The organism is Advenella sp. EE-W14 (assembly GCF_012923605.1).
In the GTDB taxonomy this organism is placed as follows: domain Bacteria; phylum Pseudomonadota; class Gammaproteobacteria; order Burkholderiales; family Burkholderiaceae_B; genus Advenella; species Advenella alkanexedens.
The window spans coordinates 57,371-113,962 of the sequence record NZ_JAAVNG010000011.1 but is presented as its reverse complement, the minus strand read 5'-3'; the positions used below and the strand labels follow the sequence as shown (position 1 = coordinate 113,962).

Sequence of the window (56,592 nt, the reverse complement as noted above, 5' to 3'; positions counted from 1 at the left end):
TGTTCCCGATTCCGCTTATTCGGATTGCTTTGTTGCTGCATGCCGTGTCAGCCCTGGTGCTGATTGCCGGAATTATTGTGCATGTCTATGCGGCCATCTGGATTAAAGGCACCATTCGTGCCATGGTGGAAGGTGTGGTCACCCAAGCGTGGGCCAAGGCGCATCACCCCCGCTGGTATCGTGAAATTATGGCAAAAAAGAAAGCCAAGGATGAGGCTGCCGGGCGTTTATAGTATGACCGCAACACCACTTAAAACTTCAACCGTCTGGCGCCTGAAGCAAGGCCGGATTGACGAGACGGATGATTGCCTGAGCAATGAAGTACCGGTCGCCCTTGTTTACAACGGCATTTCACATGTGGTTTTGATGGCAACTCCACAAGACTTGCCGGAGCTCGCGCTGGGATTTAGCCTGACTGAGGGGATTTTATCCTCGGCATCCCAACTTTATGATGTGGAAGTGTTGCAAACCCCAGCAGGCATGCTGGTTAATATGGACATTGCCTCGGCAGCGTTTTTGCAACTGAAGGGACGGCGGCGTAATTTAAGCGGTCGTACCGGGTGTGGCTTATGTGGCATAGAAAGCCTGGATGTGGTCAAACCGGTTATCACTCCTGTTAAGGTAAGGCCCCATATATCTGCAACGCATATTTCAGATGCGCTTGATGCATTTGCCTCGTTGCAGCCATTGCGTGCGCAAACCGGGTCTGTGCACGGGGTTGCCTGGGTAAATGGCAGCGGTCATATACAAGCCCTGTTTGAAGATGTTGGGCGACATAATGCCCTGGATAAATTGCTGGGGTTTGGTGCCAGGGCTGGCTGGAACTGGTCAGAGGGTTTTGTGCTGGTATCCAGTCGTGCCAGCTACGAAATGGTGGTCAAGTCTGCCGTTTTGGGGGTTGGGTGTCTGGTTGCCGTTTCGGCGCCCACTTCATTGGCTGTGCAATTGGCGCAAGAGGCCAATATGACGTTGATAGGCTTTGCCAGGCCAGGTCAGCAGGTGATTTACACCGGTCATGAATACATTACTTTGGCAGATTAAAGGGTTTAAATGGATCACATTAAATTAAAACCAAAAGAAGAAATTGAAAAATCTTTTTTTCATATTCCATTTTGGATCGCGCCAGATAAACATCTGTTTTTGTCCCGCAGTGAGCGTTTCACAAAATTGGCCAAACTGGAGAAATCCGACTGGAAATTGTATTTGCAGCTGTTGGCTGGCTTGTCTCGGGTTCAGCATGGTTTGCTGGCTGACGCAGATGCCGTTGTCCCGGAGCTCAAGCGTAATGAGACGGCTTCCATGTTAAATGTTCACAATACCCCGATTCCGTCCTGCTTTACGCCCATGTTGCATGCCTTGTACGAGCGTATCAAGGGTGAATTGTCTGATCATATGGAACAAACCTGGCAACGCCTGCTGGCCATGCCGGTGCCTGATCAGGAAGCGCTGGCCCGGCGCCTGCTGCAACACGAAGCCGACGTAACTGACCAGGAATACAGTATTTGGGTGCATGCCGTTTTGCAAGTGATCTGGACTTACTGGGCGATGCAATTGCAGGAAACTGATGTGCCTTCACGTGATGAGCGTGTACAGTGTCCCTGCTGTGGCAGTGATGCGGTTGCCAGTATTGTTTTGAAAAGCGGTGAGCAGGAAAACCTGCGTTACCTGCATTGCAATTTATGCAACAGTCGCTGGAATGCCTTAAGGGCAAAGTGTACTTTCTGTGGTAATACGAAAGACATGACCTTGCAGTCGGTGGAGGGTGTCACCGAAGGCGCTTTGCATGGAGCCAGCGGTGAAACCTGTGATGTTTGCCAGGGTTACCGTAAAATGTTCAGCCTCAGCAAAGAGCAGCATGCCGATCCGGTTGCCGATGACCTGGGGTCGTTGGCTCTGGATATGATGCTGGGTGAAAAAGGCTATTCCCGGGGTGGTGCCAATCCTTTCCTGATGATGGAAAAAGAAGTGCCACATTAATCATGCCCAAAGCTGGTGCGGCTGCTTGCCGAACCAGACGGCTGTGATAACGCACCGTGGTTCATGTTGTTTGCTTGCCCGGTAACGGTTGTGTTATCGGGCTTTTTTGTGGAAATGAGGTGGGCTTAAAACGAGTGTGACAACGGATAAACATCAATCCATTGGCCGTGTTCGACATTGGTGTGCGCAGGAACCTCGATTAAGACATCCGCATTGACACAGCCGGAAAGCATATGCGAGCCCTGGCCTTTGACGGGCGCTGCCCAGACACCGGTTTCTGTCATGGTAAGCGCACCACGCCAGAAATCACGGCGACCTTGTTTGTTGTTGGGAATTGAAAAATCCGCCTGGGCTTTCCATTTTTGGGGACGGGCTTTTTCAATTGAAAGTCCGGCAAGATATTTAATGGCCGGTAGGGTCATGAGCAGGGTGGTGGCATAACTGGCCACCGGGTTGCCGGGTAGCAGAAATACTTTGCAGCGATTGTTGATGTTTCCCCAGGCAAAGGGTTTGCCGGGCTTGATGGCCAGTTTCCAGTGTTCAAGGGTACCCAATTCGTCCAGAACCTGTTTGACATAGTCTTTGTCCCCCACCGATGCCCCGCCAGAGCAGATGATGATGTCCGCGTTGGCGGCGGCCTGATGCAAAGCCTGCTTGATGGTGTCATAGTCATCAGGTAAAACACCGCCATTGACCACCTTCAGGTAGGCATAATGCTTAAGCCAGCCAAGCAGCATGGGGCGGTTTGAATCATAAATTTTACCGGGTGCCAGTGGTTCGGTAAGGGAAAGCAGTTCATCACCGGTAGAGAACAGGGTAAGGGTGAGTGGCTTGAAGCAGCTGACACTGGCATAGCCCTGACTGGCCAACAGCCCGATGGCGGCGGGTGAAATAACGGTATGAGATGAAACCAGTACATCTCCTTTTTTCAATTCTTCACCTTGGCGGCGGATATTGGCGCTGGGTTTCAGTGCTTGCTCAACCGACACATGGCTGTCGGTGACAGTGGTGTTTTCTTGTGGAACCACGCTGTCGGTATTGGCCGGTATACCTGCGCCGGTAAAAATTCGAACGGCCTGTCCGGGCTCAAGGCGGGTTGCGGTAACGTCATCACCCGCGGCAACCACGCCAATAATTTCCCATTCGGTCCGGTTCAGGTCGCAAACTGCGTAGCCGTCCATGGCACTGTTGTCAAACATGGGGGCGTCATAATTCACCGTTAATGCTTCGGCCAGGATATAGCCTTCAGCCTCTTCCAGGGGGCGGTCTTCTGTTTGGTGGGTTGTTTGGGTTTTGGAAAGCAGTTCTTCAAGAGCTTCGTAGTAATCACGCATTATGCATTACCTTGTAATGAATCCCAGAGCTTGAGTGATTCTGGATTGTTAAAATTGATGAAAAAATCTTCCTGCTCAAAATTGACCAAGGTATGGGCGTTGTCCAGCACAAAGGAGCGCAGGCGTAATTTGTCCACCTTATGGTCAAGCCGCCGTTTAAGGTCGGGCAGCAGTGAACGCCGGAACTGGATAACACTGGGGTGCTGGTTGCCACCACTGATTGCCATGGCAATATCGGTATTGGTTTGCAGCAGGGCGTTATGCAGACGCTCGGTCAGGGTGTCGGGCAGGAAAGGGGTGTCGCATGGTACTACCTGAATGAATGCAATGTTTTCAGGCAACTGCATGCTGGCACTGTAAATGCCGCCCAACGGACCCAATGCTGTGTACTGGGGCAGGTCCGGGATAACCGGATGCCCATAAGAGGCATATTTATCCAGGTTGCGGTTTGCGCTAATCACAATGCAATCCACGTTTTTCCGCAAAAGCGCCAGCGGATATTCAACCAGTGGTTTTTGTTTGAACAAAACCATGCCCTTGTCCTGGTGGTTCATTCTGCTGCCCAGTCCACCGGCAAGAATGAGTCCGGCTGTATTGGATATCATGCCTGGTTCCATCGCTGTGTGTGATCCAGATCGGACTTTTTCATATCCACCCAATGAGCGTCTCCGTTGGCAAAGCATTCTTTTTTCCAGAAAGGCGCTTCTGTTTTCAGGTAATCCATAATAAATTCGTTGGCCTGGTAGGCGTCTTTGCGATGTTCGCTGGCGGTCAGGACCAGCACAATTTTTTCACCGGTTTTGATTTCGCCAATACGATGGATGACTTTGACGTACTGTAAAGGCCATTTCTGTTGTGCCGTCAGAATGATTTTTTCAATTTCCTGTTCGGTGACCCCGGGAAAGTGCTCCAGGTACAAATGACTGAGCAATTGCTCGTGGTCTTTGCCGCGAACCTTTCCAACGAAGCTTACAAGCGCACCACAGTTGCTTGAGGACTGTTCGGCCAATTGTTCTTCGGTTTCAAGGTTGAAGTCTGTGGATTGGATACTGATGGCATACATGGTTTCAGCCTCCGGTAACCGGGGGAAGCAGGGCGACTTCAGCGTTTTCCGGTATGTGGGCATTTTGATGAACAATGCTATTGTTGATGGCTATTTTGTATACGTTTTCGGGGGCCAGGGTTTCGTGCCACAGTTGATTGCGGCTGCGTAATAACTGGATCAGTTCATCGCGGGTACCGCCATGCCACTCAATGGTTTCTTCGGCAATGGACAATTGTTCTTTTAGTTTTGCCATATAGATGATTTTTAACATAGGATGTAATGCCATGGTTATGATGGTAGACAGGGCATTATAACCAAAGTTGGTGGAGTTGCCTTATTGTGAGCTTTGCGGGCATGTGGGTGAATTTTGTATGGGGAAACATTGTTTTTTTATGTTTGTTGTAAATTGGTCATGTTTTTTTGTGTAATTTGAATATATTTTCAATAAAAGCTTGTCAGCCTATGAAAGGCTCTATATAATTTAATTCTTCAGTTAAGCAATGGGTGCTTAGCTCAGTTGGTAGAGCGGCGCCCTTACAAGGCGTAGGTCACAGGTTCGACCCCTGTAGCACCCACCATTGCAAAATTGGCAAATCAGGCACTTACATTGGTAAGTGCTTTTTTTATGCCTGTTTATTTTTTGCCTGTTTAAATAACACCTTGTCAGGTGCGCGGTTAAATGGGTCTCAAAAGTGGTGGGTTTCAAAAGCGGTGCTTGATAATCCTGGCGTTGTTTTCCGGTTAAACAATTTAACCGGAAAACAGAGGCCGGGTTATGAATGGTCGAACCAGCTTTTGAATAACTGGATTATTTCGGGGTTGCCCGATTGGGTTTGGCTGGGATCGAGTTCCAGAATGGCATCCTGATCAACCGGGAAGTATTCGTTGGCAATCCGGGTGGCCATCTCGTAAATGGGTTCCAGTTCAAAGCCTGGCTTGGCAATAGCATCCAGAAAAGTTTCAAGTGCGTATCTGCCCTTTTCATTTAACTTATACATATTCGTCTCCTGTAAAGCAGAATAGATGGGATGTCACGTGGATGTCGCAAAGGCATATCATAATTCTATTGTTTTCTACAGGGGGGAGCAATGAGAATATTTGTCAAGCGTGTTTATGGCTGCTTAGTCTTTTGTGTCAATGTGATTGGTGTGTGGGCGGTTGATGTGGTCAACGCCGATATGTCGGCACAAGATGAGTAAGGGATTGGGGAAAATATTCCTGGTGCTGACAGGATGTTAAAATGCTCTTGCGGTCATTGTTGACCGTCAATGCAAATAGAAAAAAATTACGACGCTTACATGAAATTCATTCATACCTCTGACTGGCACTTGGGCCGTCAGTTTGCCAGCCGTATTCTGATTGAAGACCAGGAGTATGTGCTGGACCAGATCATTGCTTACCTTGAGCAGCATCAGGTGCAGGCTTTGCTGATTAGCGGCGACATCTATGATCGTTCGGTGCCACCGGTGTCAGCGGTGGCTTTGCTGGATAAAACCTTAAACCGGATAGGGCAACTGAATATTCCGGTCATCATGATTCCTGGCAATCACGACAGTGCGCAGCGTTTGGGGTTTGCCGCTCAACAGTTAAGGGCGTCCGGTGTGCATATCATTGCCGATTTTGATCAGATGATCAAGCCGGTTGTGATTGATGACAAGGGTGAGCGGGTTGATTTTTATGGCATACCTTTTAATGATCCCGAGCTGGTACGCAATTATTTTCAGGCGCCGGTCAGCACTTATGAAGCGGCGCATCGCCTGCTGGCAGAAAAAATCAGACAGGTGATGGACGCGGAGCGGGTCAATGTATTGCTGGCTCACTGTTTTCTGGAAGGGGCGGTTAACTCCGAGTCTGAGCGGCCTTTGTCAATTGGCGGGTCTGATGTAGTGCCTCATACGGTTTTTGATGGTTTTGATTATGTGGCGCTGGGCCATTTGCATGCGCCCCAGTATAAAGGGGCAGAGCATATCCGTTATTCGGGTTCTATTCTTAAATACAGTTTTTCCGAGCAGTTTCACAACAAGGGCGTTACCCTGGTGGAGCTGGATACAAATGGCAAGGCAAGCATGCAAAACTTGCCCCTGAAACCCTTGCGCGATGTGCGGACCCTGGAAGGGACATTGGCAGATATTGTTGAAATGGGCCGGCAAGACCCCAATGCGCACGATTACGTGTTGGTAAAGCTTGCGGATACCCATGCCGTGCTGGATCCGATAGGGAAAATCCGCGAGGTATATCCTAATGTATTGCAACTGGAAAAACCTGGTCTGTATCGTGCCGAAGCAGAGGTGCTGGCACCGGGGCAGGCCCTGAAGCGTGATGAGTACGATCTGTTTTGTGACTTTTTTGAGCAGGTGGCCGGACAGCCTCTGAGTGAACCCCAGAAGCAGGCAGTCAAGGAAGTGATTCTTGAAGTGCGCAAAGAGGAGCAGGCATGAAACCCGTTTATTTAAGCATGCAGGCTTTTGGGCCTTTCGCGGGAAAAGAAGAGGTTGATTTCACCCGCTTGGGTGAAAACCCCCTGTTCCTGATTAATGGGCCAACCGGTGCCGGTAAAAGTACTATGCTGGATGCCATCTGTTTTGCCCTGTATGGTCAGGCGGCCGATGATGATCGGGATCCGGCTGCCCTGCGCTCGGATATGGCGGCTTCTCATTCCTTAACCGAAGTTGAGTTCTTGTTTGCTTTGGGTGAAAAGCAATACCGGATTTTCAGGATGCCGGCCCAGGACAGGCCCAAGCAGCGGGGTGAAGGTTTTACCATGCAAGCGACCGAGGCCAAATTGTGGGAAATACAGGCGGATGGCAATGAGATTTTGCTGATTCCCAAAAAGGCCACCGAGGTAACGGAAAGGGTGGTTGAGCTGACCGGTCTTACCGCTGAGCAGTTCAGGCAGGTCATGGTCTTGCCTCAGGGTAAGTTCAGGGAGTTGTTATTGGCCAACTCCCAACAAAGAGAAAGTATTTTCAGTCAGCTGTTCCAAACCTCCATTTACCGTAAAATAGAAGAAAAACTCAAGCAGCGGGCTGCGGATATCGAAGAAAGCAAAAAAAAACATGACCAGAAAATTGCCGGTTTGCTGGAGTCGGCCGATTGCAGCTCGGAAGCGGCCCTGAAAGAAAAAACCAGTCAACTTGCGCCACTGGTTGAGGAACTTGAAACGAAAAAAAACCTCGCCTTTGAACAATTCATGTTGTTTGAAAAAGAGCGTTCCGCTGCAATGGCTTTGCAGGAATTGTTCAGGCAGAAAGAAAGTTGCCTGCATTCGCTGGCCACACTTGAGCAATCACGCGGGCAATTGCGGCAAACCGAACATAAGCTTGCGCGCTCCAGCCAGGCCACTTTGTTGATGCCATTGATCCAGGCACGTGAAGAAGCGGAAAAATACAGCGAAAGTCTGCAGCAGGCATTGCAGGCGCTGGCGCTGCAAATGGTTGGTGCCGGGAAAAAGCTTGAGCAAACCCGCCAGCAATTTGAGCTGGCCACAAGCCAGTACCGGCAAAAAGATGATTTGAATGTTCAAATCCATGAACTTGAGCGTTATCGTGAAAAAATGCGCCTGCTTCAGGAAAAGCAAGTGGAAAATGAGCGCCTGCAGGCAGTATGGCGTCAAATTAACCAGACGCATGATGAGCAGTTGCTTGCCCGGCAACATAAACAGCAACAACTGGAGCAGGCCAGGGAAAAAATTGTCGAGTTGCGGGTTTTTGTTGAGGCGCTGCCTGAAGCTGTGCAGCAACTGGATCAGGCGGAACATGTTCTGCAATTAAAAAAACAGTACGATGCGCTGCTGGATAAAAGTCAGGCCTTGCAAGCGCGGGCGATGGCGGGCATCGCCTCGGTGGAGGAAACGCGGCAAAGCTGGCAGGCCCTGCACGAAGAAGATACCCGGCTGCAAATTCAGTGGCACCAGGAGCAGGCGGCACAATTGGCCAGTCGTTTGCAGTTGAATGAACCTTGCCCGGTTTGTGGCAGCACCATGCATCCGCAACCGGCACAGGCACAACAGGCCTTGCTGGAGAAGGCAGATCTAGAACAGTCTGCACAAAGACTTGAAAAAGCACGTCAGCAGCTGCAAAACATGGAAAACACCCTGGTTCAGGTTCGTACCTTGCAAGAGGCATTGGCGGGGCAAATTAATGAGCAGCTGGCAGCGCTGGGTGACAGTGCCAGCGTACCCGCTCCCACTTTGCTGGACGTGTGTGAGCAGGCCCGCAAACGGGTTAAGCAATGCACCCAGGCCAGACAGTCGCAGTCTTTGTTGCAAGAGCAGCTGGCTGTATTTGAAAAGGCGCTGTCGCAGCTGGACGAAACCTTGCAGCAGACCCGGGAAAAGCAGCAGACCATCAGGCTTTCCCTGGCTTCCCTGGAGAATGAGCTCAAGCTTCGGCTGGCCGAATTGCCCGAGTCGTTTCGTGATGCCAACGTGCTGGCGCAAACGTTGCTCGATGTCAGGCAACGTCTGGCTTTGCTGCAAAAAGAATATGAAATGTCCCGGCAGGCATTTGAGTTGGCCAGCCAGGAACATGTTCAGTTGCAGGAACGCAAGGCTGGCCTGGAAAGCCGGCAGGAGCAGGCAATCGTTGCCCTGCAACAGGCGCGGCAGACCTGCCAGGATCAGCTTGGGCAGCATGCTTTTGATAGTGAACAGGCATGCAGGCTGGCGGTGCTGAGTGCGCATGAAAGGCAAGCGCTTGAGCAGTATGTGGCGCAATTTAACCGTCAACAGTATGAGCTTGAAGGGCAGTGTAAGAATATTTGTGCTCAGCTTGAGGGTAAAACCCCGCCTGATTTGACGCAAATGGAAACCAGGCATGAACAGATGAAGCAATTGCGTGACCAGGCCCAATCTGCCTGGCAGCAGCATAACGAGACATTGAATCAATTGAAATCGGTGGCGGCAAAAATTGACCGCATGCATGAGCAAAATGCCGGGCTTGAACGGGAGTATGCCATTTATGGCACGCTCAGCCATGTTGCCAATGGGCGCGCAGACAGCCGGATCAGTCTGCAGCGGTTTGTGTTAAGTGTTTTGCTGGATGATGTGCTGGCCGATGCTACGGTGCGCCTGCGTTTGATGAGCAAGGGGCGTTATCAATTGATCCGGAAAGAGGACCGTGCCAAGGGCAATAGCCGCTCGGGGCTGGACCTGGAAGTCATGGATGAATACACGGGCATTGCCCGGCCGGTAGCCACCTTGTCGGGGGGCGAATCGTTCATGGCGGCGCTGTCGCTGGCGCTGGGCTTGTCGGATGTGGTTCAGGCCTATGCCGGTGGCATCAGGTTGGATACCCTGTTTATTGATGAAGGGTTTGGCAGCCTGGATATGGATTCTTTGGAATTGGCCATTCGTACCTTGCTGGATTTGCAGGCCAGCGGCCGTACTATCGGGATTATTTCCCATGTGACCGAGTTGAAAGAGCAAATGGCGCTGCGTATTGATGTGCTGCCCTCGGCACGGGGCAGCCGTATTCAGGTTCATGGCGTTTGAAGAAAACCGTTTGCCTGGGCAGGCGCTTTATACGATGCGCTTGCCGTTCTCATCAATAACCGCTTCGCCATTTTCTTTGTTGAATGCCTTCAGTTGGGGCAAGGGCAGGATGTCAAGCACTTCCTCACAGGGGCGGCACAGCCTGGCGGTTTCATTGTTAACCACCACAATGGGTCGGTTGATTAAAATGGGGTGTTTGACCATGAAATCCAATAGTTCATCGTCGGTCCATTTGGGGTTGGCCAGATCCAGTTCCTGATAAATGGCTTCTTTGGCGCGAATGATGTCCCTGACGGTATGGGTGGATTTTGCGACAATGTCGGCCAGTGCCTGTTTGCTGGGCGTGTTCTTGAGGTATTCAATCACCTCAGGTTCAATACCGGTATTGCGGATAAGTGCCAGCGTGTTGCGTGAAGTGCCACAACGTGGATTATGGTAAATCGTTATCTTGCTCATGTTGGCTCCTGTTAACTCATGGGTGGATGGCTGGGCATCATACCAGAGAAAGGGGCTTCATGGCGCAACAGCCATATTTTGCGCTCCAGGCCACCGCCATAGCCGGTCATGCTGCCGTCTTTGCCAATCACCCGGTGGCAGGGAATAACAATTGAAATGGGGTTGGCACCGTTGGCCAGGCCAATGGCCCGCGATGCATTCGGGTTGCCAACCTTGGCCGCCAGCTCTGCGTAACTCATGGTTTGGCTATGGGGGATTTCCTGCAGGGCCTGCCATACCGCCCGCTGGAATGGGGTGCCACCGGTTGCGACCGGAATGGTGTTTAGGGCATCGAGGTCGCCATTGAAATAATCGTGCAAGTTCTTTTCATAGGGGCAGGGCGTGCTGGCTGGAATGATTTCCGTGTGTTTGTATTGCCGATGCAGCAAGTCAAGCATCCGTTGTTCATGATCGGCAAAATCAAGCACCCTGAGCCTGTTTTCGTCATCGGTCATCAGGATGATTGTTCCCAGCGGGGAGTCCATGCTGGACATATAGAGTTTCATCATATTCCGCCTGAAGATTAAATTTTGCTTAAATTGAGATACCATTCATTATTCTAAAGCGATTAATTCAACAAGATAGCTCAAAATGAGAATATTGGTAATTGAAGATGACAGTATCCTGGGTTCTGCCTTGCAGGAATTCCTGCGGGCGCAGGGGTATGCGGTGGACTGGGTCAGTACCGGCAGTCAGGCATTGGGGGCGGTATCGGCACAAACTTATGATTTGCTGGTGCTGGACCTGAATTTGCCGGACATGAGCGGGCTGGATGTCCTGAGACAGTCAAGAAAGCAGGGGCAGCAAGCACCTACCCTGATTTTAACTGCTCGCGATGGGGTGGAGGATCGTGTGGCGGGTCTGGATGCCGGGGCGGATGATTATGTGACCAAACCCTTTGAGTTGGCCGAACTTGCCGCCCGCGTTCGTGTGTTTGCCCGCAGGCAGTCGGGTCAGCCCAGTCCGATCCTTGAGGTGGGCCCTCTGGCCTTTGATATGGTGGGCAGAGAGGTCAGGGCCGGGAGCGAGCGCCTGAATTTATCGGTTCGCGAGTTATCGGTGCTGGAGATGCTTATGGTCAGGGCGGGCAGGGTGGTAACCAAGCGTCAGATCGTGAATTCCCTGTCCGCCTGGGATGCCGATTTCAGCGAAAATGCCGTTGAAGTGTATGTGTATCGTTTACGCAAGCGGCTTGAAGGGCTGGGGGTCAGTATCCAGACGGTACGTGGTTTTGGTTATCTACTTGAAATTGATGCCGAGGCCTGACCCGGTGCGGCTGGCGAGCCAAGGTGCCGGCTTGTGGTGCTTTGTTTTGCGAAAGGTTATCCATGCATAATCTCAATTCCCTGAAAATATTGAAAAAGAATACCCGGATTTTGTCAAAAGGTTCCCTTTCGCGATATCTGATTATCCGCTTGATGCCTGCTCTGCTGGTTTTGTTCCTGCTGGATTTTAGCGTGACCTGGTTTATTACCCATGAGTTTTCGGTGGCCTACTGGGATTTGCAGGATATCCTGCTGTTAATCCTGGCAGGTCAGGTCATTCTGGTTGTTTTGTTTGCCTGGCTGGTGGTGTACGGGATTCGTTCCGGCCTGCATTCGGTGAATCTTATTTCCACCCAGATCGCACAGCGCAATGAAGAAGATCTGCAGGCCATTGATATGACTAATGTGCCTACCGAACTTGCTCCGTTGGTGTCGCGGATTAATGAACTGTTCAGAAGGCTTGATGAGTCGATGGCGGCGCAAAGGCGCTTTATTGGTCATGCAGCCCATCAGCTCAGGACACCCCTGTCGGGTTTGCGGCTTGAGTCCGAACTCATGCTGGCGCAGCCTTTGCCCGACGATGTCAGAAAAAGAGCCGAAAGGATTAAATCCATCAGTAACCGGATGATTCACTTGGGACAGCAGTTGTTGGTGCTGGCCCGGGCCGACCCCGGGATACGGCCGCAAAACAGCTTTATCCGGATAGATTTGTGTGAGTGGGTGCAAACCAGCGGCTCAGAATGGGTCCCCAAAACCCGCCAGCAACATATTGATCTCTTGCTGGAGGCGCCTTCTTCCGCCGTCTGGATTGATGGTGACCCTTTATTGCTGGAGGAGTTGCTGGGCAACCTGATTGATAACGCCCTGAAATATGCCAAAGGTGCGAAACACATTGTGCTGACAGTGGGTCAGAATCCGCCTTCCCTGTCGGTTGAAGATGATGGTTGCGGTATAGAGCCGGAAGATCGACAACATGTTTTTGAGGCGTTTTATCGTGCCTCTGGGGTGGGAAGCAGTGGCTCGGGTCTTGGGCTTCAGGTAGTGCAGGAAATTGCCAGGGCGCATGGAGCCGGCTGGAGTCTGGTCAGCAAGCCGGCCATCAAAGGTACGCGCATTACGATTGTTTTTCCTGGTCCCAGGATTGGGACACAGCTGTCACGCCAGGAAAAGAGTGTTTCAATGCCGACCTGACGGGGAAGCGCTGCGCTTGCAATGCCTGGGCAGCGCCATCCCCGATGGGGCATCAGCCTTCTTTGTTGTGACCAATGAAGGGGGTGACTTCGCCTTCTTTATTGGTGCTGAGCAGACCAATATTGCTGTAAATATGAAGCTTGTCACGGGTGTCACGGATATCCATGTTGCGCATGGTTAACTGACCGATCCGGTCCAGTGGCGTGAATGAATCCTCGCCTTCTTTTTCCATGGTGAGACGCTCTGGATGGTAAGTCAGGTTGGGGCTGGTCATGTCTAACAGGGAATAGTCGTTGCCACGGCGCAGTTCAAGGGCGACTTCACCGGTAATGGCACTGGCTACCCAGCGTTGGGTGGTGTCACGCAACATCATGGATTGTGTGTCGAACCAGCGGCCTTCATAAAGCAGGCGGCCCAGACGACGGCCATTGGTACGGTATTGCTCAATGGTGCCTTCGTTGTGAATGCCGCTTAGCAGTCGTTCATAGGCAATATGCAGCAGGGCCATTCCGGGGGCTTCATAGATGCCGCGGCTTTTTGCTTCGATGATGCGGTTTTCAATCTGGTCGGACATGCCCAGACCGTGACGCCCACCGACTTCATTGGCGTAATAGAAGAGGTCAACGATATTGTCGAATTCTTTGCCATTGATGGCTACGGGACGACCTGCCTCGAAGCGAATGGTGACTTCTTCTGCATCAACCTTGACATCATCTTTCCAGAATGCAACACCCATGATTGGCTCGACAATGCGAATGCCTTTGTTCAGGAACTCAAGGTCTTTGGCTTCGTGTGTGGCACCAAGGATATTGGAGTCGGTGGAGTAAGCTTTTTCGACGTTCATTTTGTAGCTGAAGCCGTTGGCATTCAGGTACTCTGACATTTCCTTGCGTCCGCCCAGTTCATCGATGAAGTTCTGATCCAGCCAGGGTTTGTAAATTTGCAGGTTTGGATTGGCAAGCAGGCCGTAGCGGTAGAAACGCTCGATATCGTTGCCTTTATAGGTACTGCCGTCGCCCCAGATATTGACGTTGTCTTCACGCATGGCGGTCACCAGCATGGTGCCGGTAACGGCACGACCCAGAGGGGTGGTGTTGAAGTAAGTGGCACCAGCGGTCGTGATGTGGAAAGCACCGCATTGGATAGCGGCAATGCCTTCCTCAACCAACTGTTTGCGGCAGTCAATCAGACGGGCTTTTTCGGCGCCATATTCCATTGCCTTGCGGGGAATATCGTCGTAGTTGTCTTCGTCAGGTTGACCCAGATTGGCGGTGTAAGCGCAGGGGAATGCACCTTTTGCTTTCATCCAGTGAACGGCAACGCTGGTATCCAGACCACCGGAAAACGCAATACCCACACGCTGCCCGACAGGCAGGTGTTGCAAAATTGTACTCATATTATTTAGTGCTCCAATAAAGATGCAAAATTTTAACCCATTTGCGAGTTGTTTACTTATTGTTTGGGGTCTTTACCCAGTAACAGGAACTCCATCAAGGCTTTTTGTGCGTGCAGACGGTTTTCAGCTTCATCCCAAACCACGCTTTGCGGGCCATCAATCACTTCAGCGGTAACTTCCTCGCCCCGGTGGGCGGGCAGGCAGTGCATGAAAATGGCATCTTCAGAAGCGACTTTCATCATATCTTCGTCTACGCACCAATCGGCAAAGGCAATACGACGCTTTTCGTTTTCATCTTCAAAGCCCATGCTGGTCCAGACATCAGTAGTAATAAGATGGGCGCCTTTGCAGGCCTCGATGGGGTCATCAAATTCTTTCAGGGTATTTTCACTGATGTTGCCAATCCGTTTGTGATCCAGTTGATAGCCTTTGGGGGCGGATACATGTAGGGTGAAGTTAAGCATTTGGGCGGCCTGGATCCAGGTATAGGCCATATTGTTGGCATCGCCTATCCAGGCAACGGTCTTGCCTTCGATGGGGCCACGGTGCTCAAAAAAAGTAAGTAAATCGGCCAGGATTTGGCAGGGATGGAATTCATTGGTAAGGCCATTGATGACCGGAACCCGTGAGTGGGCGGCAAAGCGTTCAAGCCGTGTTTGCTCAAAGGTGCGGATCATGACGATATCAACCATACGGGAGATGACGCGGGCGGTGTCTTCAATCGGTTCGGAGCGGCCCAGCTGGGAATCGCCCGAGGTGAGGTTGATGACAGAGCCGCCCAGCTGATACATACCCGCTTCAAAAGAAACCCGGGTACGGGTGCTGGCTTTTTCAAATACCATGGCAAGCGTTCGGTCATGCAGGGGCATATGAGGTTCGTAGCGCTTGAATTTTTCTTTAATAAGCAGGGCGCGTTTGAGAACGTACAGGATTTCTTCAGATGTAAAATCCTGGAATTGCAAAAAGTGCCGCATGGGGCCGGTAATATGAGAGCTTGTCATGGGTACAAAGTGAGAAAGAAAATTGAATATGGTTTAAAATAGAACGATAGCTGTATTTGTATATTTCTTTATCATATACAATTCTGGGTTTAGTATGTCCATCTTCCTGTATTTGTTTTTAAAAAAGTACAGGGTTCTCGTAAAGTCTGATTAAGTGCAACAACTAATTATTCACGGTGTAACACAGCAAGGTCATCGTTTTCGTCCCAGTGACTGGGCCGAACGTTTAGCTGGTGTAATGTCACAATTTCGTCCTGCCGGGTTTGCGGGCAGCCATCTAACTTATTCGCCTTATGTCGTGCCAAATGTTCTTAATGGGGTTAAATGTGTGATTGTAGATACGCGCTTGCGCGAATTGGAGCCGAAGGCTTGGAAATTTGTCGTTGATTTTGCAAACGATAATAACCTGACCACGTCAATGAAGAAGATTGAGGAAATAGAGGCCGAAAAAAATAAAAGGACGCAATAGCGTCCTTTTATTTTTGCTGAAAAACTCGACAGCTTGTAAAAGCTGTCAGAGTGAAGCAAACTTAAGCGATTGCTTTGATGGCAGCTGCCAAACGGCTTTTTTGACGTGCTGCTTTGTTTTTGTGGATGATGTTTTTATCAGCCACGCGATCGATTACGCTGGTTGCCTTGACAAAAATTTCATTTGCCTTGGCTTGGTCACCGGCTTCAATGGCTTTGCGAACGTGCTTGATGTTTGTGCGCAGCAAAGAACGCAGGCTGGAGTTGTGTTTATTGCGTGCTACAGATTGACGTGCACGTTTACGAGCTTGGGCAGTATTGGCCATGATCAGATTCTTCTATTAAGTTAATTCAGCAAAGTTCGTTATTTTATCATAAACTTCACTTTTTGCAAGATTTCTTTTTAATTACACGAATTTACGTGAAGTCTGCCATTATTGCGTTTGCCTGGAACAACATTTGATTTTATTTGCGGCGGGTGAAATCATGCTTTCTGAAGCCACAGGCCAGCAGTACACCAAAATAAATAATACCGCATCCAATCAGAACCAGTGCAAGAGTAATAAGTCTTGAAACGGGAAATACAAAAGCAGACTCGCCAATAATACCAGAAATAAAGCCGCCAATAACGTGGATAAGCGTATTTGGACTGGCTTCTGTCCAATTGATATATTGCTGGATGAATAAGAGCCAGCCTGTCATGCATAACAGGGCCGGTGTCAGGCGAATGAAAAAGGTAAGCCAGTTGCCCTGGGGGGTATAGATTTTTTTTCTGCGCAGGCCAATATAAAGGCAAAGCGCATTAAGGGTTGCGCCCAATCCAATGGACAGGGCAAGCCCGGCATGACTCAGAAACGGTACAAAAATAAGATTTAGTATTTGGGTGCTGATTAAAACAAATATGGCAATTTTTACTGGTGTACGTATATCCTGTTTGGCATAAAAGCCGGGGGCCAGAATCTTGACGCTGAGTATGCCAATTAGTCCAACAGCATAGGCCATGACTGCGCTACGGGTGGAAAACACATCATCGCTGCCGAAGGCGCCATAATTGAACAGGGTGGCGACCAGGCCATCAGCCAGGAAAGCCATGCCCAGTGCGGCAGGCATGCCAAGCATGAAAACCAGTTTTAAACCCCAATCCATGAGCTGGCTGTAGGCCCGGGTGTCTTCTTTGGCATGGGCGGCAGACAGGCTGGGCAATAATACGGTCCCCAGGGCAACACCCAGCAGGGCAGTAGGGAACTCCATTAAGCGGTCGGCAAATGAAAGCCATGTGACACTGCCCGCTGCCAGCCAGGTGGCAATGTTGGTGTTGATGAGGATGGAGATTTGCGCCACGGACACCCCCAGGGTTGCCGGACCCATTTGTTTGACGATACGCCGAACGACCGGATCTTGCCAGGCTTGACCAACCTTGAGTGACAGGCGTGGCACCAACCCCAGCTTTGCCAGGGCCAGCCATTGTATGGTAAGTTGGGCAATGCCGCCTAGCATGACGCCTGCTGCCAGGGCATAGATGGGGGTTGAAAAATAACCGGTTAAAAAAAGGCTGCCCAGTATCATCGAGATATTCAGCAATACAGGGGTAAAGGCCGGGATGGCAAACTTGCGCCAGGTATTGAGTACGCCCGAAGCAAAGGCCACCAGTGACATACACAAAATATAGGGAAACATGACACGGGTCATCCAGGTGGCGGCTTCAAAGGCCGTCTGGTTTTCGGGGCGTGTCATGCCAGAGGCCATTATCGTGACAATCCAGGGTGTGGCAATAATGCCCAGCAGGGTTACCAGCATCAGGGTAACGGTTAGCAATGAGGCAACATGATCCAGCAGGGTTTTTACTTTTTCTTCCGAATGATTGTTGCGTGCTTCACCAAGGATGGGAACAAAAGCCTGGGCAAAAGCGCCTTCGGCAAACAGGCGACGCAGGAGGTTGGGAATACGGAAGGCCACCCAGAATGCGTCAGTCAGGGGACTTGCTCCAAATGTTCTTGCAATCAGGATATCTCTGGCCAGCCCGGTAATTCGGGATAAAAGGGTAAGGCCGCTGATGGTTGCCGCAGAACGGAGTAAGCTCATGATGAAATTAAATGAAAAGTTAAAAAAATTAGCGCCCGTAAAACCCATGATGGGACATGGTGATGGGCGCTAATTGTACTGGATTGAAAATGATTATTTGGGCTGCAGGCGAATGGCCCCGTCAAGGCGAATGGTTTCACCGTTAATCATTTCATTGGTAATGATACTGTACACCAGTTTGGCGTAGTCTTCGGGAGTACCCAGGCGTGAAGGGAATGGAATGTTCGCAGCCAGGGAATCCTGGACTTCCTGTGGCATGCCAAACATCATGGGCGTGCCGAAAATGCCAGGAGCAATGGTGTTGCAACGAATGCCAGAGCGGGCCAGATCACGGGCGATGGGCAGTGTCATGCCCACCACACCCCCTTTGGATGCGGAGTACGCGGCCTGACCAATTTGGCCTTCGTAGGCAGCCACCGATGCCGTGTTGATGATTACACCCCGTTCACCAGTAGCTTCAGGCGTGTTTTTTTCCATGGCAGCGGCAGCCAGACGCAGCATATTGAATGAACCAATCAAGTTGATGGAGACGACTTTCTGGAACAATTCAAGAGGATGTGGGCCTTGTTTGCCAACGGTACGGGCAGCCGGTGCAATGCCAGCACAGTTGACCAGACCAAACAAGGGACCCAGTTCGGTAGCTGCATCGATAGCTGCTTGTGCATCGGCTTCGTTGGTGACATCGCAGTGAACATATTTTTGGTTCAGTTCAGTTGCAATTTGATGACCTGCTTCGTCTTGCAGGTCGGCAATGACAACCTTGGCGCCATTTTTAACCAGCATTCTGGCAGTGCCGGCACCCAGGCCAGAGGCCCCACCGGTAACAACGAAAATTTTTCCTTGAATATCCATGTCTTCTCCTGATTGGTTATTTGGACAATGCTTCTTGTATGCGTTTTGTGATTTCTTCTACTTTACCCAGGCCGGATACTTTGACGTATTTAGGCGCTTTAGGGTCATTCTGGGCTGCCCAGCTTGAGTAGTAGTCCACCAGGGGGCGCGTTTGATTTCGATAGACCTCAAGGCGTTTTCTGACGGTTTCCTCTTGGTCGTCATCACGCTGAACCAGGGGTTCACCGGTGATGTCGTCTTTACCTTCAACTTTGGGTGGGTTGAATTTGGTATGGTATGAACGACCACTGGCCGGGTGGATGCGACGACCGCTCATGCGCTCGATGATGTCTTCTTCGGGGACATCGATTTCAATCACGTAGTCCAGGCTGATATTGGCGGATTTCAGGGCATCGGCCTGAGGAATGGTGCGGGGAAACCCGTCAAACAGATAACCTTTTTCACAGTCTGGAGACTGAAGGCGATCTTTGACCAGCCGGATGATGATGTCATCGGAAACCAGGCCGCCATTATCCATGATTTGTTTGGCTTCCAGGCCAACGGGTGTTTGGGCCTTGACCGCGGCACGCAGCATGTCACCGGTGGAAATTTGGGGAATGGAATATTCCTGAGTGATAAAGCTGGCTTGAGTGCCTTTGCCGGCACCAGGTGGCCCTAACAGTATTAAACGCATGAATCCCTCCTGGGTAAAAATATATCAGTTTATAAATAAATGAGAGTATTTTATATGATGCATTGCAAAAAGTTACCGGTTTTCCAGAAAATTTCTAACTCTTTCCAGATCTTCCGGGGTGTCAACACCGGCCAAAGGGGCCTGCCGTGTTTGCAGCACGTAAATTTTGTGTCCATGCTCAAGCGCCCTGAGCTGTTCCAGGGCTTCGGTTGTTTCAAGCATGCCTTGGGGAAGTAATGGAAATTGCTTCAGGAAAAATGAACGGTAGGCATACATGCCAATATGGTGCAATGCGGAAAAAGATGCGGGTAACTGTGAGCGGTCGCGGTTGAAAGCGTCCCGGGCCCAGGGAATGGGAGCCCTTGAAAAGTAGATGGCAAAACCCTGGGTATCGCACACCACCTTGACCACATTTGGATTGAAAAACTGTTCGCTGCTGCTGATGGGGTAAGCGCAGGTGGCAATGGATGCATCGGGGTGAGCGGCCAGGGCATGGGCCGTCTGATTGATCAGTTCGGGATCAATCAGGGGTTCGTCACCCTGTACATTGACAATAATTTGTGTATCGTCAAAGCCCAGGGTACTGGCCACTTCTGCCAGCCGGTCGGTGCCCGAAGGGTGGTCTTCCCGGGTAAGCAGGGTTTCAAAGCCATGTTGACGGGCGCAGTTTTCAATTTGCCGGTCATCGGTTGCAATAATGACCCTGCTGGCCTCGGAGGCCCGGGCCCGTTCTGCTGTATGGATGACAAGGGGTTTGCCGGCAATATCGGCCAGCATTTTGCCGGGCAGGCGGGTAGAGGCTGCCCGGGCGGGTATGACAGTGATAAAGTGGCTCATGCTGAAGCGGGTTGGTCGGGTTCTGAGAGGGAGCGGGCTTCGCCGGGTAACATAATGGGGATGCCATCACGAATCGGGTACGCCTGTTTATCGTTTTCGCAGATGAGTTCCTGCGCTTTGGGGTCGTACTTGAGAGGCCCCTTGCAAACGGGACAAACCAGTTTATCTAATGGAGATGTTTTCATTTTATTGCTTGAATTATTGGTTAATTCGAAGAGTATAACGGCAACTGACGGATTTTTTCTTCAATTAGATCAAAAAAATGTGTATTCGAAAAATTCGGTTCCACATTCACAGACCATAATCGCTCTTCTGAAAAGGTATTGCATTTGCTGGCATCCTTGCTGGTCATCAGGATGATATCCGTGTTGATGGTCTTGAAATCATCGGCTGTGTAGGTGTAATGGTCGGGAAAAGGGATGGTTTGTGAAACCGGTAATTGAAGTTGTGCCAGTGTGGCAAAAAAACGATCGGGCTGGCCGATGCCGGCAATGGCGGTCATGCGTTGGTTTTTGTGTTCGTCGAAAAACTGCTGAGGGGAAATAACTTTGCCGGTTGCAAGGTGTATAAAGGACACCGGTTCCAGTATCATGGCAATTTCATGGTCGAACTCAGCCTGGAAATGGCTTAACGGTGTGGATTTTAGATTGGTGACAATAAAATCAACCTCCTTCAGCCGGGATGCGGGTTCACGCAGCGGGCCTGCGGGTAACAGTTTGCCATTGCCGGTCCGGCGGTTGTCTTGCACGACAATTTCAATATCCCGTTGCAGTTTCAAGTGCTGGAGTCCATCATCAGAAATAATGATATTGGTTGATGGCCAGGTGGCTAGCAGTTTCTCAACGGCCTGTTGCCTGTTTGGGTGAACGCTGATGGGGGCGTGCCTTGCTATCAGACTGGGTTCATCGCCAATTTGGCTGGCGTTGGCATTGACTCCAAAGGCCGTGCGTGCCTCAGGTCCGATATTCACCCCGTAACCACGGCTGATGACACCGGGTGTAAAGCCTTTTTTTCTTAATGCCTGTACCAAAGCAATAACAAGTGGCGTTTTTCCGGTACCCCCCACATAAATATTGCCTACAATGATAACCGGGCAGGGAGCACGATAAGCGGTTTTCAGCTTATTGCGGTATAAACAGGACTTTATGGCAACCAGCAAATATACCAGCCAGGAAAAAGGGGTGAGCAAGGTGGATACAAGTCCCCCCTGAGACCATTGTTGCTGCAAGTATTGGCTAAATGTTCGGGTGCTGGATTTTTTCATGTCTGGGTTGCCTGACTGAGGTTGGTTTATATAAAGGTGTTGTGCAGGTTATCGAAAAAAAACCGATGGCAAACCAACCTGGTTTTCAGGAAAATCTGACAGTTTATAATCCCTTTTTTAGGAAGGCAATTGTAACTACTCACAAAATCTGTGGATAATTCTGTTGATAACATAAGGAATGTCGTGTTTATACGTGTTGTGCGTGGCTTTGCTTAATCATTGTGCAATTTAATTGAAATATTTAAAACCATTTAATATCAATAAGTTATGACATTTTCGTGATATTTTGCTTTACATGTCGGTGCTAAAAGGCAGAATAATGGGCTAAGTTATTGATTTTCAAATTTTGTGGAAAGATTCCATCTGAACCATGCGAGAAATATGAGTTTTTCAGAAAATTTAAACAAATCCGTCTCCGAAATACTGAGTATTTCCCAGTTGAATCGCATGGTTGGCATGCTTTTTGAGCGGGAATTGTCTTTGATGTGGATTCGGGGGGAGATCTCCAATTTTGTGCAGGCAGCATCCGGGCATTGGTACTTTACGTTAAAAGATGAGCGGGCGGCTGTCAAAGGCGTCATGTTCCGGGGTAAGGCCGCCTCAACCGGTTTTATGCCTCGCAGTGGAGACAAGGTGGAGGTTCGGGCAAGGGTTTCTTTATACGAGCCACGCGGAGATTTTCAGCTTCAGGTGGAAATGATGCGCAGGGCGGGCCAGGGTGATTTGCATGAGGCTTTTTTGCGCATCAAGCAAAAGCTGGAGTCAGAGGGCTTATTTGATTCCGCCCGCAAAAAAACCATTCCCCAGTTTCCCAGGGCAATTGGGGTGGTGACCTCATTGTCTGCCGCTGCGTTGCGGGATGTGCTAACGGCATTGGCCCGTCGGGCCCCTTATGTGCCAGTCATTATTTATCCCAGTCTTGTACAGGGGCAGGAGGCGGTGGCCTCTTTGATGAGCGCGCTTGAACAGGCTGAGCAGCGTCAGGAGGTGGACGTACTTTTACTGGTGCGTGGTGGAGGCAGCATAGAAGACCTATGGAGCTTTAACGATGAACAGCTGGCCCGGCTTGTTGCCAGGTGCAGCATTCCCGTCATCAGTGGTGTCGGTCACGAAACCGACTTTACAGTTGCCGATTTTGTTGCTGACTTGCGGGCGCCAACACCCACCGCAGCAGCAGAGTTGGCTTGTGTTTCAGGGCAGGAGCTGTCCAGACGCATTCATCATGCTGTTAATGTGCTGAACCGGATACAGCAGCGTCAGCTTGAAATGGCCGGTATGAGGATGGACAAGGCGGCTGCCCGGTTGGTTTCTCCGGCACAGTTGTTGCTTCGATACGGGCAAAAAAACAGTCATTTGCTACAGTCGCTTGAAAAGTCTTTTCGCAGGAAAAAAGATGCCTTGCAAACCCGTGTCACATTACTGAACAACAGCCTGCAATACAATAAGCCCGATATTGCCAAAGAAAGGCTCAGGGTCAATCAATATACAAAACGACTCGAGCAGCTCTGGTCGTTTCAGATAAGTAAACGCGTTGCCAGCCTGGAAAAGCTGGACAGCAATTTACGCAATATGAACCCGCGTGCAATTTTGGGTCGCGGTTTCTCGATTACCTATGATGAATTTGGTAATATAGTGAGAGATCCTGCCAAGCTTGGTGCCAACCAGAGGTTGCGCCTGGAATTGGAAAAAGGTATCCAGAATGTTGTGGTCATTAAAGACAATCCTCAGGAATTGTTTTAAGATCATATGTTTTTTACAAAAAGGAAGGAAAAGAAATGGCACATACGTTACCCGCTTTGCCGTACGCACTAGATGCACTGGCTCCACACATCTCCCAGGAAACACTCGAGTTTCATTACGGCAAACACCATCAGACATACGTTACCAACCTGAATAATTTAATTGCTGGTACCGAGTTTGAAAACGCAAGCCTGGAAGAAATCATCAAGAAATCTTCAGGTGGTGTATTTAACAACGCGGCACAAGTCTGGAATCACACCTTCTACTGGAACAGCTTGTCTCCCAACGGTGGTGGTGAGCCAACAGGTGCATTGCTGGAAGCCATCAATGCAAAATGGGGCAGTGTTGCCGCATTTAAAGATGCCTTTAACAAATCAGCCGCTGGCAACTTTGGTTCAGGCTGGACATGGCTGGTTAAAAAAGAAGACGGTACACTGGATATCGTTAATACCAGTAACGCAGCAACCCCATTGACCGGTAACGACAAACCTTTGTTGACCTGTGACGTATGGGAGCATGCCTACTACATCGATTACCGCAATGCACGTCCTAAATATCTGGAAACATTCTGGAATATTGTGAATTGGGAATTCGCGGCAGCCAACCTGGCCTAAATCCCGCACAGCGATGAAAAACCGGCCATAAAGGCCGGTCAGGAGCCCCCGGCCATTGAAGTAACATAATGGCTGGGGGTTTTTATATATATTCAAAGACAGTCTTTGACCATTTGCGTGATTTGTGGGTCGGCGCCGGGTATGGCAAGGAGCCTGACCTTTGCCGTTAGCAGAACGCCGGTGTCTATAATTGCCTGGGCGATATCGGCATCGGGGCCAGGAATCGTGACGAGATAAAAATCAGTGGTTTGTCTTTGGATTTTTGTGGCCGGGTACTGGGCTTTCCATGCGTTGTTAATGCAATGTGCTGCCTGGGCCGGTAATTTTCCGGAACTGTTGTTGATTTCAGTCGGTTTAAGGGGGTAAGGGTTGCTGGAGGAGGAGCAGGCACTGATAAAAATGCCAGTCAATATAGCTGCATAAACCTTTTTCATGGGCGTCCTTAATGCTAGGCAAAAAACGGGGTATTAATGGGGCAAGAACCGTATGATATCCTGTTCCTTGACATTGTTGTCCCTGAACCAGTGCTGGTTCATTTCCAGCGCGTACTTTGCCGGGGCTGATGAGCAGTAAGTGTCATCGCGCAGTGGCAGCATCTCATGAAAGTTCAGGATTCTTCCCTGCTCATCCATAAAAGCAATGGCCAGCGGAATATAGGTGTTGCGCATCCAGAAGCACAGAGGCTGGCTTTCTTCGAAGACAAACAGCATGCCGTGATTGGTTGGCATTTGCCGGCGAAACATCAAGCCTTTCATGCGTGTTTCGTGTGTATCGGCGATTTCAGCGGTAATGTTGATGTTATTGATGGAAAGGCTGCGTGTTTTCAGGGGTGCTGTGTTTTCAGCACGACTGGATGACATGCACAGCAGAAAAACGCATAGAGCGAGAATGATGAAAAAAAAAGGCCCAATGGGACATTGCTGCCCCATTAACTTGATGCGTTGCATTATGCTTGTCCAGTCAGGCTTCAGTAATACTTAATGCCTGTTTGCCTTTTGGACCCTGGGCAATTTCAAAGGAAACTTTTTGGCCTTCTTTAAGGGTTTTAAATCCATTCATTTGAATGGATGAAAAATGGGCAAAGAGATCTTCTCCACCGCCGTCTGGGGTAATGAACCCGAAACCTTTGGCATCATTGAACCACTTGACGGTTCCTGTTTGTTTTTGTCCGTCGACGTGAACGTTTGATTCGGTTGTTTCTGACATATGCACTGCCTTTGAATAAAAATGAAACATAATCGGATAAAGGTGTGTCCTAATAATAAAGGAATAACCTTATCCTTTGTACACTTAAACCCAGGTTGGCGAACCATTTGCGCTAAAGTGTATCTAAATGATGCGTTTAAAGCACCGGCTCGTCAATAGTGGAAATTACCGATTAAGTCCGTTATTTGTATATAAGTGAAATAACAGGCAGAATCATGCTTACAATGTAAATTTATTTATACATGTTTTTTCAAGAGTGGATAATGGGGCAACAATCTGGACTTGTGACCGAGAAGCAAAAGGCAAAACTCGCGCCACCACCTTTTTATCAGGTGTTATTGCTTAATGATGATTACACGCCAATGGATTTTGTCGTTGTGGTTTTACAAAAATTTTTTGCAAAATCTGAAGAAGATGCTACTTTGATCATGTTGAAAGTGCATCATGAAGGAAAAGCGGTTTGCGGTGTTTATCCCAAAGATGTTGCGGCAACCAAAGTGGCCATGGTGGCCCAGTATGCCCGTTCCAATCAGCACCCTTTGCAGTGCATAATGGAACCTCTCGAGACATAATGGGTCTACAGCTGGTAATGTTTGGCAGTTTAAGGAAGTATCGGAGGATGATGTGATTTCTCAAGAACTGGAAGTAAGCTTACATATGGCATTTGTTGATGCCAGATCATCACGTCACGAGTTCATTACGGTTGAGCATTTATTGCTTGCCCTGCTGGACAATGCCGCAGCACTGGATGTGCTTAAGGCTTGTGATGCCGATATTGAATCCTTGCGGGGAAAACTGCGTAAATTCGTTAACGAAAATACGCCAGTCGTACCCGGAGAAGAAGAGGTGGACACCCAGCCGACCTTGGGTTTCCAGCGGGTGATCCAGCGCGCTATCATGCATGTGTCATCCAACGGAAACAATAAAAATCCGGCTACGGGTGCCAATGTGCTGGTGGCTATCTTCAGTGAAAAAGATTCCCATGCGGTTTTTTTCCTGCAGGAGGAAAATATCAGCCGCCTCGATGTGGTCAATTATATTTCGCATGGCATTTCCAAACTGCCGCCACCCAAGGAAGAACGTCCTGAAGAGTCGATGGCAAGTTCGCGTGAACCCAGCGACTTTGATAAATCTCCATTGGCTCTGTATGCCCAGGATTTGAATGCCAATGCGCAAGAAGGCAAAATCGATCCGCTTGTCGGACGTGACCAGGAAGTTGAACGGGTCATCCAGATTTTATGCCGTCGCCGCAAGAACAATCCCTTGCTGGTGGGTGAAGCCGGTGTTGGTAAAACAGCCATTGCCGAAGGCCTGGCATTAAGAATTGAAAACAGTGAAGTGCCGGATATTCTTTCATCTGCCCGTGTTTATGCGCTGGATATGGGCGCATTGCTGGCGGGTACCAAATACCGCGGCGACTTTGAACAGCGCCTGAAAGCGGTACTCAAGCAACTTGAAGAGCACGAAAATGCCGTGCTCTTCATTGACGAAATCCATACGCTTATTGGTGCCGGTTCGGCTTCGGGCGGCACCATGGATGCCTCCAACCTGCTTAAACCGGCCTTGTCTTCCGGGAAATTGCGTTGTATGGGTGCGACAACCTATAAAGAATATCGGGGTATTTTTGAAAAAGACCATGCCCTGTCACGCCGTTTCCAGAAAGTGGATGTCGTGGAGCCTACCGTAGAGCAAACCATCCAGATTTTACGTGGTCTGAAGTCCAAGTTTGAAGAGCATCACGGGGTACGTTATTCTTCTGCCGCACTGGTTGCCGCGGCAGAGCTGTCTGCCCGTCATATTAATGACCGGCACTTGCCCGACAAGGCCATTGATGTGATTGACGAAGCCGGTGCGGCACAACGATTGCTACCCAAATCACGCCAGAAAAAAGTGATTGGCAAAGCAGAGGTGGAAGCCATTGTTGCAAAAATGGCACGAATTCCGCCACAAAGTGTTTCTACCGATGACCGGAACAAGCTGGCTACCCTTGAACGGGATTTGAAAACCGTGGTGTTTGGGCAAAACGAAGCCATTACGGCTTTGGCTGCCGCCATTAAAATGTCGCGCTCCGGTTTGGGCAAGCCCGATAAACCCATTGGTTCATTCCTGTTTTCCGGCCCTACCGGGGTTGGCAAAACCGAAGTCGCCAAACAGCTGGCCTTTACTCTGGGTATTGACCTGGTTCGTTTTGATATGTCCGAATACATGGAGCGTCATGCGGTTTCCCGCCTTATTGGTGCGCCACCCGGTTATGTTGGTTTTGATCAAGGGGGGCTTTTAACCGAAGCCATTACTAAACAGCCCCATTGCGTATTGCTGCTTGATGAAATAGAAAAAGCCCATCCGGATATCTTCAATATCCTGTTGCAGGTCATGGACCACGGCACACTGACCGATAACAATGGTCGCAAGGCCGATTTCAGGAATGTCATTCTTATCATGACCACCAATGCAGGCGCAGAAATGCTGAACAAACCCACAATCGGGTTTGCCGTTTCGCGTGAGGCAGGTGATGAAATGGCTGAAATCAAGCGGGTCTTTACCCCTGAGTTCCGTAATCGTCTCGATGCGATTATTCCTTTTGCACCACTGAATAAAGAAATTATTCTGCGTGTCGTGGATAAATTCCTGATCGAGCTTGAGGAACAGCTGCATGCGAAACGGGTAGAGGTCACCTTTACCGATGCGCTGCGTGCTTATCTGGCCGATAAAGGTTTTGATCCGCTCATGGGCGCAAGACCAATGCAACGGCTTATCCAGGATGTCATTCGTCGTGCCCTGGCCGATGAGTTGCTATTTGGCAAACTTGCCAATGGGGGGGCGGTACGTGTTGACATCAAGGATGAACAGGTCTCCCTGTTTTTTGAAGAGCCCGGCTCAAAAACCGATGACCAAGCGAACAAGGAAGAGGTGCTTGTTTCTTGATGCAGGATGTGGCAATCAGGCTGGCATGCCATAACTGCGGGCAGCTTCATGTCAAACCGCAGCTCCATGAGCGCCAACGCGCTTCATGTGTACGCTGCGGTACTGTCTTGCTTCAAAAGGGAAAACTCAATGTTAGTGCCTGGCTGGCTTTGTCAATTGCGGCCTTATGGGTTTTTCTGATTGCCAATCTTATGCCGGTTGCCACGCTTTCCTCAGCCGGCATGTCTCGCAGTGCCACCTTTCTTCAAGCAATCACGGTGACCTGGGGGCAGGGTTTTCCATTGGTCGCCAGCATGTGTTTGATGGTGGGTTTTGTGATCCCGCTGCTTCAGTTAAGCCAGCTGACGTGGATTCTGTTTTTTTTAAACAGGAAGAAATACCCGCCTGGTTTGCGCAGCTTATCCCGTTTGCTAGCGCTGTGCAAACCATGGTCCATGATTCCGGTTTTCATGTTGGGTGTCCTGGTAGCGGTTGTCAAACTGGCCAATATGGCGTCACTTGACCCTGAGACCGGTTTATGGGCATTTGCCGTCCTGACCTTTTTGCTGACTTTCCTCAATAAACTCAATTCCCGAAAAATCTGGCAACTGGCACAAGAGCAAGGTGTGGCCAATGATTTGCCGGTTAATCCGCAAGCAGGAAATTATGTGCTTGCCTGTGAGGTTTGTTCGCAGGTGGCACTGAGCGACCACACAAGCGGAGATTGCAAGCGTTGTCATGCCAGCGTGCATTATCGTAAACCCAAATATAAGTCCCGAACCCTTGCCCTGCTGGCAGCAGCCATTGTGTTTTATGTACCTGCCAACCTGTTTCCAGTCATGTTTATTGACACCTTTCTGGGTGCCAGCGGGCATACTATTTTGGGTGGGGTGCTTCAGCTTTGGCAATTGGGCTCATGGGATCTGGCATTAATTGTTTTTGTGGCCAGTATCGTGGTTCCCATTAGTAAAATTGTTATTATGCTGGTTTTATACTTCAATGATAAATCAGGCAGTTATGCCGTTCAGCGACAGCACACTCGTCTTTACCAGATTGTTGAGTTTATTGGGCAATGGTCCATGCTGGACGTCTTTGTGGTGATATTGCTGGCAGCGCTGGCCAATTTTGGCAGTCTCATGAGTGTCATGCCAGGGCATGGTGCTTCTGCCTTCGGCCTGGTTGTGGTTTTCACGATGCTGTCTGCGCATAGTTTTGACATTCGGGAAGGGTGGAGCTATGTGGATGACGGAATTGAAAAAGAAGATTTTGAGCCGGTAGAGACAGCACCCACTTTCCAATGAAGCAGTGTGTATGCAAAGACTGGCCTATTCATGGCGTTAATTATGCGGAAAACCAAAAATGTCCGAGTCTGAAGACAAACAATCGCCCTCATCACAGACAAATGAGTCTCTGGTGAATAATAGATCCTCGGCGGAAAACGGAATCAGACCGCCTGTCGTCAAAGAGCCGGTAGTCAGTCAAAAAAAAGGGAAAAACATTTCATGGATCTGGCTGGTTCCCTTTATTGCAGCCATCGTTGGCTTGTCCCTGTTGGTCAGGGACTATATGGATCAGGGGCCGGAAGCCAGCATCATCTTCAAAACGGCTGAAGGGCTGGAGGTTGGAAAAACACAGGTTCGCTACAGGGATGTGGTGATCGGGCATGTCAATAAAATCAGCCTGACACCGGATAGGAACGAAGTAGAGGTTAATGTCAGTCTTTCCAAGGAAAGTGAGTTCCTGATGCGGGAAGGAACCATGTTCTGGGTGGTCAGGCCCCGCCTTACCATTAGCGGAGTATCCGGTTTGGGGACACTGGTGTCGGGCTCGTATATTGGGGTTGATGTGCCCGATAATGATGGGAAGATATCTGTTTACACCGATGAATTTGTTGGTCTGGAACATCCTCCCGAGATTTCAAGCAATCGTCCAGGTAAAAAATTTGTGTTGAATGCGAGCAATCTGGGATCGCTGGATCTGGGCTCTCCCGTATATTATCGACGCATTCCCGTGGGACAGGTCATCAATTACCAGCTTGCCAAAGATGGCAAAGCTGTGGATATCATTGTTTTTATTGATTCTCCTTATGACCAGTTCGTGACGGAAAACAGCCGCTTCTGGAATGCCAGTGGCCTGGATCTGTCACTGGGAGCCAATGGTTTGAATTTCAGGACGCAATCCCTGGTTTCATTATTGACAGGGGGTGTGGCTTTTGCCGATCCCCCCCCCAGGCAGGGGCAGAATATCAGGCTGGCTGAGGCGAATTCTGTTTTTATCCTGGAAACGACCGAGGAGCGGGCCATGGCTGAGCCGCATGGCCAGGTTTATCCGGTTCGCATGAAGTTCAGCAATTCGGTACGTGGTTTGCAGGCCGGTGCTCCCCTTGATTTTAAAGGGATTAATTTGGGTGAGGTGCGTGCCATTAGCCTTGAGTATGATGCGAAAAACCATGAAAGCTTTGCGGTGGTGGATGCCATTGTTTATGAAAACCGCTTAAGTGTTGTGCTAAACAGTAATAAAAAGCCTGACAGTAAAGCAAAAGAAATTGGCATTAATGAAATAAAAGCCTTTTTTGCCAGTGGATTAAGGGGGCAATTGCGTTTTGCCAATCTTTTTACCGGGCAACTGTATGTCGGGCTTGATTACTTTCCTGATGAACCGCCTTTGCCTGCACCGGATTTGTCGCAAGACCCATTCATCATTCCCACAGTGGGGGGCAGTTTTGACGAAATTCAGGACAACCTGAATCAGATTATCCGTAAACTTAAGGATCTACCTCTGGATTCAATCGGCCAATCACTGGACAGCGCCTTGCAAGGGGTGGCAAAACTGGTATCCAACCTGGATAGCAAAACCATGCCTGAAATGAATAAAGCCTTGCGTCAGGCAACCCGTTCACTGAACGGGACTGATAAACTGGTCAACAGCCTGGATGACACTATACGGCCGGATGGTGCTTTAATGTCCGAGGTACGTACCATGCTCAGAGAGCTGACCCGTACCATGCGTTCATTCCGTGCCATCAGTGACTTTTTACAGGCAGAGCCTTCTTCGGTCATCAGGGGCAGGCAGAAAGATAAAGTACCGTTTATGGAATAGCGCATCATGAAACTGATACACCAACAATCTGGCATTTTGAAAAGAGTGGCTTATGCCTTGTGCCTTGCCAACATGATTGGCTTAGCAGTGGGATGCGCCTCAGCCCCGCCTGTCAGGTATTATTCACTGCAACCCCAGCTGCAGTCTTCCACTGTTACGGGCGATGCGCCCATAGGGCTGCAAATTGCTTTGCCGCAGATTCCCGAGTCCGTTGACAGGCCACAGCTGATGGTGCGTGATCCGGCCGAGCCACAGCTTATGTATGCGCTGAATGCGGATCGTTGGGCCGGATCTGTCGCAGATGAAATTGGCCAGACCCTGTCATTTTACCTGGCTGGTCAGCTGGGGGCCATTAATGTGCAGAACCTGCCGGTTGTGCCAGGGTCGTTGCCGGTCTGGACGGTTCAGAGCAATGTGCAGCAATTTGAGCTGATGCCCGGCCATAGTGCACTTCTTGATGTAGTATGGACGCTTAAGCCACCATCTGGCACCCGTGCCTCATGGATTTGCCAAACACGGATCAGTGTTCCGGTTACGCAAAAAGATGCAGCTTCCGTCGTGGATGGGCAACAGCAGGCCATTCGTTTGCTGGCCAATGAAATTGCCCGGAAAATCAATCCCGGTGTCGTGGCGGCTGATAATGCGATGCAGGCTTCGGTACAAACTCGTGCCTGTCGTGAATCGTAAAGCAGGGGTGTGAAAGCCCCGCACTCAAGCAATTTGTAAAACTTAGGATAATATTTGCAATGAAAAAGAAAATTCTGTTCTCTGGAATCATGGCTGCATTTGCCTTTACATCGGTCAGTCAGGCTGATGTCGTGGTGGGTGTGAACGTATCGGCTACCGGCCCTGCTGCCGCCATTGGCATACAGTCTCAAAATGCCATGAGTTTATGGCCAGAGACACTGGGTGGAGAAAAGGCCAAATATATTATTCTTGATGATGGTACCGATGTAAGCAAGGCAGTCAGAAACGTACGCAAGCTGACTTCGGAAGATAAAGTGGATATTATTATCGGCCCCAATACAACGGCGGCTACTTTGGCTTTACTGGATGTCCTGAAAGAAACCCAAACCCCTTTGATTGCATTGGCCGCCTCCAGTTCTATTGTCGAGCCGGCTGATGATCCAGGTCGTCGCTGGGTTTTTAAAATGCCCCAGAATGACGGATTGATGGCTGATGTCCTGATTGATGAAATGGTCAAAAAAGGACATAAAACCATTGGTTTTATCGGATTTGCCGACTCCTATGGAGAAAACTGGTGGAAAGAGTTCACCTCGCGCCTGGATGGCAGGCTTGAAGTGGTTGCCCGTGAGTCTTTTCAGCGTACCGACTCATCAGTTGTCGGTCAGGCACTGAAATTGATTTCAGCCAAACCCGATGCCATTTTGGTGGCGGGTGCCGGCACACCGGCCGTATTGCCTGAAAAAACCCTGAAGGACCGTGGTTACAAGAATCCGATTTACCAAACCCATGGTATCGGCACGCTTGAGTTTTTGCAGGTGGGTGGTAAATCTGTAGAGGGAACGCTTTTTCCAACCGGTCCCGGTGTGGTGGCCCGTGGCTTGCCAGACAGTAATCCGGTTAAAGCGGTCGCCATGGACTTTACCGAACGCTATGAAGACAAATATGGCCCGAATACGGCTACCCAGTTTGCCGGTGATGCCTGGGGTGCCTGGATTGTGGCTGACAAAGCCGTGTCACGGGTGATTAAAAAGGGTATCAAGCCGGGAACGGTCGAATTCAGGAATGCCCTGCGTGATGAAATTGAAAACACCAAAGACCTGATTGTTCCCAATGGCGTGCTAAATATTACGCCGGCTGATCATCAGGGTTTTGATGCCCGTGCTGCTGTTATGGGCACGATCAAAGATGGCAAATTTGTGTATGCCGGTGAGCAATAAAACGGGCTGTATGGCTCAATGATTAAAACAGCTTTGGCTGCTTGTCAGTGAGCCAGATTTTGGCCGATTAGTTAATGGTAGCCCCTGAAATTTCTACAATTTCCTTGTACTTTTTGTGCTCGGCATTGACGAACTCGGCAAATTCCTGCGCAGTGCCGGGTTTGGTGTCGGAGCCCATGGTTTTAAGCTGCTTTTGCACGGCCGGATCGTTCATGGCATTGCTGTAGGCCTGGTTTAGTTTGTTAATAATTGATTCGGGAGTGCCACCGGTGGCAAATACGCCAAACCAGGTACCAATATCAAAGTCTTTAATGCCAGCCGCTTCCATGGTGGGCGTGTCGGGCAGAAAAGGGGTGGCCTCTTTGGTGGTAACGGCCAATGCTTTAACCTGACCGTCATTGATCAGGGGCAGTGAGGAGGCCAGATTGTCAAACATGAACTGGGTCTGGTTGGACAACAAAGACAGTTTTGCCGGATTGGCACCGCCATAAGGTACGTGGACGGCATCGATGCCGGTACGGGCTTTCATGAGCTCACCAGCCAGGTGGCCGGCACTGCCACTGCCGCCAGACGCATAGTTAAGCTTGCCAACATTGTTTTTGGCATAATCAATCAAATCTTGCAGGCTGTTGATATTGTTGGTTTCGGCGAAATCTTTATTGACGATTAAAACATTGGGTACCGATGAAACCATAATAACCGGTGCGAAATCCTTGATGGGATCAAACGTAATGTTTTTATATAACCAGGGGTTAATGGCCTGGATGGCAACCGCACCCATTACCAGCGTGTAGCCATCGGGCTGGGCCTTGGCCACTGAGGCGGCACCAATATTGCCACCGGCACCGGCTTTGTTCTCGACAATCACGGTTTGTTTGAGTTCTTGCTGCACTTTTTCACCCAAGAGGCGGGCAATGGTGTCAAGCGGGCCACCGGCTGCATAAGGAACTACAAAATTGATGGGTTTTTCAGGCCAGGCTGTAGCGGTATCCTGCGCCATTGCCATATTGGAACCCAGGATACCAGAGGCCAGCAGGGCGCCGGCACTTTTTAAAATCATTCTGCGTGTCAGTGTCATTATCATGTCCTTGTAAAAAAATTAATGGCGACCGGTACTGCCAAAACCGTCGGCGCCGCGATCACTGTCTTCAAATTCATCGACAAGATTGAATTCTACTTGCTGTACGGGAACCACCACCAATTGGGCAATGCGTTCCATGGGGGAAATGACAAAATCGGTCTGGCCACGATTCCAGGTTGATACCATGAGCTGCCCCTGATAGTCGGAATCGATCAGGCCAACCAGATTACCCAGTACGATACCGTGCTTATGGCCCAGCCCCGAGCGTGGCAGGATTATGGCGGCATAGTTCGGGTTTTTGATGAATATGGATAAACCGGTGGGAATCAAAGTGGTCTGGCCTGGTTTCAGTGTGACGGCTTCATCAAGACAGGCCCGCAGATCAAGGCCGGCAGATCCACCTGTTGCGTAGGTTGGCAAGTGTGAGCGCATGCGTTCATCAAGGATTTTCAGGTCTATTTTCATTTTTTCCTATTTGATTTCGTGGAATTGAAAATTGTTGCCATGAACCGGATTATGGCAATGACAACAATGATAATCAAGACAATTGCCCCTTGCCCGTCTGACTCGGCAATAATGGAGCCGAGAAACACCAGTAGAAAAATCAGGAAGAAAAATCTTCTGACGTTTTTGTTGAACGTGGAGGCTGTGTAAGTCGTGGGCTTGTTTGTATTGGTTTTTGGGGGCTGTGGCAAAGAATACGAGGTGGACTTTGCGGGTACGGCGGACGAGAAATCTTCATGGCTGGAGAAACTCTCAGGCAAGTCCTGGGTAAAATCATTGCCCGGATTTTGCGCGGGGGAAGATAAGGATGACTGTTTTAGAAGTTCATCGATATATGAAACATAATCCCCATTTTTAGGGCTTTCGTGACTCTTCAACATGATACATCCCTTATCGTGTTAGTGACGGTTGCCGGCCTTGATCCTTTCCTTGCTGGTTTTGTTTTTCTCTGGTGTTTTTTTCATGAGTGAGTATATCAGCCATACTCCAGCGACCACTGACAGAATGGTACCAATCAGCAATGTGCTTCCACCCCCTGCTCCATGAGAATCTGAAATGGCTTCGGCACCTTTGGCACCCAGATAGCCAGGCATAATCATGACGGGCATCCAGATGATGGCAGAGGTCACATTGGCGATTTGAAACCGCAGGTGGGACATGTTCATGATGCCGGCAACGGCAGGAATTGTGGAGCGGATGGGGCCCATAAAACGACCCAGAAAAACCGACAGGACACCATATTTATAAAAGAACAGCCTTGTTCGCGCAACCATTTTCCGGTGCTGGTTCAGGGGCCATTTACGGGTGATATCCATGCCAAACCAGCGCCCGATCCAGTACGAAAGGGCGTCACCCAATATGGCACCTGCTATTCCCCAAATAATAATGGGCCAGGGAGATAAAACCCCTGAGCCGATTAAGGTACCGGCTGCCAGCAAAATAGCCGTTGCGGGGATGGCAAGACCAATAATAAGCATGGATTCGCCAAAGGTAAGCAAGGCAATAATGGGGCCTGCCCAGAGCTGGTTATCCTGGATGAATGTAATGATCTGTTGAAGCAGCTGATCCATGAAAATATACCGGTTAATCCTGAAAAAGGGCTTTTATGCCGACAGTTTCAAGGCAATATGTTTAATCAATTGGCGTGAGGCGGCCAGTTTGGGTAGGGTAGGCAGTTGTTGGTGACCGTTTTCTTCAAACAAAACCATGGTGGTGGAGTCGGCGTCCATCACGTCTTGGGCCAGATTGCCGACCAGCAAGGGAATATTTTTACGTTGGCGTTTGCTTTCGGCATATTCCAGCAGGTTTTCGGTTTCAGCCGCAAAACCGACACACCAGGGGCCATTTTCAAGCGCAGCCACCGAGGCAAGAATGTCCGGATTGGGGGAAAATTGAAGGTCCATACCCGTGTTTTCGGTTTTTTTGATTTTGTTTTGCTGGAAATTGCTGACATGCCAGTCGGCAACCGCAGCGACCGAAATGAAAATATCAGCCTCATGGGCGTGTTGCATGACCTGATCGTACATTTGTCTGGCAGTCATGACGGATATGCGTTGTACATCATAAGGGGCATCAAGCGCAGTGGGGCCGGAAACCAGGGTTACCCGGGCGCCGGCTTCGCGGGCAGCGCGGGCAATGGCATAACCCATCTTGCCGGATGAACGGTTGGTGATCATGCGAACCGGATCGATGGGTTCGGCCGTGGGGCCTGCGGTAATGAGCACGTGTTTGCCATGCAGAAGCTTTTCCTGGAAAAATGCAATGGTTTCATTCACGATTTCATGAGGTTCGAGCATGCGTCCGCTACCGGTTTCGCCGCAGGCCTGCGAACCACTGCCTGGCCCCCAGACAGCAGTGTTGTCGTGCAGTAATTGCAGTATGTTGCGTTGGGTAGCCGGGTGTGCCCACATTTCCCGGTTCATGGCAGGAACCACGATAAGCGGGCAGTTGCCTTTGGCCAGGCACAGGGTGGAAAGCAGGTCATCGGCCAGGCCATGGCTGAGTTTCGCGATGAAATCGGCACTGGCTGGTACGATAATGATGGCATCGGCCTGGCGGCTTAAATTGATGTGTGCCATGCTGTTGGCCATGCGGGCATCCAGTGTTTCGGTATAAACCGGGTTGCCGGACAGGGCCTGGAAGGTGGTGGGCGTGACGAACTGGGTGGCGGCATCGGTCATGACCACGGTAATCGTGGCACCGTGATCCATGAGTCGGCGGGTAAGCTCTGCCGCTTTATAGCAGGCAATGCCACCGGTAATACCCAAAACGATGCGTTTGCCGGAAAGGTCAGGATTCATGCTTGCTCTTGTTTGGTACGACGTATACGAAGGATCTCATCAAGAATGAGAAAGACAGCCCCTATGGTAATACAAATGTCTGCGACATTGAAGGCCGGGAAATAAGCATTCCCCCAATAAAATAGAAGAAAATCAACGACATGGCCATAAACCAGGCGATCGATGACGTTACCGAGCGCGCCGGCCATAATAAGGGTAAGGGAAAAACAAAAAAACGTTTGCGTTTTGTGTTTTTTTAACAAATGCAGGATAAACCCGGTGGCCCCCAGGCCAAGAACCAGGAAAAACCAGCGTTGCCAGCCGCTCCCATCGGCCAGCAGGCTAAAGGCAGCTCCCTGATTGTAAACCAGAATGAAATCAAAGAAAGGTAGGATACTCAGCCTTTCCAGATAGTCAAAATTGTGTTCAAAATACAGTTTGCTGGCCTGGTCCAGGGCAATCAGGAAAAGCGTGCAGGCAACCCATATGCCATAGGCTACGGGTCGTTTGCCGTTATGCTGGTCAGGCATATTCACGCGCCTCGCCGTCTCCGTACAGGTTGTCTACGCAACGGGAGCAAATGCCGGGATGTTCCGGGTGGCTGTTGACGTCTTCGCGATAATGCCAGCAACGCTCACATTTTTCATGTCCGGAGGGTGCGATTTCGAAACGGAGCTCTCCGTTTGAGGCATGTACGGTTGCGCGCGACACAATGAAAATGAAGCGCAGGTCATCGTTCAGGCTTTGCAGCCAGGCCAGGTCCTGTTCACTTGCGTAAATGTCCACTTCAGCCTGCAGGGCGGAGCCAATCTGGCCGGCACTGCGCAGGTCTTCAAGCTGCTTGTTCAGTTCTGCCCTGATTTCAAGCAGGCGTGTCCATTTGGCAATTAATGCTTCGCTATCCTGAGGAACAGGCACATCATGGTAGACCTCGGTGAAAATGGTTATACGGTCGGCTAGTTCGGTATTTTTCAGGGTGGATTCACGCAGGACAGCCCAGGCTTCTTCTGCCGTAAATGACAGGATGGGAGCCAGCAATTTAAGCAGGCTGAACGTAATGTGCAGCAGGGCGGTTTGGGCAGAGCGACGAGCCAGGCTGTCTTTGCCGCTGGTATACAAACGGTCTTTCAGGGTATCCAGGTAAAATGCACCCAGGTCTTCCGAGCAGAAAATCTGCAACCTTGCCACGGCGGGGTGGAAGTTCAGCTCTTCATAATTCGCCAGCACTTCGTCTTGCATGGCTTTGGTAAACGCCAGTGCATAGCGGTCCACTTCAAACATTTGTTCAAGGTTGACCTGGTCTTTGGCAGCATCAAAATCATTCAGGTTACCCAGCAGGAAGCACAGGGTATTGCGAATACGGCGGTAACTTTCAACTACACGCTTCAGGATCTGGTCGGAAATGGACAGTTCACCGGAGTAGTCGGTGGCAGCTGTCCACAAGCGGATGATTTCAGCACCCAAAGAGTCGGAGACTTTTTGCGGAGCAATCACGTTACCGACTGATTTACTCATTTTCCGGCCCTGGCCGTCAACCACAAAGCCATGGGTCAGCAAGCCCTTGTAGGGGGGCTGGCCAAACATCATGGAAGAGGTGAGCAGGGAAGAGTGGAACCAGCCACGGTGCTGGTCGGAGCCTTCCAGGTACAGGTCGGCGGGCCAGCGCAGGGTGTCGGCGTGGGAGCCATTGCAAACATGGTCTTTGCCACCCATTACTGTAAAGTGTGTGGTGCCCGAATCAAACCAGACATCCAGGGTGTCACGGTTTTTCTCGTATTGATCGGCCTCTTCACCCAGCAATTCTTTGGGGTCCAACGACTGCCAGGCCTCGATGCCTTCTTTTTCAACCCGTTGGGCAACCAGTTCCAGCAACTCAACGCTGCGTGGGTGGAGCTCACCGGTTTCCTTGTGAACGAAGAATGCCATGGGAACGCCCCACTGGCGTTGACGTGACAAGGTCCAGTCGGGACGGTTGGCAATCATGGCATGCAGGCGGGCGCGACCCCAGGCAGGATAAAAACTGGTGGCCTCGACGCCAGCCAAGGCTTTTTCACGCAGCGTGGCCGAGCCGTCTTTGGGCTGGCGGTCCATGCCGGCAAACCATTGGCTGGTGGCGCGGTAAATAATCGGGGTTTTGTGGCGCCAGCAGTGCATGTAACTGTGTTTCAGGGACTCGACTTTAATAAGTGTGCCAGCCTCTTTCATGGTTTCCACAATTTTGGGGTTGGCATCCCAAATGGAGAGACCGCCAAACAGGGGCAGACTGCTGGCATATTTGCCATCGGCCATGACAGGGCTGATGATGGCGTCGTCTTTAATGCCATTGGCCTTGCAGGAAATGAAGTCTTCAATACCGTAAGCGGGAGCCGAGTGAACAATACCGGTACCGGCATCTACCGTGACGTAGTCACCCAGATACATGGGGGACAAACGGTCATAACCGGCATCGGTCCGGTAAAGCGGGTGGTGGAAAGCGATGTGGTCAAGGGCTGCACCAGTACAGCGGGCCTCAATGGTGCCTTCCAGATTCCAGGCGGCAAGGCAGGCTTGCACCCGTTCCGTGGCCAGCAGCAACAAAGGGCCGGCAGGCAGGGAAGGGGTGACACGCACCAGCGAGTATTCAAGCTCGGGGTGGATGTTAAGCGCCATGTTGGACGGAATGGTCCAGGGCGTGGTGGTCCAGATGACCACGGCGCCATCGTCGATATGGTCAAGATTGAAGGCTTTGGCCAGTTTGTCTTTTTCAGCAAATGGGAAAGCGACATCAATGGCCGGGTCTTTGCGATCCTGGTATTCAACCTCGGCCTCGGCCAGGGCCGAACCGCAGTCAAAACACCAGTTGACCGGTTTGAGTCCGCGGAAAATATAACCTTTGTCCAGAATGTCAGCCAGGGCACGGATTTCATTGGCCTCGTTGGCGAAATTCATGGTCAGGTAGGGGTTGTCCCATTCACCCAGTACCCCCAGCCGTTTGAAGTCTTTGCATTGACGGTCTATTTGTTCGTAGGCATAGGCACGGGCCTTGGCCTGCACCTCGGCCACGGGCAGGTGTTTGCCGAATTTTTTCTCTATCTGGATTTCGATGGGCATGCCGTGACAGTCCCAGCCAGGCACGTAAGGGGCATCGTAGCCCGCCATGTTGCGGCTTTTGAGAATGATGTCCTTGAGGATTTTATTAACCGCGTGGCCAATGTGAATGTCACCGTTTGCATACGGCGGGCCATCATGCAAAATAAACGTTGGCCGGCCTTTGCTGGCTTTGCGAATAGCTTCGTAAACTTTATTTTCTTCCCACTGTTTAACCCATTCAGGTTCGCGTTTGGGCAGGTTGCCACGCATAGGGAAAGGAGTTTCGGGCAAATTTAAAGTGTTTTTATAGTCCATGGACAGCAAAATAGTTACGAGCGATGCGCTCATCGTTGCGGATGGCATCGATCATTGTGGGTAAATTGGGAAATTTTTCTTCATCCCGCACGTAGTGCAGGAATGCGACAGTAATAAGTTTACCGTATGCGGCTACGGTTTTATCCAGAATATGTACTTCGAGCAATACTTTGCCATCGGATTCAACGGTGGGTCGTACGCCCAGGCTGGCAATGCCCGGAAGGGTTTGCCCGTCCAGACCTTTGACAGCAACAACGTAAATGCCCGAACGCAAGGCGCAACGTGGCATGGCACGCAGGTTCAGGGTTGGGTAACCAATCGTGCGGCCCAATTTTTTTCCGTGAATCACATGGCCACTGATTTCGTAGGGCCGTCCCAGATAACTGTTGGCGCGATCAAGATCGCCAAAGGCAAGTGCATTGCGCAGTTCGGTACTTGAATAGCGCTGGTTGTTCTTGTCCAGGACGTCTTCAAGTGTTTCCACTTCAAAACCAAAGTGTGAGGCGGCATCGCGCAAAAGTGCAATATCACCGACGCGTTTCTTGCCAAAACGAAAATCGACACCGACATACAACCATTTGGTTTTCAGTCGACGTACCAGGATATCCTCAATGAATTGCTCTGCACCAAGGGTGGCAAATTGCTGATTGAATCGGTTCAGGAAAACCTGCTCTATACCGGCATTGGCCAGGGCGGCCATTTTGTCACGCAGTGATGAAATCCGGGTGGGTGCCAGTTCGGGGCGCTGTTCAAGGAAGGCAAAATATTCCCTGGGGTGTGGTAAAAATGTCATGACCGATGGGGCCAGATTTTTTTCTTTTGCCACCTGGACAACGCGCGCGAGCAGACGCTGGTGTCCTAAATGGACCCCATCGAAGTTGCCGATAGTTAATGCGCTTGCCCGTTGTTGGGAAGCGGGGAAAGCATTACGATAAAGATTAATAGTATTTTTCACGAATAACAGTTTACAATTTTACGCTTCATTAAGAAGGAAGTTATGCTGTGACTGTTGTAAATCAATCACCCAAACGTTTTGTTCTGCTGATTTCGGGCCGGGGCTCGAATATGCAGGCTATTGTTAATATGGCCAAAAACCGGCCAGACATCCATGTTGCGGCTGTTATTTCCCACTCAAGGAATAGCAAGGGTCTTGAATGGGCTAAAGAGCAGGGTATTAATGTACACGAAATCCTGAACAAGGATTATGATTCGCGCGATGCATTCGATCAAGCCCTGCAGGAAGTTATTGATGCCCATCGTCCCGACTATGTATTGCTGGCCGGTTTCATGCGCATTCTGACCGAAAAATTCGTGCATCATTACCATGGTCGGCTTATTAATATTCATCCTTCCCTGTTGCCAGCCTTTCCCGGATTGGATACGCACCAGCAGGCGCTGGATGCAGGTGTGATGCTGCATGGCTGCACCATTCATTTTGTCACACCGGTGCTGGATCATGGTCCCATCATTGCACAGGCGGCCGTGCCCGTGCTTAAAACCGATACCGCCGATGCGCTGGCGCAACGGGTACTGGGTATGGAACACATAATGTTTCCAGCCGTTGTGGGCTATTTGGCAGAAGATATTGTAAAACTGGGCGATAATGGCAAGGTTGTTTATAAACGTGAAGTGCCTTCACTGTTCATGTTTTCAGAAAAAGGATAATTAAAATGAGATCAAGTGCCACCTCACGCAGCCGGCAGGGTTCTGCCGGCAGAAGAAAAGGCCCTGAAAAGCCTGTTGTCAAAGCCCCGGTTTATGCCGTACGCATAGAGCAGGTTAAAACCGTTTTTGCCGAAGTGCAAAAATGGAAATTTCCGGCTGATGCGGTATTGTCTGCCTGGTTCCGGATGAACAAGTCATTGGGCAGTCGTGATCGTGCCGAAGTGGCCGAGGCTGTTTTTGATATTTTGCGTAACTTGCGCCGTTACCGGCAATTTGCCGAAAGTGGCGTTGGTTCATCATTGCAGCGCCTGGCGATTCTGGGCCTTTCTTCAACCCTGGGGCATGATGCCATCCGCGCTGTGCTGACCGATGAGGAAAATGCCTGGCTTGAGCATTTGCAAACCATTGATCTGAATGCCTTGTCACCCGCCGTGCGGGGTAGCCTGCCCGATTGGCTGTATGAGCACTTCAGCATGCTTGATAATGCAGAGTCCTTAATGTCAGCGATGAATGAAAAGGCTCCTCTTGATTTGCGCGTCAACACTTTCAAAACCGACCGAGACACTGTTCTGGCCGCTTTCAAAGACTCGCCGGCAGAGTCGTTCAACCCACAGCCCACGCCATATTCACCTTGGGGAATCCGTCTTAATGGCAAGCCGGCCATTAACCGCTGGCCTTTGTTTGAAAACGGTTCCCTGGAAGTGCAGGATGAGGGCAGTCAGATACTTGGCATGCTGGTGAGTCCGCGTCGTGGCGATATGGTCATTGATTTTTGCGCCGGTGCTGGTGGGAAAACCCTGTTGCTGGGAGCGCTTATGCGTTCAACCGGCCGTCTTTACGCTTTTGATGTGTCTGCGGCCCGTTTGGCAAAAGCCAAGCCGCGCATTGCCCGCAGTGGTTTGTCCAATGTGACGCCGGTTGTGATTGCCAATGAAAATGATGCGCGTGTGAAACGTTTGGCCGGTAAGGCACACCGCGTGCTGGTGGATGCGCCTTGTACAGGCATGGGCACCTTGCGTCGCAATCCCGATCTTAAATGGCGCCAGACACCCAGAGATGTGGCTGAATTGACAGCCCTGCAGGCCAGCATTCTGGCCAGTGCCTCGCGCTGTGTTGCACCCGGGGGGCGTTTGGTTTATTCAACCTGCAGCGTTCTTCCTGAAGAAAATGAGCAACAGATTGAGCGCTTCCTGCAAAATCATCCGGATTTTACATTGTTGCATGTGAATCAGGTGTTGGGTGATCGTTGTCCTGATCTGGTTATGGAAAATGAGTATCTTCGCCTGCGTCCGGATGTTCACGGTACCGATGGCTTTTTTGCGGCAGTGCTTGAGCGTCGTAAAAAAGAGGAAATGGCCGTAAAAAAAGAGGCAGCTGAAATTACCCCTGATACCCAAGCGCCAGACTCAGCGGTACAAGAGGCTGCCGAAGCAGACTCATCCGTGGTTGTTAGTGAGGAAAGCCCGGAAAAAGCGTAGTATTGGCAGGTAGAATTAAATGGCTGGTTTTTTATTTTAAGCAGGAAAAACCGGCCATTCATTTTGCGTTGCGCAGGTAAACATGCCATAATGATTCGTTAATCAAATCAATCTGTTATTTAATTTCTCAATTGATTGGATAGATTTAAATGTTTATATTGTTTTCACTGTCAATGGTAATCTGTTGAAGCAAGTAAACAGGGCTGGAGCCGAACTTTTATTTTGTTTGTCACTCCAACCCGAAGCAGTGAAATAATTGTTTTTTTAGGAGACCTGATAAGGTTTATGGATAGTATTCTTGATTTTGTGGCGGGTGGCTTGTTGCAGTTGTCCTGGTGGCAACTTGTTCTTGTGACACTGGTTCTTACGCACATTACTATTGTGTCGGTAACCGTTTTCCTGCATCGCAGCCAGGCTCACCGCGGTCTGGATCTTCACCCGGCCATTGCCCATTTCTTCCGCCTTTGGCTATGGCTAACTACTGGCATGGTAACCAAAGAGTGGGTGGCCATTCACCGCAAACACCATGCAAAGTGTGAAAAAGAAGGTGATCCGCATTCACCTATGGTTTATGGCATAGAAAAGGTCATGTGGAAAGGCGCGGAATTGTATCGCGAGGAAGCCGCCAACCAGGAAACCCTGAAACGTTATGGTCATGGAACCCCCAATGACTGGCTGGAGCGTAATGTTTACTCCCGTCATCCTGGGCTGGGCATTATGTTGACCCTGATTGTTGATGTGCTGCTGTTCGGTGCCGCCGGTTTAACGGTCTGGGCCGTGCAAATGGCTTGGATCCCGTTCTGGGCGGCCGGTGTGGTAAACGGTTTGGGGCATTATATCGGCTATCGGAATTTCTCCAGTCCCGACACCAGTACAAATCTGTTCCCGATTGGTATTCTGATCGGGGGCGAAGAACTGCATAATAATCACCACGCTTATGGCACATCAGCCAAGTTCTCCAGCAAGTGGTATGAGTTTGATATTGGCTGGCTTTATATCAAATTAATGACTTATCTGGGCCTGGCCAAGGTGCGTAAAGTGGCCCCCAAACTCAAACTTGAGAAATCCAATCAGGTCACTGAAAAAACCTTGCAGGGTGTCATTACACATCGTTATGAAATCATGACCCGCTATGCCGATTTACTCAAGAAAACGGCTCAGGCTGAAATTGATCGTCTGAAAGGCGTCAAGGATAGCCTTAGTGCCCAGCAGGCAGCGTTGCTGAAAACGGTGGCCGATCGCATTACGCAGGCAGAGCAGTCCCTGAAACCAACCGAAAAAGAAGAGCTTGAGCAGGCACTGTCCCAAAATAAAGTCCTGGCAACCCTGGTTAATATGCGTGATGAACTTACCCGTGTCTGGGCAAGCTCTACGGCAAGCAGTGAACAACTGTTGCAAGACCTGCAGGCCTGGTGCCAGCAGGCCCGGCAAAGTGGCATCAAGAGTCTTGAGCAATTTGCCTTGCGCCTGCAACGTTACGCGGCATGATCGATCAGCTCAACCCCGAACAGCGTACTGCGGTCACCTCTTCAGCGCAGTACGCGCTGGTTCTGGCGGGTGCAGGAAGTGGTAAAACCAAGGTTCTGACCACACGTATGGCCTGGCTCATTCAAACGGGACAGGTTTCGCCTTATGGTTTGCTGGCGGTTACCTTTACCAATAAAGCCGCCAAGGAAATGCTTGCCCGTTTAACGGGCATGTTGCCCATCGATGCCCGTGGCATGTGGATTGGGACTTTTCATGGTCTGTGCAATCGTCTTTTGCGTGCCCATTACCGTGATGCGGGTCTGCCCCAGGGTTTCCAGATCCTTGATATGGCCGATCAGCTGTCGGCCATCAAGCGCCTTATAAAAACCGCCAACATTGATGACGAAAAATTTCCGGCCAAAGACGTGCAGCGTTTCATTAACGGCGCCAAAGAAAAGGGTGAACGTCCTGAAACCATGGAGGTATGGGATGCACATCGCCAGCGGATGGTGGATATTTACCAGTTGTACCAGGAACAGTGCCAGCGTGAAGGTGTTGTTGATTTTGCCGAATTGCTGTTGCGTGCCTACGAATTGCTAAGCAGAAATGCGCTCGTTCGCGAGCATTACCAGCGTCGCTTCAGACATATTCTGGTGGACGAATTCCAGGACACCAATGATTTGCAGTACAAGTGGCTGTGTCTGCTTGCCGGCCAGCAGGCTTCCCTGTTTGCCGTGGGTGATGATGATCAGTCAATCTACGCATTTCGGGGGGCCAATGTGGGCAATATGGCCGCCTTTGAGCGTGATTACGCCAAAGGCAATATTATCCGCTTAGAGCAAAATTACCGCTCTTATGGCAACATCCTGGATGCGGCCAATGCCTTGATTGAACACAATAATGATCGCATGGGTAAAAACCTGTGGACCGATCGCGGTGCCGGTGAGCCCTTGCGCATCATAGAGCAGCCAACCGATTTGCAAGAATCGCAATGGCTGCTGGAAGAGATCAAGGCGCTGCTTAACGAAGGGCGGGCCAGAAGTGATATTGCCATTCTGTATCGCAGCAATGCCCAGTCGCGTACCATAGAGCATGCGCTGTTTTCTGCCCGTATTCCCTATAAAGTTTATGGTGGCTTGCGCTTTTTCGAGCGTCAGGAAATCAAGCATGTGCTGGCCTACCTGCGCCTGGTGTCCAATTTGGGTGACGATACGTCTTTCATGCGGGTCGTCAACTTTCCCACGCGCGGTATTGGTGCCCGTACCCTTGAAAACCTGACTGATGCGGCACGTCAGATTGGTTGCAGCATGGCACATGCCATTGGCGCAGTTTCCGGAAAAGGCGGAAGCAATCTTGCCTCGTTTGTGCAGCTGATCAAGCAAATGGCAGAGGTAGGGAAAACCGTCACCTTACCCGAACTGGTGCAGCACGTTATTGAAACCTCAGGATTAAAACAGCACTACGAAAAAGAGCGTGAGGGGGCGGAACGCCTGGAAAACCTGAGTGAATTGATCAATGCGGCAACCGTATTTTCGCTTGAAGAAAATTACGAAGGCATGCCGGCCGGCAAGGCGGTAGAGCCTCCGGCTTCCGTTGATCCGGACATCATGTTCCAGGAAGCCATTTCTCCGTTGGCGGCGTTTTTGTCCCATGCTTCCCTGGAAGCCGGCGATAACCAGGCCAAGGCCGGGGAAGATGCCATCCAGCTCATGACGATTCATGCTGCCAAAGGCCTTGAGTTTGATGTGGTGTTTATTACCGGTGTGGAAGAAGGGCTGTTTCCCCATGAAAACAGCCTGCTGGCCGATGGCGGGCTTGAGGAAGAGCGTCGTCTGATGTATGTGGCCATCACCCGTGCCCGGGAACGCTTGTATATCAGTATGGCGCAAAGTCGAATGCTGCATGGACAAACCCGTTATTCCATCCGCTCCCGTTTTCTGGATGAACTGCCTGAAGCCTGCATTAAATGGTTAACCCCCAAGGTTGCCACTTACGCTGCAAGCCAGAATGGCTGGGCAGGTGGGCAATCCCGCCAGCGTGATGCTTTTGGGCGTCCGGAAAGCGGGATTCTGTCACCTCGTGCACCGCGCGCCGTAAGCAGTGGGGTGCAGGTTGGACAACAACAATTCAAGGTTGGCCAAGGTGTGCGTCACGCCAAGTTTGGTGATGGAACCATTATTAACTTGAGTGGTCAAGGTAGTGATGCCCAGGCTCAAATCATTTTCCAGAACGCGGGGGCCAAAACCCTGGCATTGGGTATTGCCAAGTTGGAAATTATTGCCTGATCGATATGTCAAAATTTACAGGGGTTTTTATAGACCCCTTCATCAAACGAAGGTGGAAAATGAAGAGAACCCTATTGCTATCATGTTGTTTATTAGGGCTTTTGGCAGGTTGTGCCTCTGGTTCCGGAGACACCTCATTAAATCGCTCCAAAGTAGAGGTGTACGGAGTCATGGATGTTGGTGTGGGGTATAGCAGCCAAAAAACAACAATTTCCAAATAAATGACTGGGTGATTAATTGCTCTGTCGCTGGGACTTGACAGAATTTTGGTTGATACCTATAATTATATTCTTTCTTGCAGGCGGTTAGCTCAGTTGGTTAGAGCGCTACGTTGACATCGTAGAGGTCGCTGGTTCGACTCCAGTACCGCCTACCAAATGCTTAAAGACAAGCAAGGAAAACATAAGACAAGACCCCGATAAATCAAGCATTTACGGGGTTTTTTGTTGTCTGGACGGGGTATAAGTTAAGACAAAAAGGTACTTGAAGATACCCCCTTATGGGGGTACATTTGGGGGCATGATCTGATACCCCCTGATGGAGATACCCCCAATGGCACTGACTGATACCAAAATAAAGAATGCAAAGCCCGAAGAAAAGCCTTACAAGATGGGTGATGCCGATGGGCCTTGTGAGGTCTGGTGTTGGGATATTACTTACTGCCCATCAACGGTACGAGGGCAGTTTTACTATCTTTACCTGTTTGAAGACCTGTACAGCCGTAAGATCGTGGGGTATGAAGTCCATGAGGCTGAGAGCGGTGAATATGCTGCTCAACTGCTTCAACGTTGTCTGTTGCGTGAGCAATGCCTGCATCAACCCCTGATTCTGCATTCAGACAATGGGGCGCCGATGAAAGCACAAACCATGAAGGCCAAACTCGAAGAATTAGGCGTCTTGCCTTCCTACAGTCGTCCCCGTGTCAGTAATGACAATGCATTTGTGGAGTCCCTGTTCAGGGTGCTGAAATACCGTCCACAGTGGCCATCAAACGGGTTTGCTTCGCTACATGAGGCACGGCAATGGGTTGAGCGTTTTGTAAGCTGGTACAACACCGAGCATCGTCATAGCAAACTCAACTTCGTGACGCCCCAGCAACGGCATAACGGTAAAGACACTGCATTACTGGCTCAACGCCAGGCAATACTGGAGCAGGCCAAGCTGCGTAACCCCTCACGCTGGGGAACACGCCCAGTCAGAAATTGTGAGCCGATTGGACCTGTCACGTTGAACCCTGAAAAAGAGATGAAGATGCAACAAGCTGCTTAAGACAAAAAACAGTGACAACTACCTTGACAAACACCGGCAGTAAAAAGGCTTGCAGCAATGTGCAAGCCTTCTTTGATTTAGGCGGGACGGAAGGTAATTGAACCCAACCGCTGCCTGTTTAATAAAAATTTCCCTGGCGCAGTTTTATCCTATGAGCCATAAGCGCCAACCAACCTGTTCAACAGGTTGCCTGGTGCCGTGCTGGCTTTACGCGATTCCGCCAGCTGAGCGGCTTGCACCCAGCGCGCTTCAGGGAAGGTTTTTGCCACTTTGGCGCTACTGAATCCGCAGGTAAGCATGGCGGTAAACTGGTCAGGCAAAACATGGCCACCGGCTCGTATATCACCTTTAAATTGATAGCGTTCGCGAATCAGTTTGGCTTGTGTAAAGCCGCGACCATCCCTGAATTTAGGAAAATCAATCAGAACCAGTTCCACCTGTGGCAAGAGCGCAGCAATGTCGGCCGCATTATTGCCGGGGTTTAACCAAATTCCTTTGCGAACCGGCTGGTTTGCAATTTCAGCCCATCTGTCCAGTGTAATGACAATACTGCCCTCGGTGGGAAGCGCATCTTCAGCACCGATATATTGCCATTCGTCCTGGGTGTGTTTTCCAAATTTATTTACCAGCAACATTTAGTGCCTCCTTAAAGGGTGCAGCGCCAATACGGTGATAGGTCTGCAGGAAAGTTTCATCGTTGTTGCGGCGTTCACGCAGATAAATATTCATGATTTCTTCGATAACCACAGGAACGTCTTCAAAAGTGACGGAAGAGCCCAGGATTTTGCCAACCACCGCATTTTCATCGGCAGAGCCACCTAACGTGATTTGGTAGAATTCCTGGCCGTTTTTGTCCACACCCAAAATGCCAATATTGGCAATATGATGGTGGGCGCATGCATTGATACAACCAGAGATATTAAGGGTAAGTTCGCCCAGATCGTGTTCAATTTTCTTTTTATGAACCATGATCGCAATTTCCTGGGCAACTGGAATAGAGCGGGCGTTGGCCAGGCTGCAGTAGTCCATGCCCGGGCAGGCAATCATGTCGGTAATCAGGCCGATATTGTCGGTGGCCAGATTGGCACTGAGCAGTGTTTGCCAAACTTCAAAAAGATCTTCTTTTTTTACATGTGGCAGAACCAGATTCTGTTCGTGCGTTACCCTGATTTCATTCAGTGAATATTTTTCAGCCAGATTGGCAACCAGGTCCATTTCATCAGCCGTCAGATCGCCAGGGATACCGCCCTGTGGTTTCAGGGAGATCACCGCGCTGAGATAGGCGGATTGCTTGTGCGGATGGGTGTTTTGTTTAACCCAGCGGGCAAAGGCCGGATTGTTGGCCAGTGATGCCTCGAATACGGGGAAACTGTTGCTGCCTGTTTCGAAGGACGGCACCACAAAGCGGGCATTGAAATGCGCAACCAGCTCATCGCTGACCAATGGCCGGTCATCAGGCAGGGCCTCAAATTCCTCTTCGATCATGCGGATGAAGTTTTCTGGCTTCAGTTCCCGGATCAGGATTTTGATGCGTGCCTTGTACAGGTTGTCACGACGTCCCAGGGCATTGTAAACACGGACAATCGCTTCAACATATTTAATCAGATCTTGCTGTGGTAACCATGATCTTACCTTGGTGGCCACAATAGGTGTTCTGCCCAGGCCGCCACCGGCGTGGACTTCAAAACCGATTTCGCCAGCCTCGTTTTTCAGGACACGCAAGCCAATGTCATGCAGCCGGATAGCGGCTCTGTCATTGGCACTGCCAGTGATGGCAATCTTGAACTTGCGGGGCAAATAGGTGAATTCAGGATGATCGGTAGACCACTGGCGCAGGATTTCCGCATATACACGAGGATCGATATCTTCATCAAAAGCCGCACCGGCAAACTGGTCGGTGGTGACGTTGCGGATGCAATTGCCGCTGGTCTGGATGGCATGCAAGTCGACATCGGCCAGGGCGGATAAGGCATCGGCCGCCTGATCCAGCCGTATCCAGTTAAGCTGTATGTTCTGACGAGTGGTGAAATGGCCATAACCCTTGTCGTAGGTGCGAGCCACATAAGCCAGTTGTTTTAATTGTTCGGCACTTAGTGTGCCATAAGGGATGGCTACCCGGAGCATGTAGGCATGAAGCTGCAAATACAGACCGTTCATCAAACGGTAGGTTTTGAATTCATCTTCGTTCAGCTCACCGCTTAAACGGCGTTGAACTTGCTCACTAAAAAAACGGGCACGGTTTTTCAGGAAGGCATGTTCATTGTCATCATATTGGTAAATGCCCGCCTTGCTGTTGGCCTGACGCGGTTGAAGGGTTTGGCTGAAGGCAGGGTTACCGTTTTCGCCATTGCCGGACTGCTTGCCCAGATCGGGCCGAACGGAGGGGCCTTTGCTGCGGATACGTTCTTTGTAATCACAGGGTACGGGGATATCGTTTTCGCGGGTGGCGGGTAACTCCTGCACACCAACAATGAAATTATGGTCGCTGGCCTGTTGTGCGGCATCGCGCGCGGCCGCTATGTTTTCCTGATTGAATAATGAGGCTGACTGCAAATCCTGCACCCACTCATTGTTTTGTCCCAGCCAGACAACAATTCCATCATGCAGGCGGTTTGCCGAGAAAAGTGTCAATTCAGCCGTATTGCTCATTTATAAACTCCTTGAGCACTACATATTATTGCAATACCCATATTCATCATAAAAACCACGGGAAGATGTTCAGTTTTCGTTTGTGTTCAATGTATAAAGGAAAATGGGAGGCATCAGTCCGATCGTTGAAAGGTGTGATGAACTTTAATGTTATAAGAAACAGTTATATATAAATAATTGTTATGCATATAATTAAAATTCATACTATCTAATAAAGGATAAAAATTTTATTTATACTCTATACGCTTTTTCTGACTTTCTCTATAGTCTTTATATAAAAATAAATCATAAAGAAAGACTTGTTTGCTATAAATAAGAATTAACGGGCTTTGCGACAGGGCGGGGGATTCGGCAGATGGACAAGGGGGCTGATTCAAGGTTGCCGATTGTTGTTTTTTATGCCGAAAAAATACGCATGAAAGGCTGGCTGGGTAAAGGAAGAGAGCTTAGTGCGCCAGTAAGACAACTGGCGCGAAGTAAGGCTTTTGTCAGGAGGAACCACCACCTAATCTGTAAGGCTTAGAGGGGGAATGTGGCAGGACTTATTCAATTAATAACCAGTTTGATGGTTGATACTGGAATATTGGCGTTATCCAAGGCTTCATCAATTAGTTCTTCAGGGGTTTTGGGGGACGCCGCGGTTTGGTCGGTGGGATCAATTTCGAGCTTTTTTATTAGCAGTTTTTTGATTTCAAGAATATTTTGCGGCACAGGATCACTTGGATCCAGTGTCAGTTTTTCAGTCATGCCGTCCATGTTTTCGTAGGAGATATAACGTGTCATAGAGTATTGCCTCATAAAAGTGTGAAATCTGCCATATAACGGCAGGTTAATAAGCAGTGTATATCAAGTGTGACCGGAGGCCACTTGATGGGGGTGTTTATTATGCTTCAGGGGGTTTTGGTAACCTGGTAGTGTTGACGGTAAAACTCCCATTCGTCAACTTCTGTCCCGTCTGGAAATTGACAGATTCCGTATTGGGCATTTGTTCCTTGTTTGATAATTACTTTGCCACCTTTTTGTTGGCACAACATTGAAGCGGGGTTAGCCATTTCAACGGGTAGGCTGGAGGCACAGGCGGAAAGCGCCAGTACACCTAAAACAAGATATCGTGTGATTTTCATAATGTATTTCCTGGTGCAGGCCCGCCCGATGCATGGTCAGATACCGCACTGTTTCGAAAAATCCTGGTGAAGAAAAACGGGATGACCAGGAAGAGGAACCGATATATGGAAATAATAGGGAAGTTTTAATGGTAAGTAAAGATTTCAGGAGGTGGAATGAAGAGGTAAGCCAGGATAAAAAGAACGGACACATGAAAAATCATGGTCCGCTTAAAAATATCGGTGTTAGCCGACTACGGTGTAGCCTCTATTCTAAGTGTGTTTATGTGTTTTTTATATTGATATAAATCAAGCTCATAGAGGTATTAAACAAGAAAAAGCATCGAAATTTAAAGTTTTATTTGGGAGTTGTTTTATTTTGAAATGATTGGGGTTTATATCTTTTTATTTCAGGTAAGACAGAAAACACAAGTGAATAAACAGGTATGATCAATGCACAAGTTTCACAATGATCGCATAAGCACTTTTTGTGATAATGATAAATTTATTCAGCAAGATGGAATCAGAAAATGATTGATGGATTGATCACCGGAAAAATATTCGGGCAGCCCAGGCAGGGGCAGGGTAAGAATGGTTCATATGTGACGGCCAAGGTACGGGCGACCACTGAACAGGACACAATATTTGTAAATATTATTTGTTTTAACCAGCAAGCCTGCACGCAGTTGCTGGCCTTGCAGGATGGGGACAGCGTTTCGGTGGCTGGTTCTCTAACACCACGGGTATGGGATTCTCAGGATGGTCCCAGGCCTGTTCTGGATATGGTTGCCCATGCAGTCCTGTCGGTGTATCACATAAAAAAGAAACGGGATGAAGTGCAAGGCATCAGAAATCAAGCCCGGCAGGAAGATTTCAATGATGATTTTGATAATGAATAATCGAGTGTCTTGATATTTTTTTCAAGATAAAGAAAGAGCTCATGTACCGGGCGTAAATGGAAAGACAGGGCCGGCGTTTAGGCAATTTTCACCAAACTGTATTCGGGCGCGATGCGACTGGATTGAAAAATACCAACTTCCAGAAACTCCATCAGCTGGTTGCTGAGCAGGTTGGGCACCCAGGAAGTGGTTGCTTTATTCCAGGTGGGCTTATTAAGATAAGCAAACAAGGTACCATTTTTATCAATGGCCAAATATTTGTAGCCCTCTGGAACATTTATCTTGAAATTAAAATATGTGATGATGTTTTCTTTGGGTGTAAATGTCATTTTCTTGGGGGGGGGGTTCGCGTTGCATCAATGAAATATGAGGCCTTGATATGATTTGTGAAAACCTCAAATCCGAGCTTAAGTCAATAAGCAAGAATGTAAATCAAATTTCCGGGTATTCATTATTGATGTCATTAATATTAATGATATTTGACATTTTCATCTGAAAGTCCGGAAACCCTTGGTATTCATGTGCTTGAATGGATATAAAAATACAGGAGATAACAGCGTGGCTTCAAAAGAAGAAATTATCACTTTCCTGAAAAATGATTTTCCACAGAATAAATGCATTGTGGAAAGCGTTGGTGAACGATTTTCCAGGATAAAATGGCCGGTCAGTTATGAAGATCTGCGGCCAGGTGGCACCGTATCAGGGCCTTCGTTAATGACCGTGGCCGATGTTGCCTTGTATGTTGCCATTTTGGGTGAAATCGGGATTGTTCCGTTGGCCGTTACCACTAATCTGAATATGTCTTTTCTAAGAAAGCCGGCACCCGATAAAGACCTGATTGCCGAGTGCCGACTTATCAAGTTGGGCAGAACGCTGGCGATGGGTGATGTTTTTATTTACTCAGAAGGGGGTGAGCAGGCTGTGGCGCATGCGGTGGGTACTTATGCCATTCCGGCTCAGGAGTAACCAAGTCGGGGTCACTCTCATTGATCCGGTAAAGCCCGCTGAGGATGATCAGGTATCCGGTCTGTCAGAGTGATGGACGTCAAGCAGTGCTTTGATGGCTGTTTGGGTTTTGATGGCAAGACCCAGAGTGTGGGCGTAATATTCGCATACGGTATGGTAGTTTAGGTAAGCAAGGTCTTCCTGATTGCTTATTTCTTCGGGCAATAGCATGAGTTGTTCATGAATGTCACAGGCTTGTTCAACTGAACAGGCAGAATGGAGAAAGGGATATTCATCTTTTTCCCAGTGCCAGAAACTGGAAATCTGTTCGATCCCGGTTAATTGTTGAAAGTAATGATCCAGTTGTCGGGTGCCAGCTGGATAGGTGTTGAATATTCTATTGGATACTTCGTAATTGAAGTAATTGGCAACATGATCACGCCATTGATCATCGGCCAGTGACCAAATCGCCAGTTTATCTTTGTTGTCCAGAATGTCTCGGGCAATAGCTTGCTTTATGGGCAGGGGCAGGTGTGCGGATGAAGGGATGGTATCGACCAGATGGACAAGTGCTTCCTGGCCCAGGTTGAAATAAAAGGCTTTCCAGTAGTTGCAAAGTAAAACCGTAATGGATTTGAGCAAAGGGGTTGCAGCGCTATCCGGTTCATTGGAGGCGAGCTCCAGCAAAGGATAAATGTCATCACTAATGTTTTTAATGAAGGTAGTGGTGGCTACCGGACAAAATAACGCTTCGTTTTCCATGTTGTCAACTTCTGTGATGGTTTGCTTCATCAGTATCCTTTCTGTTAATGCGGCAATTATACAAGTTATGCGGCAGATGGATATACCTGTTTCAGGATTCCTGCGGGCAATTGCGGATATTTAAGTTGTGAGTTGATGGTGTACAAAAAAATAAATACCGCCGTAAAGGCGGTATCAAGGCAGTTTGGGAGTAGGACGGTTTATTTGTATAAAACCTCGGGCAGCCACAAACCAATTTGCGGGAATACATAAAGCAGAATGAGTGCAAAAATCTGAATTCCCATAAACGGTAGCATGCCAAGAAATATCTGGTTCAGGGTCACATGTGGTGGCGCCACGCCTTTCAGGTAAAAGGCGGACATGGCCACTGGGGGTGAAAGGAAAGCGGTTTGCAGGTTGAGGGCAACCAGAATGCCAAAAAACAGTGGATCGATATTGTAATGAGCCAGCAAAGGCAGGAAGATGGGCATGAAGATCACAATGATCTCTGTCCACTCAAGTGGCCAGCCCAGCAGGAAAATAACAATTTGCGCCATTATCATGAATTCAACAGGCGTTAAATCCATTGACAATACCCAGGCGTTGATAATTTCCTGGCCACCGAGCAGGGCAAAAGCGGCAGAGAAAATACTGGAACCCACAAAGAGCCAGCATACCATTGCGCTGGTTTTTGCCGTCAGGTACATGGACTCCTTGAGCATGGACATATTCAGTCGCCGGTAGGCAAAGGCCAGCAATAACCCGCCAAATGCCCCCATGGCAGCCGCTTCGGATGGTGTGGCAAAGCCAAACACAATGCTGCCCAAGACAGCCAGGATAAGAATGGCCAGTGGGAAGAAGGAGGCCAGGAGCATTTTGAAAATTTCCAGCCGGGCAAAGGTAAAAAATGCATAAAAGATAAACAGCATGACCAGAGCGGCAAAGAAAATAATCCAGAAAGTCATGGGGGCGCTGGTTCTGCCCAGTTCGTCAGCGATTAAGGTTTCAGTGGTGGTAACCTCTTCTGCGGTGGCTTGTGCCATTGGCTCTGCCCCGGGGGGCTCATTCAGGGCACCGGGTGGCTCAGCCAGCCCACCCGCGCCAGGGGGCTCAGCCAGGCCACTGCCGTAACTGTCAGACAGGGTATCAAAGGAGCCAAATCCCATTTCTTGCAATTCATTGGTTTGTTGTGGTGCAGAGGCGGTGACTATTGTATAGGTGATACCCATGGCACCAAAGAAAACGATGGCGGGCAATAAAGTGATGAAAAGCTGATACAGCAGGGACTTTGCCGGTATGTCAACATTGCGCTTGCCCTTAAGGGCACTTAACAGGCCCGGCAGGGCTTTGTTGCTGATGGAATTTTTAATGTTTTCGGCAAAATCGGGCAGGGAAACGCGTCTTTCTTCCTCGGACAAAGGAGGAGCCAGCTTGGGGTTGAGTTTGGCCATGATGATGACGTAAACAACATAAAGCACGGCCAGCATAATGCCAGGAAAAAAGGCGGCGGCATACAGCTTGACTACTGATACGCCCGCAACAGCGCCATACACAATCAATAGTACCGAAGGCGGAATCATGATGCCCAGGCATCCGCCAGCGGTAATGGCACCGGCAGAAAGTTTAACGTCATAACCGGATTTCAGCATGGCCGGCAAGGCTAGCAAACCCATTAAAGTTACCACTGCGCCAACAATGCCGGTGGCCGTGGCAAAAACCGCACAGGTAATAATGGTGGCAACCGCCAAAGAGCCGGGTATGCGAGCCATGACCAGATGCATGCTTTTGAAAAGTTTTTCAATCAGGTTGGCGCGTTCAACCAGGTACCCCATGAAAATGAATAAAGGCACGGCAATGAGGACATCATTGGTCATAACGGCGTAGGTGCGCAGAACCATCAAGTCAAGCGTTTGTTCCACTGCCAGCCGTGTGCCCATATCCTGGTAGGCATATAGGGTAAAGCCAACGCCCATGCCCATTAGGGTAAAAGCGGTGGGGAACCCCA

55 protein-coding genes, 2 tRNA genes and 1 pseudogene (2 of these 58 only partly in view) are annotated in these 56,592 nt (G+C 49.7%); 25 read left to right on the top strand and 33 right to left on the bottom strand.

The features are described 5' to 3' along the window. The 3 genes in view from HCX92_RS10815 to fdhE are tightly spaced (at most 9 nt apart) and all read left to right on the top strand, a layout consistent with a single transcriptional unit that may run on beyond the window. Nucleotides 1–233, top strand: the end of a protein-coding gene (locus tag HCX92_RS10815; protein WP_211182369.1) for a formate dehydrogenase subunit gamma. It extends 415 nt beyond the left edge of the window; 233 of the gene's 648 nt are visible here — the last part of the coding sequence; its start codon lies off the left edge, out of view; it ends in the stop codon at nt 231–233. Nucleotide 234: 1 nt separating this feature from the next. After that, nucleotides 235–1,041: a formate dehydrogenase accessory sulfurtransferase FdhD gene (gene fdhD / locus HCX92_RS10810; protein ID WP_211182368.1), complete on the top strand. Its 807-nt coding sequence runs from the start codon at nt 235–237 to the stop codon at nt 1,039–1,041. A 9-nt stretch (nt 1,042–1,050) separates the two neighbouring features. Continuing rightward, nucleotides 1,051–1,977 (top strand): formate dehydrogenase accessory protein FdhE, encoded by a 927-nt coding sequence (gene fdhE / locus HCX92_RS10805; RefSeq protein ID WP_169294971.1) that lies wholly within the window; start codon nt 1,051–1,053, stop codon nt 1,975–1,977. 125 nt (nt 1,978–2,102) lie between these two features. On the opposite strand, the gene glp is transcribed toward fdhE, so the two are convergent. Genes glp through HCX92_RS10785 form a run of 4 tightly spaced genes read right to left on the bottom strand, consistent with a single transcriptional unit; the run spans nt 2,103 to nt 4,627 of the window. Further along, nucleotides 2,103–3,311 (bottom strand): gephyrin-like molybdotransferase Glp, encoded by a 1,209-nt coding sequence (gene glp / locus HCX92_RS10800; RefSeq protein WP_169294970.1) that lies wholly within the window; start codon nt 3,309–3,311, stop codon nt 2,103–2,105. After that, nucleotides 3,311–3,916: a molybdenum cofactor guanylyltransferase MobA gene (mobA, locus tag HCX92_RS10795; RefSeq protein ID WP_169294969.1), complete on the bottom strand. Its 606-nt coding sequence runs from the start codon at nt 3,914–3,916 to the stop codon at nt 3,311–3,313. Before mobA ends, glp begins: the two co-directional genes overlap by 1 nt. Further along, nucleotides 3,913–4,374, bottom strand: a complete 462-nt coding sequence (locus HCX92_RS10790; protein ID WP_169294968.1) for a molybdenum cofactor biosynthesis protein MoaE — start codon at nt 4,372–4,374, stop codon at nt 3,913–3,915. Before HCX92_RS10790 ends, mobA begins: the two co-directional genes overlap by 4 nt. A gap of 4 nt (nt 4,375–4,378) precedes the next feature. After that, a complete protein-coding gene (locus HCX92_RS10785; RefSeq protein ID WP_169294967.1) occupies nt 4,379–4,627 on the bottom strand; it encodes a MoaD/ThiS family protein in 249 nt (82 codons plus the stop codon). A gap of 231 nt (nt 4,628–4,858) precedes the next feature. Here HCX92_RS10785 and HCX92_RS10780 point away from each other — a divergent pair. Further along, a tRNA-Val gene (locus tag HCX92_RS10780) sits at nt 4,859–4,934 on the top strand. 195 nt (nt 4,935–5,129) lie between these two features. Here HCX92_RS10780 and HCX92_RS10775 read toward each other — a convergent pair. Further along, nucleotides 5,130–5,354, bottom strand: coding sequence for a hypothetical protein (locus HCX92_RS10775; RefSeq protein WP_169294966.1), 225 nt, complete (start codon nt 5,352–5,354; stop codon nt 5,130–5,132). A gap of 270 nt (nt 5,355–5,624) precedes the next feature. Here HCX92_RS10775 and HCX92_RS10770 point away from each other — a divergent pair, with 270 nt between their 5' ends. Both HCX92_RS10770 and HCX92_RS10765 read left to right on the top strand, forming a co-directional pair. Then, nucleotides 5,625–6,794, top strand: coding sequence for an exonuclease SbcCD subunit D (locus HCX92_RS10770; RefSeq protein WP_211182367.1), 1,170 nt, complete (start codon nt 5,625–5,627; stop codon nt 6,792–6,794). After that, nucleotides 6,791–9,847 (top strand): AAA family ATPase, encoded by a 3,057-nt coding sequence (locus HCX92_RS10765; RefSeq protein WP_169294965.1) that lies wholly within the window; start codon nt 6,791–6,793, stop codon nt 9,845–9,847. Before HCX92_RS10770 ends, HCX92_RS10765 begins: the two co-directional genes overlap by 4 nt. A 27-nt stretch (nt 9,848–9,874) precedes the next feature. Here the strand turns inward: HCX92_RS10765 and arsC are convergent, their stop codons facing one another. Both arsC and ogt read right to left on the bottom strand, forming a co-directional pair. Continuing rightward, nucleotides 9,875–10,303 carry an arsenate reductase (glutaredoxin) gene (gene arsC / locus HCX92_RS10760; RefSeq protein ID WP_169294964.1) on the bottom strand — a complete coding sequence of 143 codons (429 nt, stop codon included), beginning with the start codon at nt 10,301–10,303 and terminating at the stop codon, nt 9,875–9,877. 11 nt (nt 10,304–10,314) lie between these two features. Next, entirely contained in the window at nt 10,315–10,851 is a 537-nt protein-coding gene (gene ogt / locus HCX92_RS10755) for a methylated-DNA--[protein]-cysteine S-methyltransferase (RefSeq protein ID WP_169294963.1), read from the bottom strand. Between the two features lie 82 nt (nt 10,852–10,933). On the opposite strand from ogt, the gene HCX92_RS10750 reads away from it, so the two are divergent. Continuing rightward, complete coding sequence (locus HCX92_RS10750) at nt 10,934–11,608, top strand: response regulator transcription factor (protein ID WP_169294962.1); 675 nt, start codon at nt 10,934–10,936, stop codon at nt 11,606–11,608. Nucleotides 11,609–11,670: 62 nt separating this feature from the next. Beyond that, on the top strand, nt 11,671–12,798 hold the full coding sequence (locus HCX92_RS10745; protein ID WP_169294961.1) for a HAMP domain-containing sensor histidine kinase: 1,128 nt from the start codon (nt 11,671–11,673) through the stop codon (nt 12,796–12,798). Nucleotides 12,799–12,850: 52 nt separating this feature from the next. Here the strand turns inward: HCX92_RS10745 and argG are convergent, their stop codons facing one another. Both argG and argF read right to left on the bottom strand, forming a co-directional pair. Then, nucleotides 12,851–14,194 carry an argininosuccinate synthase gene (gene argG / locus HCX92_RS10740; RefSeq protein ID WP_169294960.1) on the bottom strand — a complete coding sequence of 448 codons (1,344 nt, stop codon included), beginning with the start codon at nt 14,192–14,194 and terminating at the stop codon, nt 12,851–12,853. Nucleotides 14,195–14,250: 56 nt separating this feature from the next. Next, on the bottom strand, nt 14,251–15,195 hold the full coding sequence (argF, locus tag HCX92_RS10735) for an ornithine carbamoyltransferase (protein WP_169294959.1): 945 nt from the start codon (nt 15,193–15,195) through the stop codon (nt 14,251–14,253). 154 nt (nt 15,196–15,349) lie between these two features. On the opposite strand from argF, the gene HCX92_RS10730 reads away from it, so the two are divergent. Further along, nucleotides 15,350–15,664: a DUF3579 domain-containing protein gene (locus HCX92_RS10730; RefSeq protein WP_169294958.1), complete on the top strand. Its 315-nt coding sequence runs from the start codon at nt 15,350–15,352 to the stop codon at nt 15,662–15,664. Nucleotides 15,665–15,725: 61 nt separating this feature from the next. On the opposite strand, the gene rpsT is transcribed toward HCX92_RS10730, so the two are convergent. The 7 genes from rpsT to lpxK form a co-directional block, all read right to left on the bottom strand. Beyond that, nucleotides 15,726–15,989 carry a 30S ribosomal protein S20 gene (rpsT, locus tag HCX92_RS10725; protein WP_169294957.1) on the bottom strand — a complete coding sequence of 88 codons (264 nt, stop codon included), beginning with the start codon at nt 15,987–15,989 and terminating at the stop codon, nt 15,726–15,728. 139 nt (nt 15,990–16,128) lie between these two features. Next, on the bottom strand, nt 16,129–17,745 hold the full coding sequence (murJ, locus tag HCX92_RS10720) for a murein biosynthesis integral membrane protein MurJ (protein WP_169294956.1): 1,617 nt from the start codon (nt 17,743–17,745) through the stop codon (nt 16,129–16,131). A 93-nt stretch (nt 17,746–17,838) separates the two neighbouring features. After that, on the bottom strand, nt 17,839–18,597 hold the full coding sequence (locus tag HCX92_RS10715; protein WP_169294955.1) for a 3-hydroxyacyl-CoA dehydrogenase: 759 nt from the start codon (nt 18,595–18,597) through the stop codon (nt 17,839–17,841). A gap of 16 nt (nt 18,598–18,613) precedes the next feature. After that, complete coding sequence (gene adk / locus HCX92_RS10710) at nt 18,614–19,270, bottom strand: adenylate kinase (protein WP_169294954.1); 657 nt, start codon at nt 19,268–19,270, stop codon at nt 18,614–18,616. A gap of 72 nt (nt 19,271–19,342) precedes the next feature. Next, on the bottom strand, nt 19,343–20,107 hold the full coding sequence (kdsB, locus tag HCX92_RS10705; protein WP_169294953.1) for a 3-deoxy-manno-octulosonate cytidylyltransferase: 765 nt from the start codon (nt 20,105–20,107) through the stop codon (nt 19,343–19,345). Continuing rightward, entirely contained in the window at nt 20,104–20,292 is a 189-nt protein-coding gene (locus HCX92_RS10700) for a Trm112 family protein (RefSeq protein WP_169294952.1), read from the bottom strand. The genes kdsB and HCX92_RS10700 overlap by 4 nt, the downstream gene beginning before the upstream one ends. A 20-nt stretch (nt 20,293–20,312) precedes the next feature. Next, nucleotides 20,313–21,371 carry a tetraacyldisaccharide 4'-kinase gene (gene lpxK, locus HCX92_RS10695; RefSeq protein WP_169294951.1) on the bottom strand — a complete coding sequence of 353 codons (1,059 nt, stop codon included), beginning with the start codon at nt 21,369–21,371 and terminating at the stop codon, nt 20,313–20,315. 381 nt (nt 21,372–21,752) lie between these two features. On the opposite strand from lpxK, the gene xseA reads away from it, so the two are divergent. Then, on the top strand, nt 21,753–23,111 hold the full coding sequence (gene xseA, locus HCX92_RS10690; RefSeq protein ID WP_169294950.1) for an exodeoxyribonuclease VII large subunit: 1,359 nt from the start codon (nt 21,753–21,755) through the stop codon (nt 23,109–23,111). Nucleotides 23,112–23,146: 35 nt separating this feature from the next. Continuing rightward, nucleotides 23,147–23,725, top strand: coding sequence for a superoxide dismutase [Fe] (gene sodB / locus HCX92_RS10685; RefSeq protein ID WP_169294949.1), 579 nt, complete (start codon nt 23,147–23,149; stop codon nt 23,723–23,725). A 92-nt stretch (nt 23,726–23,817) separates the two neighbouring features. Here the strand turns inward: sodB and HCX92_RS10680 are convergent, their stop codons facing one another. From HCX92_RS10680 to HCX92_RS10670, 3 genes are read right to left on the bottom strand one after another with little or no spacing between them, the layout of a single operon-like run. After that, nucleotides 23,818–24,159 carry a hypothetical protein gene (locus HCX92_RS10680; protein ID WP_169294948.1) on the bottom strand — a complete coding sequence of 114 codons (342 nt, stop codon included), beginning with the start codon at nt 24,157–24,159 and terminating at the stop codon, nt 23,818–23,820. Nucleotides 24,160–24,192: 33 nt separating this feature from the next. Continuing rightward, on the bottom strand, nt 24,193–24,672 hold the full coding sequence (locus tag HCX92_RS10675; protein ID WP_169294947.1) for a DUF192 domain-containing protein: 480 nt from the start codon (nt 24,670–24,672) through the stop codon (nt 24,193–24,195). A 13-nt stretch (nt 24,673–24,685) separates the two neighbouring features. Continuing rightward, the gene (locus HCX92_RS10670; RefSeq protein WP_169294946.1) at nt 24,686–24,931 is read right to left on the bottom strand and encodes a cold-shock protein; all 246 of its coding nucleotides are present in this window, start codon (nt 24,929–24,931) and stop codon (nt 24,686–24,688) included. Between the two features lie 242 nt (nt 24,932–25,173). On the opposite strand from HCX92_RS10670, the gene clpS reads away from it, so the two are divergent. Genes clpS through HCX92_RS10640 form a run of 6 tightly spaced genes read left to right on the top strand, consistent with a single transcriptional unit; the run spans nt 25,174 to nt 32,838 of the window. Beyond that, the gene (gene clpS / locus HCX92_RS10665) at nt 25,174–25,503 is read left to right on the top strand and encodes an ATP-dependent Clp protease adapter ClpS (protein ID WP_371808415.1); all 330 of its coding nucleotides are present in this window, start codon (nt 25,174–25,176) and stop codon (nt 25,501–25,503) included. A 52-nt stretch (nt 25,504–25,555) separates the two neighbouring features. Then, nucleotides 25,556–27,856 (top strand): ATP-dependent Clp protease ATP-binding subunit ClpA, encoded by a 2,301-nt coding sequence (gene clpA / locus HCX92_RS10660; RefSeq protein WP_169294945.1) that lies wholly within the window; start codon nt 25,556–25,558, stop codon nt 27,854–27,856. After that, a complete protein-coding gene (locus tag HCX92_RS10655) occupies nt 27,856–29,136 on the top strand; it encodes a PqiA/YebS family transporter subunit (RefSeq protein ID WP_246587432.1) in 1,281 nt (426 codons plus the stop codon). The genes clpA and HCX92_RS10655 overlap by 1 nt, the downstream gene beginning before the upstream one ends. Before the next feature lie 58 nt (nt 29,137–29,194). Continuing rightward, the gene (locus tag HCX92_RS10650) at nt 29,195–30,934 is read left to right on the top strand and encodes an intermembrane transport protein PqiB (RefSeq protein ID WP_169294943.1); all 1,740 of its coding nucleotides are present in this window, start codon (nt 29,195–29,197) and stop codon (nt 30,932–30,934) included. Between the two features lie 6 nt (nt 30,935–30,940). Next, a complete protein-coding gene (locus tag HCX92_RS10645; RefSeq protein WP_169294942.1) occupies nt 30,941–31,621 on the top strand; it encodes a membrane integrity-associated transporter subunit PqiC in 681 nt (226 codons plus the stop codon). 59 nt (nt 31,622–31,680) lie between these two features. Further along, the gene (locus HCX92_RS10640) at nt 31,681–32,838 is read left to right on the top strand and encodes an ABC transporter substrate-binding protein (protein WP_169294941.1); all 1,158 of its coding nucleotides are present in this window, start codon (nt 31,681–31,683) and stop codon (nt 32,836–32,838) included. 67 nt (nt 32,839–32,905) lie between these two features. Here HCX92_RS10640 and HCX92_RS10635 read toward each other — a convergent pair whose 3' ends face one another. The 7 genes from HCX92_RS10635 to HCX92_RS10605 all read right to left on the bottom strand — a co-directional run bounded on the left by HCX92_RS10635 (nt 32,906) and on the right by HCX92_RS10605 (nt 41,041). Beyond that, nucleotides 32,906–33,916 (bottom strand): tripartite tricarboxylate transporter substrate binding protein, encoded by a 1,011-nt coding sequence (locus HCX92_RS10635; RefSeq protein ID WP_246587428.1) that lies wholly within the window; start codon nt 33,914–33,916, stop codon nt 32,906–32,908. Nucleotides 33,917–33,937: 21 nt separating this feature from the next. Further along, on the bottom strand, nt 33,938–34,384 hold the full coding sequence (gene dut / locus HCX92_RS10630; protein WP_169294940.1) for a dUTP diphosphatase: 447 nt from the start codon (nt 34,382–34,384) through the stop codon (nt 33,938–33,940). A 437-nt stretch (nt 34,385–34,821) separates the two neighbouring features. Next, nucleotides 34,822–35,493, bottom strand: coding sequence for a DedA family protein (locus HCX92_RS10625; protein ID WP_169294939.1), 672 nt, complete (start codon nt 35,491–35,493; stop codon nt 34,822–34,824). A 33-nt stretch (nt 35,494–35,526) separates the two neighbouring features. Continuing rightward, nucleotides 35,527–36,723 (bottom strand): bifunctional phosphopantothenoylcysteine decarboxylase/phosphopantothenate--cysteine ligase CoaBC, encoded by a 1,197-nt coding sequence (gene coaBC / locus HCX92_RS10620; protein ID WP_169294938.1) that lies wholly within the window; start codon nt 36,721–36,723, stop codon nt 35,527–35,529. Next, a complete protein-coding gene (gene lspA / locus HCX92_RS10615) occupies nt 36,720–37,232 on the bottom strand; it encodes a signal peptidase II (RefSeq protein WP_169294937.1) in 513 nt (170 codons plus the stop codon). Before lspA ends, coaBC begins: the two co-directional genes overlap by 4 nt. Then, on the bottom strand, nt 37,225–40,086 hold the full coding sequence (gene ileS / locus HCX92_RS10610) for an isoleucine--tRNA ligase (RefSeq protein WP_169295009.1): 2,862 nt from the start codon (nt 40,084–40,086) through the stop codon (nt 37,225–37,227). The genes lspA and ileS overlap by 8 nt, the downstream gene beginning before the upstream one ends. Then, entirely contained in the window at nt 40,076–41,041 is a 966-nt protein-coding gene (locus tag HCX92_RS10605; RefSeq protein WP_169294936.1) for a bifunctional riboflavin kinase/FAD synthetase, read from the bottom strand. Before HCX92_RS10605 ends, ileS begins: the two co-directional genes overlap by 11 nt. Nucleotides 41,042–41,088: 47 nt before the next feature. On the opposite strand from HCX92_RS10605, the gene purN reads away from it, so the two are divergent. The 6 genes and pseudogenes from purN to HCX92_RS10575 form a co-directional block, all read left to right on the top strand. After that, nucleotides 41,089–41,751 carry a phosphoribosylglycinamide formyltransferase gene (gene purN, locus HCX92_RS10600; protein WP_169294935.1) on the top strand — a complete coding sequence of 221 codons (663 nt, stop codon included), beginning with the start codon at nt 41,089–41,091 and terminating at the stop codon, nt 41,749–41,751. Nucleotides 41,752–41,756: 5 nt separating this feature from the next. Next, nucleotides 41,757–43,229: an RsmB/NOP family class I SAM-dependent RNA methyltransferase gene (locus tag HCX92_RS10595; protein WP_169294934.1), complete on the top strand. Its 1,473-nt coding sequence runs from the start codon at nt 41,757–41,759 to the stop codon at nt 43,227–43,229. Between the two features lie 285 nt (nt 43,230–43,514). After that, nucleotides 43,515–44,717, top strand: a complete 1,203-nt coding sequence (locus HCX92_RS10590) for a fatty acid desaturase (protein ID WP_169294933.1) — start codon at nt 43,515–43,517, stop codon at nt 44,715–44,717. Then, a complete protein-coding gene (locus HCX92_RS10585; RefSeq protein WP_169294932.1) occupies nt 44,714–46,981 on the top strand; it encodes a UvrD-helicase domain-containing protein in 2,268 nt (755 codons plus the stop codon). The genes HCX92_RS10590 and HCX92_RS10585 overlap by 4 nt, the downstream gene beginning before the upstream one ends. 299 nt (nt 46,982–47,280) lie before the next feature. Next, a tRNA-Val gene (locus HCX92_RS10580) sits at nt 47,281–47,357 on the top strand. A gap of 242 nt (nt 47,358–47,599) precedes the next feature. Continuing rightward, nucleotides 47,600–48,250, top strand: a pseudogene (locus HCX92_RS10575) (IS3 family transposase); the annotation flags it as partial. Between the two features lie 149 nt (nt 48,251–48,399). On the opposite strand, the gene HCX92_RS10570 reads toward HCX92_RS10575, so the two are convergent. From HCX92_RS10570 to HCX92_RS10555, 4 genes are all read right to left on the bottom strand, one after another. Beyond that, nucleotides 48,400–48,885, bottom strand: a complete 486-nt coding sequence (locus tag HCX92_RS10570) for a DUF934 domain-containing protein (RefSeq protein ID WP_169294931.1) — start codon at nt 48,883–48,885, stop codon at nt 48,400–48,402. After that, nucleotides 48,869–50,899, bottom strand: a complete 2,031-nt coding sequence (locus HCX92_RS10565) for a DUF2849 domain-containing protein (RefSeq protein ID WP_169294930.1) — start codon at nt 50,897–50,899, stop codon at nt 48,869–48,871. The genes HCX92_RS10570 and HCX92_RS10565 overlap by 17 nt, the downstream gene beginning before the upstream one ends. Before the next feature lie 546 nt (nt 50,900–51,445). Then, entirely contained in the window at nt 51,446–51,682 is a 237-nt protein-coding gene (locus HCX92_RS10560) for a hypothetical protein (RefSeq protein WP_169294929.1), read from the bottom strand. Nucleotides 51,683–51,789: 107 nt separating this feature from the next. Further along, on the bottom strand, nt 51,790–52,023 hold the full coding sequence (locus HCX92_RS10555) for a DUF333 domain-containing protein (protein ID WP_169294928.1): 234 nt from the start codon (nt 52,021–52,023) through the stop codon (nt 51,790–51,792). Between the two features lie 509 nt (nt 52,024–52,532). Between HCX92_RS10555 and HCX92_RS10550 the strand changes: the two genes are divergently transcribed. After that, nucleotides 52,533–52,901: a single-stranded DNA-binding protein gene (locus HCX92_RS10550; protein WP_169294927.1), complete on the top strand. Its 369-nt coding sequence runs from the start codon at nt 52,533–52,535 to the stop codon at nt 52,899–52,901. A 77-nt stretch (nt 52,902–52,978) separates the two neighbouring features. On the opposite strand, the gene HCX92_RS10545 is transcribed toward HCX92_RS10550, so the two are convergent. After that, complete coding sequence (locus tag HCX92_RS10545; protein ID WP_169294926.1) at nt 52,979–53,230, bottom strand: hypothetical protein; 252 nt, start codon at nt 53,228–53,230, stop codon at nt 52,979–52,981. A 190-nt stretch (nt 53,231–53,420) separates the two neighbouring features. Between HCX92_RS10545 and HCX92_RS10540 the strand changes: the two genes are divergently transcribed. Further along, nucleotides 53,421–53,867 (top strand): PaaI family thioesterase, encoded by a 447-nt coding sequence (locus HCX92_RS10540; RefSeq protein WP_211182365.1) that lies wholly within the window; start codon nt 53,421–53,423, stop codon nt 53,865–53,867. A gap of 48 nt (nt 53,868–53,915) precedes the next feature. Here the strand turns inward: HCX92_RS10540 and HCX92_RS10535 are convergent, their stop codons facing one another. Further along, nucleotides 53,916–54,638, bottom strand: coding sequence for a hypothetical protein (locus HCX92_RS10535; protein ID WP_169294924.1), 723 nt, complete (start codon nt 54,636–54,638; stop codon nt 53,916–53,918). Nucleotides 54,639–54,808: 170 nt separating this feature from the next. Next, nucleotides 54,809–56,592: the 3' portion of a TRAP transporter large permease subunit gene (locus HCX92_RS10530; RefSeq protein ID WP_169294923.1), read on the bottom strand. The gene runs 142 nt beyond the window's last position; 1,784 of the gene's 1,926 nt are visible here — the last part of the coding sequence; its start codon lies off the right edge, out of view; its stop codon occupies nt 54,809–54,811.

Bases quoted from the DNA above. Each gene is read 5' to 3' on its own strand.
- fdhD (WP_211182368.1), top strand. From the start codon at position 235: ATGACCGCAACACCACTTAAAACTTCAACCGTCTGGCGCCTGAAGCAA.
- fdhE (WP_169294971.1), top strand. From the start codon at position 1,051: ATGGATCACATTAAATTAAAACCAAAAGAAGAAATTGAAAAATCTTTT.
- glp (WP_169294970.1), bottom strand. From the start codon at position 3,311: ATGCGTGATTACTACGAAGCTCTTGAAGAACTGCTTTCCAAAACCCAA.
- mobA (WP_169294969.1), bottom strand. From the start codon at position 3,916: ATGATATCCAATACAGCCGGACTCATTCTTGCCGGTGGACTGGGCAGC.
- HCX92_RS10790 (WP_169294968.1), bottom strand. From the start codon at position 4,374: ATGTATGCCATCAGTATCCAATCCACAGACTTCAACCTTGAAACCGAA.
- HCX92_RS10785 (WP_169294967.1), bottom strand. From the start codon at position 4,627: ATGTTAAAAATCATCTATATGGCAAAACTAAAAGAACAATTGTCCATT.
- HCX92_RS10775 (WP_169294966.1), bottom strand. From the start codon at position 5,354: ATGTATAAGTTAAATGAAAAGGGCAGATACGCACTTGAAACTTTTCTG.
- HCX92_RS10770 (WP_211182367.1), top strand. From the start codon at position 5,625: ATGCAAATAGAAAAAAATTACGACGCTTACATGAAATTCATTCATACC.
- HCX92_RS10765 (WP_169294965.1), top strand. From the start codon at position 6,791: ATGAAACCCGTTTATTTAAGCATGCAGGCTTTTGGGCCTTTCGCGGGA.
- arsC (WP_169294964.1), bottom strand. From the start codon at position 10,303: ATGAGCAAGATAACGATTTACCATAATCCACGTTGTGGCACTTCACGC.
- ogt (WP_169294963.1), bottom strand. From the start codon at position 10,851: ATGATGAAACTCTATATGTCCAGCATGGACTCCCCGCTGGGAACAATC.
- HCX92_RS10750 (WP_169294962.1), top strand. From the start codon at position 10,934: ATGAGAATATTGGTAATTGAAGATGACAGTATCCTGGGTTCTGCCTTG.
- HCX92_RS10745 (WP_169294961.1), top strand. From the start codon at position 11,671: ATGCATAATCTCAATTCCCTGAAAATATTGAAAAAGAATACCCGGATT.
- argG (WP_169294960.1), bottom strand. From the start codon at position 14,194: ATGAGTACAATTTTGCAACACCTGCCTGTCGGGCAGCGTGTGGGTATT.
- argF (WP_169294959.1), bottom strand. From the start codon at position 15,195: ATGACAAGCTCTCATATTACCGGCCCCATGCGGCACTTTTTGCAATTC.
- rpsT (WP_169294957.1), bottom strand. From the start codon at position 15,989: ATGGCCAATACTGCCCAAGCTCGTAAACGTGCACGTCAATCTGTAGCA.
- murJ (WP_169294956.1), bottom strand. From the start codon at position 17,745: ATGAGCTTACTCCGTTCTGCGGCAACCATCAGCGGCCTTACCCTTTTA.
- HCX92_RS10715 (WP_169294955.1), bottom strand. From the start codon at position 18,597: ATGGATATTCAAGGAAAAATTTTCGTTGTTACCGGTGGGGCCTCTGGC.
- adk (WP_169294954.1), bottom strand. From the start codon at position 19,270: ATGCGTTTAATACTGTTAGGGCCACCTGGTGCCGGCAAAGGCACTCAA.
- kdsB (WP_169294953.1), bottom strand. From the start codon at position 20,107: ATGAGCCACTTTATCACTGTCATACCCGCCCGGGCAGCCTCTACCCGC.
- HCX92_RS10700 (WP_169294952.1), bottom strand. From the start codon at position 20,292: ATGAAAACATCTCCATTAGATAAACTGGTTTGTCCCGTTTGCAAGGGG.
- lpxK (WP_169294951.1), bottom strand. From the start codon at position 21,371: ATGAAAAAATCCAGCACCCGAACATTTAGCCAATACTTGCAGCAACAA.
- xseA (WP_169294950.1), top strand. From the start codon at position 21,753: ATGAGTTTTTCAGAAAATTTAAACAAATCCGTCTCCGAAATACTGAGT.
- sodB (WP_169294949.1), top strand. From the start codon at position 23,147: ATGGCACATACGTTACCCGCTTTGCCGTACGCACTAGATGCACTGGCT.
- HCX92_RS10680 (WP_169294948.1), bottom strand. From the start codon at position 24,159: ATGAAAAAGGTTTATGCAGCTATATTGACTGGCATTTTTATCAGTGCC.
- HCX92_RS10675 (WP_169294947.1), bottom strand. From the start codon at position 24,672: ATGCAACGCATCAAGTTAATGGGGCAGCAATGTCCCATTGGGCCTTTT.
- HCX92_RS10670 (WP_169294946.1), bottom strand. From the start codon at position 24,931: ATGTCAGAAACAACCGAATCAAACGTTCACGTCGACGGACAAAAACAA.
- clpS (WP_371808415.1), top strand. From the start codon at position 25,174: ATGTTTTTTCAAGAGTGGATAATGGGGCAACAATCTGGACTTGTGACC.
- HCX92_RS10655 (WP_246587432.1), top strand. From the start codon at position 27,856: ATGCAGGATGTGGCAATCAGGCTGGCATGCCATAACTGCGGGCAGCTT.
- HCX92_RS10650 (WP_169294943.1), top strand. From the start codon at position 29,195: ATGTCCGAGTCTGAAGACAAACAATCGCCCTCATCACAGACAAATGAG.
- HCX92_RS10645 (WP_169294942.1), top strand. From the start codon at position 30,941: ATGAAACTGATACACCAACAATCTGGCATTTTGAAAAGAGTGGCTTAT.
- HCX92_RS10640 (WP_169294941.1), top strand. From the start codon at position 31,681: ATGAAAAAGAAAATTCTGTTCTCTGGAATCATGGCTGCATTTGCCTTT.
- HCX92_RS10635 (WP_246587428.1), bottom strand. From the start codon at position 33,916: ATGACACTGACACGCAGAATGATTTTAAAAAGTGCCGGCGCCCTGCTG.
- dut (WP_169294940.1), bottom strand. From the start codon at position 34,384: ATGAAAATAGACCTGAAAATCCTTGATGAACGCATGCGCTCACACTTG.
- HCX92_RS10625 (WP_169294939.1), bottom strand. From the start codon at position 35,493: ATGGATCAGCTGCTTCAACAGATCATTACATTCATCCAGGATAACCAG.
- coaBC (WP_169294938.1), bottom strand. From the start codon at position 36,723: ATGAATCCTGACCTTTCCGGCAAACGCATCGTTTTGGGTATTACCGGT.
- lspA (WP_169294937.1), bottom strand. From the start codon at position 37,232: ATGCCTGACCAGCATAACGGCAAACGACCCGTAGCCTATGGCATATGG.
- ileS (WP_169295009.1), bottom strand. From the start codon at position 40,086: ATGGACTATAAAAACACTTTAAATTTGCCCGAAACTCCTTTCCCTATG.
- HCX92_RS10595 (WP_169294934.1), top strand. From the start codon at position 41,757: ATGAGATCAAGTGCCACCTCACGCAGCCGGCAGGGTTCTGCCGGCAGA.
- HCX92_RS10590 (WP_169294933.1), top strand. From the start codon at position 43,515: ATGGATAGTATTCTTGATTTTGTGGCGGGTGGCTTGTTGCAGTTGTCC.
- HCX92_RS10585 (WP_169294932.1), top strand. From the start codon at position 44,714: ATGATCGATCAGCTCAACCCCGAACAGCGTACTGCGGTCACCTCTTCA.
- HCX92_RS10570 (WP_169294931.1), bottom strand. From the start codon at position 48,885: ATGTTGCTGGTAAATAAATTTGGAAAACACACCCAGGACGAATGGCAA.
- HCX92_RS10565 (WP_169294930.1), bottom strand. From the start codon at position 50,899: ATGAGCAATACGGCTGAATTGACACTTTTCTCGGCAAACCGCCTGCAT.
- HCX92_RS10560 (WP_169294929.1), bottom strand. From the start codon at position 51,682: ATGACACGTTATATCTCCTACGAAAACATGGACGGCATGACTGAAAAA.
- HCX92_RS10555 (WP_169294928.1), bottom strand. From the start codon at position 52,023: ATGAAAATCACACGATATCTTGTTTTAGGTGTACTGGCGCTTTCCGCC.
- HCX92_RS10550 (WP_169294927.1), top strand. From the start codon at position 52,533: ATGATTGATGGATTGATCACCGGAAAAATATTCGGGCAGCCCAGGCAG.
- HCX92_RS10545 (WP_169294926.1), bottom strand. From the start codon at position 53,230: ATGACATTTACACCCAAAGAAAACATCATCACATATTTTAATTTCAAG.
- HCX92_RS10540 (WP_211182365.1), top strand. From the start codon at position 53,421: ATGTGCTTGAATGGATATAAAAATACAGGAGATAACAGCGTGGCTTCA.
- HCX92_RS10535 (WP_169294924.1), bottom strand. From the start codon at position 54,638: ATGAAGCAAACCATCACAGAAGTTGACAACATGGAAAACGAAGCGTTA.